At 69.0% G+C, this 46,418-nt stretch carries 41 protein-coding genes (1 of these 41 only partly in view); 19 read left to right on the top strand and 22 right to left on the bottom strand.

The features are described 5' to 3' along the window. The 3 genes from AB0E07_RS14280 to dnaA form a co-directional block, all read right to left on the bottom strand. On the bottom strand, positions 1-323 hold a 323-nt coding region (locus AB0E07_RS14280), incomplete at its 3' end, for an NAD(P)-binding domain-containing protein (protein ID WP_362250247.1). A gap of 158 nt (positions 324-481) precedes the next feature. Then, complete coding sequence (dnaN, locus tag AB0E07_RS14275) at positions 482-1,612, bottom strand: DNA polymerase III subunit beta (protein ID WP_362250243.1); 1,131 nt, start codon at positions 1,610-1,612, stop codon at positions 482-484. 860 nt (positions 1,613-2,472) lie between these two features. Then, complete coding sequence (dnaA, locus tag AB0E07_RS14270) at positions 2,473-4,470, bottom strand: chromosomal replication initiator protein DnaA (protein ID WP_362250240.1); 1,998 nt, start codon at positions 4,468-4,470, stop codon at positions 2,473-2,475. Between the two features lie 386 nt (positions 4,471-4,856). On the opposite strand from dnaA, the gene rpmH reads away from it, so the two are divergent. The 9 genes from rpmH (at position 4,857) to AB0E07_RS14225 (ending at position 11,781) form a co-directional block, all read left to right on the top strand. After that, on the top strand, positions 4,857-4,994 hold the full coding sequence (rpmH, locus tag AB0E07_RS14265; protein WP_007265229.1) for a 50S ribosomal protein L34: 138 nt from the start codon (positions 4,857-4,859) through the stop codon (positions 4,992-4,994). Positions 4,995-5,015: 21 nt separating this feature from the next. Further along, complete coding sequence (rnpA, locus tag AB0E07_RS14260) at positions 5,016-5,387, top strand: ribonuclease P protein component (RefSeq protein ID WP_362250238.1); 372 nt, start codon at positions 5,016-5,018, stop codon at positions 5,385-5,387. Then, positions 5,384-5,737 (top strand): membrane protein insertion efficiency factor YidD, encoded by a 354-nt coding sequence (gene yidD / locus AB0E07_RS14255; protein ID WP_351922608.1) that lies wholly within the window; start codon positions 5,384-5,386, stop codon positions 5,735-5,737. Before rnpA ends, yidD begins: the two co-directional genes overlap by 4 nt. A gap of 3 nt (positions 5,738-5,740) precedes the next feature. Further along, positions 5,741-6,997: a membrane protein insertase YidC gene (yidC, locus tag AB0E07_RS14250; protein ID WP_362250234.1), complete on the top strand. Its 1,257-nt coding sequence runs from the start codon at positions 5,741-5,743 to the stop codon at positions 6,995-6,997. Between the two features lie 15 nt (positions 6,998-7,012). Then, complete coding sequence (locus AB0E07_RS14245; RefSeq protein WP_362250231.1) at positions 7,013-7,528, top strand: R3H domain-containing nucleic acid-binding protein; 516 nt, start codon at positions 7,013-7,015, stop codon at positions 7,526-7,528. A gap of 127 nt (positions 7,529-7,655) precedes the next feature. Next, positions 7,656-8,372, top strand: a complete 717-nt coding sequence (gene rsmG, locus AB0E07_RS14240) for a 16S rRNA (guanine(527)-N(7))-methyltransferase RsmG (protein WP_362250228.1) — start codon at positions 7,656-7,658, stop codon at positions 8,370-8,372. Between the two features lie 309 nt (positions 8,373-8,681). Then, positions 8,682-9,755 carry a ParA family protein gene (locus AB0E07_RS14235; RefSeq protein ID WP_362250224.1) on the top strand — a complete coding sequence of 358 codons (1,074 nt, stop codon included), beginning with the start codon at positions 8,682-8,684 and terminating at the stop codon, positions 9,753-9,755. Next, the gene (locus AB0E07_RS14230; RefSeq protein ID WP_362250222.1) at positions 9,752-10,843 is read left to right on the top strand and encodes a ParB/RepB/Spo0J family partition protein; all 1,092 of its coding nucleotides are present in this window, start codon (positions 9,752-9,754) and stop codon (positions 10,841-10,843) included. Before AB0E07_RS14235 ends, AB0E07_RS14230 begins: the two co-directional genes overlap by 4 nt. Before the next feature lie 320 nt (positions 10,844-11,163). Then, positions 11,164-11,781: a GNAT family N-acetyltransferase gene (locus AB0E07_RS14225; RefSeq protein ID WP_362250219.1), complete on the top strand. Its 618-nt coding sequence runs from the start codon at positions 11,164-11,166 to the stop codon at positions 11,779-11,781. A gap of 67 nt (positions 11,782-11,848) precedes the next feature. Here the strand turns inward: AB0E07_RS14225 and trxA are convergent, their stop codons facing one another. From trxA to AB0E07_RS14190, 7 genes are all read right to left on the bottom strand, one after another. Beyond that, a complete protein-coding gene (gene trxA / locus AB0E07_RS14220) occupies positions 11,849-12,181 on the bottom strand; it encodes a thioredoxin (protein WP_351922602.1) in 333 nt (110 codons plus the stop codon). Between the two features lie 42 nt (positions 12,182-12,223). Continuing rightward, positions 12,224-13,192, bottom strand: coding sequence for a thioredoxin-disulfide reductase (gene trxB / locus AB0E07_RS14215; RefSeq protein ID WP_362250216.1), 969 nt, complete (start codon positions 13,190-13,192; stop codon positions 12,224-12,226). 183 nt (positions 13,193-13,375) lie between these two features. Further along, positions 13,376-14,293 carry a zf-HC2 domain-containing protein gene (locus AB0E07_RS14210; RefSeq protein ID WP_362250213.1) on the bottom strand — a complete coding sequence of 306 codons (918 nt, stop codon included), beginning with the start codon at positions 14,291-14,293 and terminating at the stop codon, positions 13,376-13,378. Continuing rightward, a complete protein-coding gene (gene sigM / locus AB0E07_RS14205) occupies positions 14,290-15,027 on the bottom strand; it encodes an RNA polymerase sigma factor SigM (protein ID WP_362250210.1) in 738 nt (245 codons plus the stop codon). Before sigM ends, AB0E07_RS14210 begins: the two co-directional genes overlap by 4 nt. Positions 15,028-15,198: 171 nt before the next feature. Further along, positions 15,199-16,899 carry a protein kinase family protein gene (locus AB0E07_RS14200; protein WP_362250207.1) on the bottom strand — a complete coding sequence of 567 codons (1,701 nt, stop codon included), beginning with the start codon at positions 16,897-16,899 and terminating at the stop codon, positions 15,199-15,201. Positions 16,900-17,016: 117 nt separating this feature from the next. Continuing rightward, positions 17,017-19,287, bottom strand: coding sequence for a murein biosynthesis integral membrane protein MurJ (murJ, locus tag AB0E07_RS14195; RefSeq protein ID WP_362250203.1), 2,271 nt, complete (start codon positions 19,285-19,287; stop codon positions 17,017-17,019). A 44-nt stretch (positions 19,288-19,331) separates the two neighbouring features. Then, entirely contained in the window at positions 19,332-21,701 is a 2,370-nt protein-coding gene (locus AB0E07_RS14190) for a DUF6049 family protein (protein ID WP_362250200.1), read from the bottom strand. A gap of 212 nt (positions 21,702-21,913) precedes the next feature. On the opposite strand from AB0E07_RS14190, the gene AB0E07_RS14185 reads away from it, so the two are divergent. Beyond that, positions 21,914-23,359: a CCA tRNA nucleotidyltransferase gene (locus tag AB0E07_RS14185; RefSeq protein ID WP_362250197.1), complete on the top strand. Its 1,446-nt coding sequence runs from the start codon at positions 21,914-21,916 to the stop codon at positions 23,357-23,359. 97 nt (positions 23,360-23,456) lie between these two features. Here AB0E07_RS14185 and AB0E07_RS14180 read toward each other — a convergent pair whose 3' ends face one another. The 4 genes from AB0E07_RS14180 to AB0E07_RS14165 form a co-directional block, all read right to left on the bottom strand. After that, the gene (locus tag AB0E07_RS14180) at positions 23,457-23,936 is read right to left on the bottom strand and encodes a hypothetical protein (protein WP_362250195.1); all 480 of its coding nucleotides are present in this window, start codon (positions 23,934-23,936) and stop codon (positions 23,457-23,459) included. Positions 23,937-24,059: 123 nt separating this feature from the next. Further along, entirely contained in the window at positions 24,060-25,322 is a 1,263-nt protein-coding gene (locus tag AB0E07_RS14175) for an MFS transporter (RefSeq protein ID WP_362250192.1), read from the bottom strand. 86 nt (positions 25,323-25,408) lie between these two features. Continuing rightward, positions 25,409-26,491 carry an inositol-3-phosphate synthase gene (locus AB0E07_RS14170; protein ID WP_362250191.1) on the bottom strand — a complete coding sequence of 361 codons (1,083 nt, stop codon included), beginning with the start codon at positions 26,489-26,491 and terminating at the stop codon, positions 25,409-25,411. 44 nt (positions 26,492-26,535) lie between these two features. Beyond that, positions 26,536-27,219, bottom strand: a complete 684-nt coding sequence (locus AB0E07_RS14165; protein ID WP_362250188.1) for a PadR family transcriptional regulator — start codon at positions 27,217-27,219, stop codon at positions 26,536-26,538. A gap of 355 nt (positions 27,220-27,574) precedes the next feature. On the opposite strand from AB0E07_RS14165, the gene AB0E07_RS14160 reads away from it, so the two are divergent. Then, positions 27,575-30,265 (top strand): transglycosylase domain-containing protein, encoded by a 2,691-nt coding sequence (locus tag AB0E07_RS14160; RefSeq protein ID WP_362250185.1) that lies wholly within the window; start codon positions 27,575-27,577, stop codon positions 30,263-30,265. 134 nt (positions 30,266-30,399) lie between these two features. Next, positions 30,400-31,908 (top strand): glycosyltransferase 87 family protein, encoded by a 1,509-nt coding sequence (locus AB0E07_RS14155; RefSeq protein ID WP_362250182.1) that lies wholly within the window; start codon positions 30,400-30,402, stop codon positions 31,906-31,908. Between the two features lie 102 nt (positions 31,909-32,010). Here AB0E07_RS14155 and AB0E07_RS14150 read toward each other — a convergent pair whose 3' ends face one another. From AB0E07_RS14150 to AB0E07_RS14140, 3 genes are all read right to left on the bottom strand, one after another. Next, entirely contained in the window at positions 32,011-33,042 is a 1,032-nt protein-coding gene (locus AB0E07_RS14150; protein WP_362250179.1) for an alanine racemase, read from the bottom strand. A gap of 74 nt (positions 33,043-33,116) precedes the next feature. After that, the gene (femX, locus tag AB0E07_RS14145) at positions 33,117-34,238 is read right to left on the bottom strand and encodes a peptidoglycan bridge formation glycyltransferase FemX (RefSeq protein WP_362250176.1); all 1,122 of its coding nucleotides are present in this window, start codon (positions 34,236-34,238) and stop codon (positions 33,117-33,119) included. Between the two features lie 175 nt (positions 34,239-34,413). Next, positions 34,414-34,728 carry a hypothetical protein gene (locus tag AB0E07_RS14140; RefSeq protein ID WP_362250174.1) on the bottom strand — a complete coding sequence of 105 codons (315 nt, stop codon included), beginning with the start codon at positions 34,726-34,728 and terminating at the stop codon, positions 34,414-34,416. 266 nt (positions 34,729-34,994) lie between these two features. Here AB0E07_RS14140 and rpsF point away from each other — a divergent pair, with 266 nt between their 5' ends. The 4 genes from rpsF to rplI all read left to right on the top strand — a co-directional run bounded on the left by rpsF (position 34,995) and on the right by rplI (position 36,746). Next, a complete protein-coding gene (rpsF, locus tag AB0E07_RS14135; RefSeq protein ID WP_010353482.1) occupies positions 34,995-35,285 on the top strand; it encodes a 30S ribosomal protein S6 in 291 nt (96 codons plus the stop codon). A gap of 81 nt (positions 35,286-35,366) precedes the next feature. Further along, positions 35,367-35,963 carry a single-stranded DNA-binding protein gene (locus AB0E07_RS14130; RefSeq protein ID WP_362250171.1) on the top strand — a complete coding sequence of 199 codons (597 nt, stop codon included), beginning with the start codon at positions 35,367-35,369 and terminating at the stop codon, positions 35,961-35,963. Positions 35,964-36,044: 81 nt separating this feature from the next. Continuing rightward, entirely contained in the window at positions 36,045-36,281 is a 237-nt protein-coding gene (rpsR, locus tag AB0E07_RS14125; protein WP_003949403.1) for a 30S ribosomal protein S18, read from the top strand. Between the two features lie 18 nt (positions 36,282-36,299). Then, positions 36,300-36,746: a 50S ribosomal protein L9 gene (gene rplI, locus AB0E07_RS14120; RefSeq protein WP_362250168.1), complete on the top strand. Its 447-nt coding sequence runs from the start codon at positions 36,300-36,302 to the stop codon at positions 36,744-36,746. A 142-nt stretch (positions 36,747-36,888) separates the two neighbouring features. On the opposite strand, the gene AB0E07_RS14115 is transcribed toward rplI, so the two are convergent. Beyond that, the gene (locus AB0E07_RS14115; RefSeq protein ID WP_362250165.1) at positions 36,889-38,226 is read right to left on the bottom strand and encodes an MATE family efflux transporter; all 1,338 of its coding nucleotides are present in this window, start codon (positions 38,224-38,226) and stop codon (positions 36,889-36,891) included. 460 nt (positions 38,227-38,686) lie between these two features. On the opposite strand from AB0E07_RS14115, the gene dnaB reads away from it, so the two are divergent. Together dnaB and AB0E07_RS14105 are read left to right on the top strand one after the other, a co-directional pair. Continuing rightward, a complete protein-coding gene (gene dnaB, locus AB0E07_RS14110; RefSeq protein WP_362250162.1) occupies positions 38,687-40,165 on the top strand; it encodes a replicative DNA helicase in 1,479 nt (492 codons plus the stop codon). 61 nt (positions 40,166-40,226) lie between these two features. Continuing rightward, positions 40,227-41,612 (top strand): serine hydrolase domain-containing protein, encoded by a 1,386-nt coding sequence (locus tag AB0E07_RS14105; protein ID WP_362250159.1) that lies wholly within the window; start codon positions 40,227-40,229, stop codon positions 41,610-41,612. A gap of 54 nt (positions 41,613-41,666) precedes the next feature. On the opposite strand, the gene AB0E07_RS14100 is transcribed toward AB0E07_RS14105, so the two are convergent. Next, positions 41,667-42,119, bottom strand: coding sequence for a GNAT family N-acetyltransferase (locus tag AB0E07_RS14100; RefSeq protein WP_362250157.1), 453 nt, complete (start codon positions 42,117-42,119; stop codon positions 41,667-41,669). Positions 42,120-42,194: 75 nt separating this feature from the next. Further along, positions 42,195-43,061: a GNAT family N-acetyltransferase gene (locus AB0E07_RS14095; protein ID WP_362250154.1), complete on the bottom strand. Its 867-nt coding sequence runs from the start codon at positions 43,059-43,061 to the stop codon at positions 42,195-42,197. A 709-nt stretch (positions 43,062-43,770) separates the two neighbouring features. Between AB0E07_RS14095 and AB0E07_RS14090 the strand changes: the two genes are divergently transcribed. Then, positions 43,771-45,099 carry a globin domain-containing protein gene (locus tag AB0E07_RS14090; protein ID WP_362250150.1) on the top strand — a complete coding sequence of 443 codons (1,329 nt, stop codon included), beginning with the start codon at positions 43,771-43,773 and terminating at the stop codon, positions 45,097-45,099. A 2-nt stretch (positions 45,100-45,101) separates the two neighbouring features. Here AB0E07_RS14090 and AB0E07_RS14085 read toward each other — a convergent pair whose 3' ends face one another. Together AB0E07_RS14085 and AB0E07_RS14080 are read right to left on the bottom strand one after the other, a co-directional pair. After that, positions 45,102-45,584 (bottom strand): NUDIX hydrolase, encoded by a 483-nt coding sequence (locus AB0E07_RS14085; protein ID WP_362250146.1) that lies wholly within the window; start codon positions 45,582-45,584, stop codon positions 45,102-45,104. Positions 45,585-45,667: 83 nt separating this feature from the next. Next, positions 45,668-46,418, bottom strand: partial view of a LysR family transcriptional regulator gene (locus AB0E07_RS14080; RefSeq protein WP_362250143.1) — the 3' portion only. Its footprint extends 155 nt past the window's final position; the window shows 751 of its 906 coding nt (coding positions 156-906); the start codon falls outside the window, past its right edge — the gene reads right to left on this strand; it ends in the stop codon at positions 45,668-45,670.

Below are 46,418 nucleotides of genomic sequence, written 5' to 3'. Positions count from 1 at the left end.
TCCACGAAGCCGATGCCCTTGGCCGCCAGCTCCTCGGCGTGCTTCTCGTCGTCCGTCCAGCGGGAGTTGCCGCCGTCCACGACGACATCACCGGGCTCCAGGAGCTCGGCGAGCTCGTCCACGGTCGACTGCGTGGCCGCCCCGGCCGGGACCATGACCCACACGACCCGCGGACCCTGCAGCTTGCCCACAAGTTCTTCCAGGCTGTGGACATCCGCGAGGTCCGGGTTGCGGTCGTATCCGACGACGGTGTGGCCGGCGCGGCGGATCCGCTCGCGCATGTTGCCGCCCATCTTGCCGAGGCCGACGAGACCGAGCTCCATCAGTTGTTCCTTAGGTTGCTGTGGCGTGAGTGGCACCTTCGTACCCACGTCCGAGCCTAAACCCGGACGCTCACGCACAACTGTGGGCACAGCCGCTCATATGACCCAGGCCCCGCCGGTGCGGGCGACCTACCCGCCCGCACCTTCATCCCCGCAGGTCAGCCGCTCAGGCGCACCGGCATGATCAGGTACTTGTAAGCGTCATCCGCCTCGGCGTCCAGCGCGGGCTTGCCGCTGAGCAGCGCCGGCTTCGTGGACGTCGTGAACGACAGCTGCGCCACCGGCGAGTCGATCGCGCTCAGCCCGTCCAGCAGGAACGTCGGGTTGAAGGCGATCGAGATGTCGTCGCCCTCCAGCTGCGCGTCCACCCGCTCCACAGCCTGTGCGTCGTCGCTCGACCCCGCCTCCAGGATCAGCACGCCCTGCTCGAAGCTCAGCCGCACCGGGGTGTTCCGCTCGGCCACCAGCGCCACACGCTTCACGGCCTCCACGAAGGGCGCCGTCTCGATCACCGCGACGGAGTTGAACTCGGTCGGGAACAGCGTGCGGTACTTCGGGAGGTCGCCCTCCAGCAGCCGGGTCGTCGTACGGCGACCCGCGCCCTCGAAACCGATCAGGCCCTCGCCCGCACCGGACCCGGAGAGCGCCAGCGTCACGCTGTCGCCGCTGGTGAGCGCCTTCGCGGTGTCCAGGAGCGTCTTGGCGGGCACCAGGGCCACCGCGGACGCCTCGGGGTTCTCCGGCTTCCACAGGAACTCACGGACCGCGAACCGGTAGCGGTCGGTGGAGGCCAGCGTGACCCGGTCGCCCTCGATCTCGATGCGCACACCGGTCAGCACCGGCAGCGTGTCGTCGCGCCCGGCGGCGATGGCGACCTGGGAGGCGGCGGAGGCGAAGACCTCACCCGGAACGGTGCCGGTCGCCGACGGCATCTGCGGCAGCGCCGGGTACTCCTCCACAGGCAGGGTGTGGAGTGTGAATCGCGAGGAGCCGCAGACCACGGTCGCCCGTACACCGTCTGTGGAAATCTCCACCGGACGGTTCGGCAGCGCGCGGCAGATGTCGGCGAGCAGCCGGCCGGAGACGAGGACCGTGCCCTCCTCCTCGACCTCGGCGTCCACCGACACCCGCGCGGAGACCTCGTAGTCGAAGCCCGACAGGCTCAGCTGGCCGTCCTCGGACTTCAGCAGCAGGCCGGCGAGGACAGGCGCCGGCGGGCGGGCCGGGAGGCTGCGCGCCGCCCAGGCCACGGCCTCCGCGAGTACGTCGCGTTCCACCCGGATCTTCACTGTTGCCGCCTCCTGCTGTTGCCGGCGCTGCTCGGCCTGCCTGGCTTTCGTCGTCTGTCTCGGTGTCGTCGGCCCCGATGCGGGGAAGGACGCCGGGGAACAGTCTGACGCACCGCACTGACAGTAGGTGCCTCTCGGGGTCAAGTCGTGACGAGGGGCAGCCGGGCGCCGGACAGCGAGTTGTGCACAGGACCCCCTTCGAAACGAAATCCCAGCTCTCTCTAGTTGGGAGTAGTAGTAGGGCCTGTGGAAACGGTGGAAAACCTCGTTTGCCCAGCTCAGACCCCAAATTTTGTGCACAGAGCCTGTGGGCGGAACCGGTGGACAACTCGGCGTATCTGTGGAGAACAGAAAGTTCTGCACACTCCGTGCACAGGGTGGGGGGAGTTCTCCCCAACACCGTCCCCAGCTTTGCCAGTGTTACCCACAGGCCACTGTGGCAGCTTGGTGTGACGCCTTTCACTCGGCCCAGTGAGAGGGCGCGCCAGGTTGCCGAACAGTGGACAGTGATGTGGAGAAGTCAGACATCGCTGGGGACAACTCGCCTCAGCCTGTGGGTTGCCGGTGGACAACTCCGTGCACAGCCTGTGGATCATTTTGTTGTCCACAGCCTGTGGAGATCTTTTGTCCACCGATCCACAACCTGCTGAGCTGGTCTGATGTTCCTTCAGGGGCGCGGCCTGTGGACAGTATCTGGACAACTCGGCAGTCCCCAGGATGTGGACGGAAGAAAGTCGGCGAATCTGTGGAGAGCGGCCGTAACCCGGCAGGTAATCGAACATCGGACGGCGCGGACATGACGAAGGGCGCCGCCCGGAACTGCTCCGGAGGGCGCCCTCGGTGTCGTCGCGACGCGGCTGTCAGCCGGCCTTGATGCGGTTGGTCAGCTCGGTGACCTGGTTGTAGATGGAGCGCCGCTCGGCCATCAGATTGCGGATCTTGCGGTCCGCGTGCATCACCGTGGTGTGGTCGCGGCCGCCGAAGAGCGCGCCGATCTTCGGCAGGGACAGGTCCGTCAGTTCGCGGCACAGGTACATGGCGATCTGGCGGGCGGTCACCAGGGCGCGGCCGCGGGAGGTGCCGCACAGGTCCTCGACGGTGAGACCGAAATAGTCCGCGGTGGCGCCCATGATGGCCGTGGAGGTGATCTCCGGTGCCGAGTCGTCGCCGCCCGGCATCAGGTCCTTCAGGACGATCTCGGTCAGGCCCAGGTCCACGGGCTGGCGGTTGAGCGAGGCGAAGGCGGTGACCCGGATGAGGGCGCCCTCCAGCTCGCGGATGTTGCGCGAGATCCGGGAGGCGATGAACTCCAGTACTTCCGGCGGGGCGTTGAGCTGCTCCTGCACCGCCTTCTTGCGCAGGATCGCGATCCGGGTCTCCAGCTCGGGCGGCTGGACGTCGGTGATCAGACCCCACTCGAAGCGGTTGCGCAGCCGGTCCTCCAGGGTGACCAGCTGCTTGGGCGGCCGGTCGCTGGAGAGCACGATCTGCTTGTTGGCGTTGTGGAGCGTGTTGAAGGTGTGGAAGAACTCCTCCTGCGTCGACTCCTTGTCCGCGAGGAACTGGATGTCGTCGACGAGCAGGATGTCCATCTCGCGGTACCGCTTGCGGAAGCTGTCGCCCTTGCCGTCGCGGATGGAGTTGATGAACTCGTTGGTGAACTCCTCGGAGCTCACGTAGCGCACGCGGGTGCCCGGGTAGAGGCTCCGCGCGTAGTGTCCGATCGCGTGCAGCAGGTGGGTCTTGCCGAGCCCTGACTCCCCGTAGATGAAGAGGGGGTTGTACGCCTTGGCGGGTGCCTCGGCGACGGCGACGGCGGCGGCGTGGGCGAAACGGTTCGACGCGCCGATGACGAAGGTGTCGAAGAGGTACTTGGGGTTCAGGCGGGCGGTCGGTTCGCCGGGGCCGCCGGCCGGTGCGGGCTTCGCGCCGAGCGGGCCGGGGGCGCCGCCGGAGGAGGGCAGGGCGGGGCCGCCGCGGTGGGCGGGGCCGGGGCCGCTCTGGGACTCGGGCAGGTCGCGGCGGACGTCCCGCTGGTCGTAGTCGGGGCGGCCTTGGTCGTAGTCGCCGCGCGGTGTGTCGTAGTCGGGGCGCGGCTGGTCGTAGTCGCCGCGGGGTGCCTCGTACTCCGGGCGCTTGCCGTTGTAGTCAGGGTGCTTGCCGTTGTAGTCAGGGTGCTTGCCGTCGTAGTCCTGGCGCTGGCTCTCGTAGGAGGAGCGGTCCATCGGCTGCGGGCGGTAGTCCTGGGCCGGCGGGCCGTACGCGTCCTGGCCGTAGGTGTCCTGGGACGGTGTCGCGTAGGGGTCGCGCTCGGGGAAGCCCAGGCGCTGCTGCTGCCAGCTGTACTCGTCCTGCTGCGGGCGGGGCCAGGCGCCGGGCTCGGGGCGCTGGTACTCGGAGGGGTACGCGGGGCGTGCCGTGGGGAGCTGGTCGCCGGGGCCCTGGTCGGGGCGGGGTCCGTAGGCGTCGCCGTCGGCACCGCGGTGGCGGCCGTAGCCCTCGTACTGGCCGGAGGGGAGCTCGGGCTCCTCGTAGCGCTGCTGGGGGCGGGCGGGGGGTGCCGGCGGGGCCGGGGGTTCGCCGACGGAGTCGTCGACGGTGATCGCGATGCGGATCGGGCGACCGCATTCGCGGCTCAGGGTCTCGCTGACGATCGGGGCGAGGCGGCCTTCGAGGACGCCCTTGGCGAATTCGTTGGGTACGGCGAGCAGAGCGGTGTCCGCGACGAGTGCCAGGGGCTGGCAGCGGCGGATCCAGTGTTCGTCCTTCGCCTCCACACCCTGTCCGCGGCCCTCGCCGAGGAGCTGCTCGAGTACGCGTGGCCACACTGCGGCAAGATCGGCAGGTACGTCAGCCACAGGGCACGCTCTCTCACGGGTCCCACGAACGTGTGATGGTGGGACGGGTCGGGATTCAAATCGGGTGGGACGGGCGAATCGGGGTTCAGCCACGGTAGTCAGGGCAACGGGTGCGGTTCAAGTTGTTGTCCCCAGGCTGTGGATAGTGTCTCCCGGTGGCCCCTGGTTTGACCGGATGGCGTAGCCCCGCGTACCGTAACCAGGTCGAGTTGTCGATGGCTGCTGCCGCCTGCCTCCGATGGGCACAAGATCACGTCTCCGCTGTCGCGGAGGTGAACCGGTGATCGGGAAGCGGTGCACTCGGGCGTAACGCGAGCTACTCGTGGGCGCACGGTGACAGCCAGGACGGCACCCGCCAACACCGATTTGATTTCTGGAGCCCCCGAGTGAGCAAGCGCACCTTCCAGCCGAACAACCGTCGTCGCGCGAAGACCCACGGCTTCCGCCTGCGGATGCGCACCCGTGCCGGCCGCGCGATTCTGGCGAACCGCCGCAGCAAGGGTCGCTCCGCGCTGTCCGCCTGATTCTGATCAGGTCGTGTCGTCGTGCTGCCTACCGAGCATCGGCTGAGGCGGCGCGAGGACTTCGCGACCGCGGTACGACGGGGTCGTCGGGCCGGACGCCCGACTCTCGTCGTCCACCTTCGTAGCGGCACCACGGACCCGCACGCGCCTGGGGAGAGCGCTCCCCCGACGCGTGCGGGTTTCGTTGTCAGCAAGGCTGTCGGCGGTGCGGTCGTGCGCAACAAGGTGAAGCGCAGGCTTCGCCATCTGGTGCGCGATCGGGTCGACGTCTTTCCCCCCGGTAGCCTGGTAGTCGTACGAGCGCTGCCCGGTGCGGGTGACGCCGACCATGCACAGCTGGCCCGAGACCTGGACGCCGCTCTGCAGCGGCTGCTGGGAGGGGGCGCGCGATGAAGTACCCGCTGCTGGCTCTGATCAAGATCTACCAGTGGACCATCAGTCCGTTGCTCGGGCCGGTGTGCAAGTACTACCCGTCGTGTTCCCACTACGGCTACACGGCCATTGACCGGCACGGTGCGATCAAGGGCACGGCGCTCACGGCCTGGCGCATCCTGCGCTGCAATCCGTGGTCGCTGGGCGGTGTGGACCATGTTCCGCCGCGCAAGCGTCCGCGATGGCACGAGATGCTGCGGGGCGCATGGCGCGCACGCAAGGGCGGGCCCTCCGCCGCCGAAACGGCCACCGAAGGCCCTGTTCCTTCGAGCCCGGCCGCAGAGACCCCGTCCCATGCCCAAGGAGCATGATTAGTGGACACGATTGCCAGCCTCTTCAGCTTCATCACGACACCCGTTTCCTGGGTCATCGTCCAGTTCCACAAGGTGTACGGCGCCATCTTCGGCGATGACACCGGGTGGGCCTGGGGCCTGTCCATCGTGTCCCTGGTGATCCTGATTCGTATCTGCCTGATCCCGCTCTTCGTGAAGCAGATCAAGGCGACCCGGGCCATGCAGACGCTGCAGCCCGAGATGAAGAAGATCCAGGAGCGCTACAAGAACGACAAGCAGCGCCAGTCCGAAGAGATGATGAAGCTGTACAAGGAGACGGGTACCAACCCGCTCTCCTCGTGCCTTCCCATCCTGGCGCAGTCGCCGTTCTTCTTCGCGCTGTACCACGTGCTCAACAGCATCGCGAACAACGAGACGATCGGCGCGATCAACCAGAACCTGCTCGACAGCGCGCAGAAGGCTCACATCTTCGGTGCACCGCTGGCGGCCAAGTTCACCGACAGCGCGGCGGACGTCCAGGCGCTGGACGCGTCGCTGACCACGGTCCGCATCGTCACCGCGGTCATGATCGTCCTGATGTCGGCGTCGCAGTTCTACACACAGCGCCAGCTGATGACGAAGAACGTCGACACCACGGTGAAGACGCCGTTCATGCAGCAGCAGAAGATGCTGATGTACATCTTCCCGGTCATGTTCGCCGTCTTCGGCATCAACTTCCCGGTCGGTGTCCTCGTCTACTGGCTGACCACCAACGTGTGGACCATGGGTCAGCAGATGTACGTCATCCGCAACAACCCGACGCCGGGTTCCAAGGCTCAGTCCGCCTACCTGGAGCGCCTGACCAAGCACGTCACGCACCACGGCAAGGTTCGCCGGCGCGGTGAGCGCAACGTCGTCAAGGCGATCGTCGCCAAGGGCCGCGACCGCAACGAGTACGAGCGCAAGTTCATCAACGGCCTGAGCAAGGCGGGTCTTGCCGCGCAGACCGACGGCACCGTGGTGAAGAGCGAAACGCCCCTGGCCGTCGCGACCGAGGACGGGACGCCCGTGGCGACGCCCAAGCGGCAGCAGCCCAAGCGGCAGAGCAAGTCGCAGCGTCAGACCGCCACTCCGAAGGCGGCGGGCGAGTCCGAGCCCAAGACGTCGCTGACGAAGTCCGACGCTCCGGAGGACGCCAAGCCCACCGCTGCCAAGAAGCCCGCTTCCGGTACCCGCAGCAAGGCCCAGTCCGGACAGCGCAAGGGTCCGCAGCGGCCCAAGTCCCCGTCCAAGAAGTAAGAAGGAGTCCATCCCGTGACGGAAGGCACCACCACCTCCGCCGCTGCCGAGGGTGCAGACACCCTGACCCGCCTGGAGCAGGAGGGCGAGATCGCGGCGGACTACCTGGAGGGTCTGCTCGACATCGCCGATCTCGACGGCGACATCGACATGGACGTCGAGGCCGACCGCGCCGCTGTGTCGATCATCAGCGACTCCGGCGGCCGCGACCTGCAGAAGCTGGTCGGCCGTGACGGTGAGGTGCTGGAGGCGCTCCAGGAGCTCACGCGCCTGGCCGTGCACCGGGAGACCGGCGACCGCAGCCGGCTGATGCTGGACATCGCCGGTTACCGCGCGCAGAAGCGTGCCGAGCTCTCGGAGCTGGGTGCCAAGGCCGCGGCCGATGTCCGGAACACCGGTGAGCCGGTGAAGCTCAAGCCGATGACGCCCTTCGAGCGCAAGGTCGTGCACGACGCGGTCAAGGCCGCGGGTCTGCGCAGTGAGTCCGAGGGCGAGGAGCCGCAGCGCTTCGTCGTCGTGCTGCCTGCCTGACGGTACGTACGTTCCTCCGGCCCCGTCTGCCCGGCAGGCGGGGCCGAACTTTGTCAGCCTGATAGTTCTGGTGGTTCTGACGTCGGCGCCCGGGTGGCGTTGACGCGGTACGGAAGGACGGTCCCCCGTGACGGAGGCAGCGGAGCTTCCCCCCGCTCCCGAACAGGCGCGTGAGGTGTTCGGTGATCGCTTCCCGGATGCGGTCCGGTACGCGGAGCTGCTCGCGGAGGCGGGTGTGCAGCGCGGTCTGATCGGGCCGCGTGAGGTGCCGCGGCTGTGGGAGCGGCATCTGCTGAACTGCGCCGTGCTCGCAGAGGTCGTGCCGGAGGGGGTGACGGTGTGCGACGTGGGTTCCGGCGCGGGGCTGCCGGGCATCCCGCTGGCTCTGGTCCGCGAGGACCTGAAGATCACGTTGCTGGAGCCGCTGCTGCGGCGGACGAACTTCCTCACCGAGGTCGTCGAGCTGCTGGGTCTGGATCATGTGACCGTCGTGCGGGGGCGTGCCGAGGAGGTCATGGGCACACTCCAGCCGGTGCATGTGGTGACGGCCCGCGCGGTGGCGCCCCTGGACCGTCTGGCGACCTGGGGTATCCCGCTGCTGCGTCCCTACGGGGAGATGCTCGCGCTCAAGGGGGACACCGCCGAGGAGGAGCTGAAGAGCGCCGCCACCGCTCTGAGCAAGCTCGGCGCGGTGGGGACCTCTGTCCTCCATGTCGGTGACGGCGTGGTGGATCCGCTGTCGACGGTGGTGCGGGTCGAGGTGGGGGAGAGCCCGGGCGGTGTGCGCTTCGCGGCGAAGCGCGCGAAGGCGGCCCGGACGGGGCGGACGCGCCGGCGGCGCTGAGCTGCCTCGGGTCGGGCGTACTCCACACAAGCTGCCAAACCCGGCCATGACGGAGTGTCGGCGGTGGTTCGGCCTCGGCTGCTGTGCATCGTGTTTCACGTGAAACGTCGCTCACTGCTGCACGGCATCATCAGCCGGGGCCGGGCCGCGGCCGAACCGCGCGACCGCAAGCCGTTGGGATCCTTGGGATCCTCTGAAGCAAGGCCTTCTCGTGATAACTCTGCGTCCCTCGTGGAGGGCACGGAGTTGTCCACAGAGGTGGATTTCTCCACAGAACACCAGGGCTCACTGGTTCACGACCCCGAAGGCATGGGAGGCTCTGTTCATTGCGAGCCTGAAGTCGAGGAGAGTGAATCCTTGCGGTCCGACGCCAACATCGCGGGACCGATGACCGATCCGGTCCCCGGTCCCCGTACCGAGTCGATGGGGGAGGATGTTTCACGTGAAACACCGCCCCCGATGGACGACACTCCCATCGGTCGCGCTGCCCAACTGGCGGTGGAGGCTCTCGGCCGTGCCGGTGAGGGTCTTCCACGGCCCGAGCAGACCCGGTTCATCGTGGTCGCCAACCAGAAGGGTGGCGTGGGCAAGACGACGACGACCGTCAACCTTGCCGCGTCACTGGCTCTGCACGGTGCCCGTGTCCTGGTGATCGACCTCGACCCGCAGGGCAACGCGTCCACCGCGCTGGGGATCGACCATCACGCGGAAGTTCCCTCGATCTACGACGTGCTGGTCGAGAGCCGGCCGCTCGCTGAAGTCGTCCAGCCGGTCCCCGATGTGGAGGGCCTCTTCTGTGCCCCCGCCACGATCGACCTCGCCGGTGCGGAGATCGAGCTGGTCTCCCTGGTGGCGCGGGAGAGCCGGTTGCAGCGGGCCATCCAGGCCTACGAGCAGCCCCTGGACTACATCCTCATCGACTGCCCGCCCTCGCTCGGCCTGCTGACGGTCAACGCGCTGGTGGCCGGTCAGGAGGTCCTGATCCCCATCCAGTGCGAGTACTACGCACTGGAGGGTCTGGGGCAGCTGCTGCGCAACGTCGACCTGGTCCGGGGCCACCTCAACCCCAACCTCCATGTCTCGACGATCCTGCTCACCATGTACGACGGCCGTACCCGCCTAGCGTCCCAGGTCGCGGACGAGGTGCGCAGCCACTTCGGCGAGGAGGTGCTGCGCACGAGCATTCCCCGCTCGGTCCGTATCTCCGAGGCGCCGAGCTATGGACAGACAGTGCTGACGTACGATCCCGGATCCAGTGGTGCGCTGTCCTATCTTGAGGCGGCACGAGAAATCGCGCTGAGGGGTGTCGGCGTCCGCTACGACGCGACGCACGCCCACGTCGGCGCCCAGAACGACCCGAGCATGGTGGAGGGTGTCCAGTGAGCGACCGACGGAGGATTGGCCTGGGCCGTGGCCTGGGCGCGCTGATCCCTGGGCCGGCGGAGAGTACGGCGGCTCCGGCGACGGGTGCTCCCGCCTCGCCCGCCGCCGTCCCGGTGCTCACGACCGACCGAGGCGTGGCCGCGGCGAAGGTGGCCGCGCTGCCGCCGATCGCGCAGGAGGCGGAGGAGCCGTCGGTGAACGGCGCGGCGGACATGCCCGCGCCTCCCCTGGGCGCCCACTTCGCCGAGCTGCCCCTCGACTCGATCACCCCGAACCCGCGCCAGCCGCGTGAGGTCTTCGACGAGGACGCGCTGCAGGAACTCATCACCTCCATCCAGGAGGTGGGTCTGCTTCAGCCGGTCGTCGTGCGACAGCTCGGGCCGGGCCGCTACGAGCTCATCATGGGTGAGCGGCGCTGGCGGGCGTGCCGTGAGGCGGGCCTGGAGGCGATTCCCGCGATCGTGCGGGCCACGGACGACGAGAAGCTCCTTCTGGACGCGTTGCTGGAGAACCTGCACCGCGCCCAGCTGAACCCGCTGGAAGAGGCAGCCGCCTACGACCAGCTGCTGAAGGACTTCAACTGCACCCACGACCAGCTGGCGGACCGCATCGGCCGGTCCCGTCCGCAGGTCTCCAACACGCTGCGCCTGCTGAAGCTGTCGCCGAAGGTGCAGAACAGGGTGGCGGCCGGAGTGCTCTCCGCCGGGCACGCGCGAGCGCTGCTCTCGGTGGAGGACCCGGAGGAGCAGGAGCGGCTCGCGTACCGAGTCGTCGCCGAGGGGCTGTCCGTCCGGTCCGTCGAAGAGATCGTGACCTTGATGGGCTCGCGCGCCCAGAAGGCTCCGAGGAGCAAGGGCCCGCGTGCGGGTGCCCGTGTCTCCCCGGCGCTGACCGACCTCGCGACGCGGCTCTCGGACCGCTTCGAGACCCGGGTGAAGGTCGAGCTCGGCCAGAAGAAGGGCAAGATCACCGTCGAGTTCGCCTCGCCGGACGACCTTGAGCGCATCCTCAACACGCTGGCACCGGGCGAGCGGCTCGCCCTGCAGAAGAGCCTCATGGACGACGATGCGGAGGAGTCCGAGGACTGACCTCGGCACCCGAGCCGAACTGAGCCGGCCGTCGCAGGGCGGGCCGTGTCCGGGAGTACCGGAACACGGCCCGCCCTTTGCTTTCCGGCGGTATCGAGGTGTGGGCATCGTGGATACGATGCCCACGGGTATGGCGCATCCACCTGGCGGCACCTCTTAGGGGAGGCGGGGGCCATGCGAACGGTGAGCCGGACCGGACTGGTGAGCGCGGGCCTCGGCCTGGGCGCGGTCGGCGGATTCGTCGGCAGCCTGCTCAGGGAACGGAGCGCCCTGACAGCCGCCCGTGACGCTGCGGGCGTGGGAAGCGAGGATCAGCCTTCATGGGGCGTCGGCTCGTACCGCTCACGCTGGACAACCTTCAGGACCTTCCCCGGCGTTGCCGCACGTGTGTCTTCTGGGAACTGGATCCCGTCAGCGGCGAAGCCGCGGTAGCCGCCGGCACTCCGGCCATGGAGAAGGAGGGCTGGATCTCCGCCGTCCTGCTGGACTGGGGTTCCTGCGGCCGGGTCGTCTACGTGGACGACATCCCGGTGGGCTTCGTCCTCTACGCGCCTCCCGCCTATGTGCCGCGTTCTGCCGCGTTCCCCACGAGTCCTGTGGCGCCGGACGCCGTGCAGTTGATGACCTCGTTCATCATGCCCGGCTATCAGGGACAGGGGCTGGGGCGGGTGATGGTCCAGACGGTGGCCAAGGATCTGCTCCGGCGGGGCTTCAAGGCCATCGAGGCCTTCGGGGACGCACGCTGGAAGGAGCCCGCCTGTCTGCTCCCCGCCGACCACCTGCTGGCCGTGGGCTTCAAGACGGTACGCCCCCATCCCGCGCACCCGAGACTGCGGCTGGAGCTGCGTACCACGCTCTCCTGGAAGGAAGACGTGGAGATGGCCCTGGACCGGCTGCTGGGGGCCGTACAGAAGGAGCCGGTGCTCCGCCCGCTGTGAGGCCGTGCGGGCAAACGAATGGGCCGCCCCTCGGGGCGGCCCATTCGTGTTTCACGTGAAACAACGCCTACTCGGCGATGAAGTCCTCAAGGTCGCGAAGGATCGCGGCCTTCGGCTTGGCGCCGACGATGGTCTTGGCGACCTCGCCGTTCTGGTAGACGTTCAGCGTCGGGATGGACATGACGCCGTACTTGGCGGCCGTACCCGGGTTCTCGTCGATGTTCAGCTTGACGATCTCGATCTTGTCGCCGTACTCGGCGGCAATGGCTTCGAGGGACGGCGCGATCTGGCGGCAGGGACCGCACCAGGCGGCCCAGAAGTCCACCAGAACGGGCTTGTCGTTCTTGATGACGTCCTGCTCGAAGGAGTCGTCGGTCACGTTCTTCAGAGTGCCGGCCACGGCGGGCTCCTTAACTGGTTGGTGCGTGGGGCGGGTGAGGGGTCAGACGGTCGACGCCGCGGGCTCGGCGTTCTCCTCGTCCGCGAGGGCGGCGAGGAAGCGCTCGGCGTCGAGGGCGGCCGAGCAGCCGGTACCGGCCGCGGTGATCGCCTGGCGGTAGGTGTGGTCGACCACGTCGCCGGCGGCGAAGACACCGGTGACGTTCGTACGGGTGGAGGGCGCGTCGACCTTGAGGTAGCCCTCCGCGTCCAGGTCCAGCTGGCCCTTGAAGAGCTCGGTACGGGGGTCGTGGCCGATCGCGATGAACAGACCCGTCACCGGCAGGTCGGAGAGCTCGCCCGTCTTGACGTTGCGCAGCTTCAGCGCCGCGAGCTTCTGGTCGCCCTGGACCTCGGCGACCTCGCTGTCCCAGACGAACTTGATCTTCGGGTCGGCGAAGGCGCGGTCCTGCATGGCCTTGGAGGCGCGCAGGGAGTCCCGGCGGTGGACGATCGTCACGGACTTGGCGAAGCGCGAGAGGAAGGTCGCCTCCTCCATCGCGGTGTCGCCGCCGCCGATCACTGCGATGTCCTGGTCCTTGAAGAAGAACCCGTCGCAGGTGGCGCACCAGGAGACACCCCGGCCGGAGAGGGCGTCCTCGTTGGGCAGGCCGAGCTTGCGGTGCTGGGAGCCGGTGGTGACGATGACGGCCTTGGCCCGGTGCACCGTGCCGGCGGTGTCGGTGACGGTCTTGATCTCACCCGAGAGGTCGACGGAGACGATGTCGTCCGGGATCAGCTCGGCGCCGAAACGCTCGGCCTGGGCGCGCATGTTGTCCATGAGCTCGGGGCCCATGATGCCGTCCTGGAAGCCGGGGAAGTTCTCGACCTCGGTGGTGTTCATCAGCGCGCCACCGGCGGTGACGGCGCCCTCGAACACCAGCGGCTTCAGCGACGCGCGCGCGGTGTAGAGCGCCGCCGTGTAGCCGGCGGGCCCGGAGCCGATGATGATCACGTTACGGACGTCGCTCACGGCTTGATTCCTCGTCTCTGGACTGCGTCATAGGTCCGGCGGGAGCCCCTTTCAGAACTCTCACCCCACCCAACGGATCCTAAGGGGCGTGCATTCCCGCTGTGCCCGGGCACACGGAGGGGGCGTCACCGTAGCGCATACCACGGGGGACGGAGACGAAGCGTCCGCGGGGCGAGCGGCCGGTCAGGAGGTGCGCGTATAGGTGTGCGTCAGCAGGACTTCGCCCTTGCCCACGGAGGGGTCGCTCACGCAGGCGGTGGAGACGACATAGGCGGTGACCCTGGTGCTGTCGTCCGCGGCGGGCAGGACGACCAGGAGGGCTTCGGTGCCCTGATAGATGCCTGCCTCGGTGGCGAGGACGGTGTCGTTGCGGCCGATGCCGTCCTTGACACAGCCGGGCACCGTGGGCGTCTTGAGAACCTGGGGCTCCTTGGAGGTGCTGGGCAGGGAGTCCGCGCCGACGCTGCTGCGTGGGGTGCGTCCCCCGCTCGCCGTCTTGGCGAGAAGATCGGAGACCTGGTTCTCCAGGGTGCTCGCGGCGAAGGTGTCCGCTGCCGTCGACTGGCCGCCGTCGCTCTCGGAGCCACCGTTGGAGTCGTTGAGCGAAGTGAGCAGCACCGAGCCGAGCCCCAGCGCCGCCACCGTGAAGACGGTGCCGAGGACGGCGATCCGCCGGCGCCCGCCGCGTCGGTGTCCCTTGCGCCCGGGGCCGGTGGTCGCGGTGCGGGCGTGGCCTGCGGGCCGGTCGGCCGGTACCGATGTTTCACGTGAAACACCGGTGTCGTCGAGGGTGCTTGGGCGCTTGTCGATCCCGACGGTCGGGATGGAAGATTCGTCGGCTGCCGCGCCGTCCCGTACTGCCTCCGCGGCAAGGGCGGCGTCGATGCGCTCCGCGACGTCGTCCGGCATCGCCATCGGCTCCGGAAGGGAACCCAGCAACCCCTGGATCTCTTCCAGCGAGGCGTGCACGTCCGCACAGGGCTCGCACGTGTCGAGGTGCCGCCGTACGTCCGCGCTCCGGGACGCGGGCAGGAGCCCCTCGGTGAGGTCGGAGAGCTCGGTGACGTCCGGGTGCCCGGTCGTGTCTGTCGTCGACGTCACGCTCGCCCACCTCCGCCCTTCACAGCCGTTGAATCATTCGGCCCGGTGTCACCCGGGCCGCCGCCGGGGCCGGTGCCCTGTGGTCCCGCTGCCGGTGGGACGGATGTCCCCGCCCGACGGTTCCGTCCCCCGCCCGGCCCGCCGGTACCCGCGGCGGTTTCCGGCCGCAGATGGGTGAGGAGCGGCAGCAGTCTGGCGCGACCCCGGGCGCACCGGCTCTTCACCGTCCCGGTGGGGACATCGAGGATGCGGGCGGCCTCGGCGACGGGATAGCCCTGCATGTCGACGAGGACCAGGGCGGCCCGCTGGTCGGGCGGAAGCGTGCCCAGCGCCTCCAGTAGCTGCCGGTGCAGATCATTGCGTTCCGCGGGCGCCGCGGCCGACTCGTGCGGCTCCAGGAGTTGCTCCAGCCGCTCGGTGTCGTCGACGGGGGAGGTCTTGCGGGAGGCGGCCTTGCGGGCCCGGTCGAGACAGGCGTTCACGGTGATCCGATGCAGCCAGGTCGTGACGGCGGACTGGCCGCGGAAGGTGTGCGCGGCCCGGTAGGCGGAGACGAGCGCGTCCTGAACGGCGTCAGCGGCTTCCTCACGGTCCCCCAGCGTGCGCAGCGCAACGGCCCAGAGACGGTCACGATGACGGCGCACGAGCTCGGCGAAGGCGTCCTTGTCGCCCTCGACATGGCGCGCCAGGAGATCGGCGTCCGAGAGATCGGCTCGGCTCGATCCGCTATCCACTCTGATCCCCCGACTCCCTAGGGGAGGCAACTCGCGATGCTGTCAACCCAACTCGTAAGGCTGAGCGACAGAATGCCACATGGCCGGTCCGACCGAGGCGGCTGCGGGGACTCCGACGAAAAGGCCGGCCCGATGTCCTGAGGGACCGCAGGCCGGCACTGTCCTGCGAGGTCAGCTGGTCACCTTGACGTCCGTGACCCTGCCGCGCCACTTCCCGTCGTCGGCCTGTATGGGCAACTCGGTGAGCCACACCAGCACGTAGCGGGTGGTGAGGGTCTTACCCGGCTTGAGCGTCACGGTCGTCCCCGATCCCTCGGCGACCTTGGAGTAGCCGTCCAGGGACGTCGGCATCGCACCGGCGTCGCCGGACGCGGCCCGCAGTTCGACCGACGTGCTCCCCTGGAAGGTGACGGTGACCTTGCCGACCTGCTGAGCCTTGCCGAGGTCGAGGATGACGCCCACGCCCGACTTCAGGTTGCCGAACCTGGCGCCTTCGTAGTAACTGGTCTGCCAGTACGAACTCGCGTCGCTGTCGTAGACCTTGCCCACGTCGTTCGGGTACTCGGAGCCGTCGCTGCCGAACGGGTCGAAGTCGTGCGCGTCCTGGATCGCGATCGGCTTGCCCGCGGTCGGCTTCTTCGGGCTCTTGTCGTCGCCGTCCGTCGTCTGGGTCTGGTTGGTGTCCTCGGACTTGCCGCTGCGGTCCATGAGAGCGTCGGCCAACTGCCAGCTGCCCAGACCCAGGGCGGCGATCAGGAGGGCCGACACGGCCCACTTCAAGGCCTTGCCGGTGCGGCTCTGGAGCGGGAGCGGCGGGGCAGGCACCGGCTGGGTGGCACCCGGATGCGGTGCCTGGCGGCCGTAGGTGCCCTGCTGGTACGTCGTGCGCTGGTAGTCGGGCGGGGTGGTGAAGGCGGGCTCCGGCGGGCGGATGCGGGGCATCTCGCTGATCGCCTTGACCAGTTCCTCCGGCGTCGTGCACGCCGACTCGTGGCGGGAGGCGGTCGCACCGTCGTTGGCGAGCGCGCGCATGGACAGCTCGGACAGACCGCGGTGGACGCCGGCGCGGACCTGGTCGGGGGCGACCAGACCGACGTCCTTGGGCAGTCCGGTCAGACCGTAGGCGTCGTTCTCGTACGGCCAGCGCTGGGTCAGCGTCGCGTACAGGAGGGCGCCGATGGCCTCGGTGTCGGTGCGCTGGGGGGTTTCGGAACTGACGCCGCGCAGGGCTGCGTTGACCGCGAGACCGCGGATGCGCCACTGGCCGGTGGAGGTGCGCAGCACCGCGTTGGGGTTGAGCCGCAGATGCGCGAGGCCCTCCCGGTGCGCGGCGGCCATCGCGGCGGCCACCTGGGAGACCATCTGGTAGCAGTCGTAGGGCTCCAGCGGGCCGGCCGACAGCAGCGTGGTCAGCTCGGTGGCGTCAGGGAGCCACTCGTGGACGACGTAGACGAGGTCGTTCTCCTCGACCGCGTCCAGCACCTGGACGAACCGGGGGTCGCCGAGCAGCGCGGAGGACCGGGCCGCGGCCAGTACGGAGCGGGCGCGGGTGTGGTCGGCGGGCAGGAGGTGGACGCCCACGGCGCGCCGGAGCTTCTCGTCCACCGCACGCCAGCTGCTGAATCCGTCCAGACGGGTGACGCACTCCTCCAGGCGGTAGCGTCTGGCCAGCTTGTGCCCGCTGTGCAGTTCGGGTGGTGAGGCCTTCTCGGGACGCTCGGTCCCGCCACTCCCCTGTGCCTCGTCGGTGTCCGTGTCCCGCTCCCGATTCTGGGCCACCCCGTCGGCCGTGGACTGGTCCGCCTGAGCGGTCAGCGACTCGTCGCCGCTGTTGCCCTCCACGTCAACGGCAGCCGTGCTCCGTTCTGCCACCGTCGCTCCTGCCTCCCCTTACGTTGCGCGCTTGAGACGCCGAAACCAATTGTGCCCACAGTCCGCCGCTATGCACGACACACGGTGGCGGACGATGGTTGTGCGCGTACCCCGGGCTCAGCGTCCCAGACGCCCACGGACCATGCCGACCAGCGAGTTCAACTCCTCGATGCGCATCTTGCGCGCGGCGACGAAGAAGACCCCGAGCAGGACGGCTCCACCGACGATCAGCGCGGCGAACGAGCCGACGACACCCTGGCCGAGGGCCTGCGCGACCCCGTAGCAGGCGGCGCCGCTGAGCAGTGCCGCCGGGACCGAGGCGATGCAGAGCCTGGCGTACGTGCGCATCACCCGGGCGCCGTCCAGGTCGCCGCCCAGCTTCCGGCGCAGCCGGCTCCAGGCGACGCCGACGCCGATCGCGTAGGCCAGTCCGTACGCGGCGGCCATGCCGACCACGGCCCAGCGGGCGGGGATGACGAAGAAGCAGATCGCCGAGGCGACGGCGTTGACGGTCGCCACGATGACCGTGTTGTAGAAGGGCGTCCGGGTGTCCTCGTAGGCGTAGAAGGCGCGCAGCACCACGTACTGCACGGAGTACGGGATGAGGCCGAGGCCGAACGCCATCAGCATGTAGCCCATGTTGGTGGCCTCGCTGGTGCCCGAGGAGCCGAACATCAGCGTGCACATCGGGATGCCGAGCGCCAGGAACCCGAAGGCGATGGGGACGATGGCGACCGCCGTCGTCCGCAGGCCCTGGGAGATGTCGTCGCGGACGGCGCCGCCGTCGCCCTCGGCCGCCGAGCGCGACAGACGGGGCAGGAGGGCGGCCATCAGCGAGACGGTGATGATGGCCTGCGGCAGGCCCCAGATCAGCTGGGCGTTGGCATAGGCGGCGAAGCCGGTGCCGTCGACGTCGGAGTCGACGCCGGCCGCGGTGGACAGCTGGGTGACGACGAGCGCGCCGGCCTGGTTGGCGAGGACGAAGAGGATCGTCCACTTGGCGAGCATCGCCGCCTTGCCCAGTCCGTGGCCCTTCCAGTCGAAGCGCAGCCGCAGCCGGAAGCCCGTCTCGCGCAGGTACGGGATCATCGCCAGGGCCTGGACCACCAGGCCGAGCAAAACACCGATGCCGAGGAGGCGCTGGCCCTCCGGCGGGATGTTCGTGACGGCCATTCCGGAGCGCTCCGCGGTGCCGTACACCCACAGGAACATGCCGAGCGTCACGATGATGACGATGTTGTTCAGGACGGGGGTCCACATCATCGCGCCGAACCTGCCGCGCGCGTTGAGGATCTGACCCATCACCACGTGGACGCCCATGAAGAAGATCGAGGGCAGGAAGTAGCGGGTGAAGGTGACGGCCACGTCGTTGGCCGCCGGGTCGTTGGCGACAGGCGCGGACAGTGCCTTCACCAGGAGGGGCGCGGCGACCATAGCGAGCGCGGTGAGGGCGGCCAGAGCCACCATCACCAGCGTCAGCAGACGGTTCGCGTAGCCCTCGCCGCCGTCCTCGTCGTCCTTCATCGCGCGCACCAGCTGCGGGACGAAGACGGAGTTGAGGCCGCCGCCGACGGTCAGGATGTAGATCATCGTCGGCAGCTGGTAGGCGACCTGGAAGGAGTCGCCGAGCAGGCCGAGGCCCAGCGCGGAGACGATCATCATGGACCGGACGAAGCCGGTCAGCCGGGACACCATCGTGCCCGCCGCCATGACCGCGCTGGACTTCAGCAGGCCCGAGGCCTTCCCGCCCTTCTTGACGGGCGCGGCCGCGGTGGCCGGCGCCGCGGGAGGGGGTACGGGCGCGGTCCCGAGGTTCATGGTCTCGTCGGCTCCACCCCGGGCGGGCGCCTGCGGCGGCTGGTACCGCGCGGGCTCTCCGGCCGGTCCGGGCACCGACGGGGACTCGTGGGGCGGGCGTCCGCCGCTCTGCTGCTGGTCCTTGAACAGGTGCGCGAACGCGTCCGGCTCGTGCCGCTCGTCGGCCGAGTGCGTGACCAGGTCGTCCACGCCCACGTACTGCGTGGTGCGCGGATCGTCGCCGTACGGCAGGTACTGGGTGGCCCCGTCCGGCTCGGGCGCCGGGGTCTGGGCCCACACGTGGGGGTCGGGTGCGTACGGCGACTGCTGGGGCTGGGCGTACAGGGGCTGCTGAGGAGGGTAGGTGCCGGGGGGCGGCGGGGGGTGGGCGGAGCGGTCGTAGAGCGCCTCGGCGACCGGGTCCTGGGCCGAGAGGTCCTGCGCGCGGTAGGGATCCTCGTTGTAGGCGTCCTGGAGGTACATGTCCGCGGGGGGCTGCGGCGGCACCTGGCCGTGCTCGGGCGGCGGGCCCTCGGGGTGGCCCGAGCTGCCCGCGCCCTGAGCGCGGTCACCGTCGTACGGCGCGTTCATGGTTACCCCACCTCATCGTCCCGGGCCCACCGGCCACGACATCCTCAACGGTCCACTCTCTCACCCGTGCCGGAAGGGTCCGCGCTTTCGACTGGGGTGTCCGGCGTCAGGTCACTCGGCTGCTCGGGGTCGCCTTCCACGGCGCCGGGGGCGGACTCCCGCTCGGGGCGGTCGTCGGGGCCCTGAGGCTCCTCGGGGGTGTCGGCGGCCTCGCCGGACGCGTCGGGCCCCTTCTCCGCACTCTGCCGGGCGGCCCGCTTGCGCTGGGTGTACATCCGGAATCCGGCGAGGACGAGGAGGAGGAAACCGCCGCCGATGACCAGCATGACGGTCGCCGTGAACTCGGTGACCTTCACGTCGAAGCGGACCTCGGCACCGTACTTCTGGCCGTCCCGCGTGTACAGCTGGGCGATCACTTCCGCCTGGCCGTTCGCCTCGGCGGAGGTGGTGAACTTCACCGTCTGGCTGTGTCCGCCGGAGACCGCGACGGGCTGCTCCTCGTAGGCGGCTCCGCCGATCTTCAGGCGCCTGGGGCTGGTCGAGGTGAGGCGCAGCACCAGGTCGTCGACGCCCTGGACCAGGTTGTTCTGCACGGTCACCGGGATCGTGGCGCTGCGGCCGGAGAGCTTGACCTCGGACTTGTCGATGAGGGAGACCTGGTCGGTGAGGGACTCCAGGTAGCTCTCCACGTCGTCGCGGTACCCGGCGGCCTCGGTGGCCCGGCCGCGCCATGACGTGGACATCTCGCGGTTCATCGCGCGGCCGAAGGGGGTGACGACCCGGGATTCGTTGCTGAGGACGACCTTGAACCGGTCGAGCTTGTCCTGGGTCGCCGCGATCTGCTCGAACGCCGTGCGCTGAAGTTCCTTCTTGCGCAGCGAGGAGGGGTAGGCCGACTTGGCGGGGATCCTGGCGGTGGCGCCCGGGTCGGGCTTGGCCGCCGCAGCGGTGGTGAGGTCCTGGAACTCGGTCCAGCCGCTGTTCTGGAGGGCTGTCACCGCCTCGGCGAGCGCCTGGGCCTGGGCGGCCGTCGGCATGCGCTGCGGGGCGACGACGATGCTGCGCTGCTTGTCCGTCTGGAGGTTCAGGGCCAGGCTCTGCGCCAGGAACCGCTGCCGGGCGAGGGTGGCCGTGGAGGCCCTCGTCATATCGCCCTGGAAGGCCGTGGAGAGCCGGGCGTCCGCGACCACGGCCGTCGTGCCGCCGCCGACGGGGCGGGCCGCGGAGGGGGTGTAGGTCAGGCCCGCCGTCTCTTGCAGGCTGTCACTGCGGGCGATCACCTTGTCGGCACCCGCCGACGTGGCGACCTTCATGATCGACGGGTCCACGGCGCCGTCGACCGGCCAGGCGAAGTCGGTGGTGGGCTCCACGTGCAGGATCGACTCGACGGTGTCGGAGGCGACGTCGGTCGCCTCCTTGAGGTGGCCCAGGGAGCCCGTGACGGCCGTGCCGTTGTGGGCGAGGGAGGCCAGGTCGGGGTCGGCGAAGGGCAGCGCCACGACCTCGTTGTCCAGCACGGCGTCCTGGAGCGAGGCGAGCCAGCGCTTGGCGACCTCCTGGTCGGCCCGGCTGCCGGCGGTGGTGGTGCCGTTCTCGCCCTGGACGCGGAAGCTGCGGGTCATGGCGTCGACGGAGGCCAGGAGGTCCGGGTCGACGACCCAGGTCACGTCGAGGTCCTTGCCGAGGGCGAGCATCCGCTCCAGGCGGCCGCCGGGTGCGAGTTCCGTGGCGAGGTCGTTGTCACGGAAGACCGGCGTCTGTGACTCGTTGGACCCCGTCTGCGCCGTCATGTGGACGGTGGAGATCAGCGGCCACAGCACGGTGGTCTTCGTCCGGGTGTCGGCTTCGTCGGGCTGGTACGGCAGGAAGGTCCGCTGCACGCCCAGCACCTGGGTCCAGGGCTGTGCGGCGGTCTCGCCGGACAGGGAGACGGCCAGCTGGTAGACCCCGTTCCCGCCCAGATCCAGCTCGTCCACCGGTACCTCGATGGAGAAGGGCTGTGAGACGCCCTGGGTGAGCTTGGCGAACTTCTTCACGTACTTCCCGCCGAGCGGCAGCCCGTCGGTGCCCGGCTGGGATCCGGTGGCCCTGGCGGCGGTGTCGATGCCGGAGCGGGTGGTCAGCTCCTGGCCGAGGCGCAGGTCGACCTGGGCCTCGGTGACGGCCTGCTTGCCGGTGTTGGTGACCGTGCCGGACACGGTCACCGTGTCGCCGTCGGTGGCGACGCTCGGTGTGAGGGAGTCGACAGCGATGGAGACGGTCCGGTCGCCGGTGGCGGCCCGGGCGGGAGACGCCGTGGGCAACTGGAGGAGACCCGCCAGCAGGGGGGCACCGGCGAGCAGTGCCCCGGTGCGCCGCAGCCACCGGCGGGCAGGTGAGGGACTGGTCCCCTGGAAGTCTGCCGCCTCGGCCACGCGCTCGCCCGTCCCTCGTCGTCGTCAGTGGTCGTCGGAATGTGCGTCCACGCATGGTAACGATGCGCGCTGAGGGGAAGTGCCGCGGACTGCTCCACAAGATCGGCCCGGGGCGCCGTGCTGTCCCGTATGTGCCCGTATGAAGCGGGCCGGGTCTGTGCACGTTTAATGGAGGCGCTGCGGGCCGTTACGGCCACGTACTCTCTTTTGTTGTGCCGAATGCCAACGAAGACAACCTCAGTGTCCTGAGCCAGGTGCAGCACCGCGCGGTGAGTGAACTGCTGCGGGTCGCGCCTGTCGCCGACGACCTCGCCCGTCGCTTCGAGGAGGCCGGGTTCTCACTCGCCCTGGTCGGCGGGTCGGTCCGGGACGCGCTGCTGGGCCGGCTCGGCAACGATCTCGACTTCACCACCGATGCCCGCCCCGAGGACGTCCTGAAGATCGTGCGTCCGTGGGCGGACGCCGTCTGGGAGGTGGGGATCGCCTTCGGCACGGTGGGAGCCCAGAAGGACGGCTACCAGATCGAGGTCACGACCTACCGGTCGGAGGCGTACGACCGGACCTCGCGCAAGCCCGAGGTGTCGTACGGCGACTCCATCGAGGAGGATCTGGTCCGTCGTGACTTCACGGTGAACGCGATGGCCGTCGCGCTGCCGGCGAAGGAGTTCGTCGACCCGCACGGAGGCCTCGACGACCTCGCGGCGCGCGTCCTGCGCACCCCGGGCACCCCGGAGGAGTCCTTCTCGGACGACCCGCTGCGCATGATGCGAGCCGCGCGGTTCGCGGCGCAGCTCGACTTCGAGGTGGCTCCCGAGGTCGTCACCGCGATGACGGACATGGCGGACCGGATCGAGATCGTCTCGGCCGAGCGGGTGCGGGACGAGCTGAACAAGCTGATCCTCTCCGCTCACCCCCGTAAGGGCCTGACCCTGCTCGTGGAGACGGGCCTCGCCGAGCGAGTGCTGCCCGAGCTGCCGGCCCTGCGGCTGGAGAGCGACGAGCATCACCGGCACAAGGACGTCTACGAGCACTCGCTGATCGTGCTGGAGCAGGCGATCGCGCTGGAGGAGAACGGGCCGGACCTGACGCTGCGGCTGGCCGCGCTGCTGCATGACATCGGCAAGCCGCGCACGCGTCGCTTCGAGAAGGACGGCCGGGTCTCCTTCCACCACCACGAGATGGTGGGCGCCAAGATGACCAAGAAGCGCATGACGGCCCTGAAGTACTCCAACGAGCTGGTGAAGGACGTCTCGCGGCTGGTCGAGCTCCACCTGCGCTTCCACGGCTACGGCACCGGCGAGTGGACCGACTCCGCCGTCCGCCGCTACGTCCGTGACGGCGGCCCGCTCCTCGACCGGCTGCACAAGCTGACCCGCTCCGACTGCACGACCCGGAACAAGCGCAAGGCCGCCGCGCTCTCCCGCGCCTACGACGGCCTGGAGGAGCGCATCGCGCAGCTTCAGGAGCAGGAGGAGCTGGACTCGATCCGTCCGGACCTCGATGGCAACGACATCATGCAGATCCTCGGGGTCGGTCCGGGACCGGTGATCGGCAGCGCCTACAAACACATGCTGGAGCTGCGCCTGGAGAACGGCCCGATGGAGCGCGATGCCGCGGAGACGGCACTCAAGCAGTGGTGGGCCGAGCAGCAGGGCTGAGAGCGTGAAGCGGGGTCATGTTTCACGTGAAACATGACCCCGTCATGCGACAGGGGCGGTGTTTCACGTGAAACACCGCCCCTTCGTTTCTCTGGACCTACTTCGTGTAGTCCTTCAGGCAGAGCAGGAAGTCGCTGCCGTCACCGGACTCGGTGTAGACGTACTGGAAGTCCTTCGTCTTGGACTCGCACTGCGTCTCGGCGGTCAGGCCGCTGAAGGAGCCCTCGATCTTCGCCAGCACCTCGTACTCCGCCTCCGAGGAGCTGCAGTCCACAACCTCGAGGTCCGGGTTGTTGTCGTCAGTGCTGCCCCGGTGCATGCAGTCGCCCACGGACGCGGTGTTGGCGTCGTCGCGGCTGGATATGTAGCCACCGACGACCACACCGATGACGACGACCGCGATGACGATGTTCTTGATCGTCTTGAAGCTGAGCTTGCGGCGCGGCTGCTCGGGCGGGACCGGAGCGTACGGGGCCGCACCCGGCTGCGGCTGCGGGGCCTGGCCGTCGGGCTGCTGGGCGTACGGGTTCTGGCCCTGAGCAAACGGGTTCTGGCCCTGGGGCGGCGGAGTGGTCACTTGGGGGTCCCCCTCGAACATGGGTGAGTGACGCGAACGGAGCGCGCATAAGACTCACGTAAGTTATCTGGCCCCACTGACACTCCAGTGGTCAGGAGGGCCTCTGTGGCATTGATGTGACACTTATCGACGTTCAAACCGGGCCATAGTCACAGCAACCGCACCGTAGATAACGGCGACTGTTACCACCAACGCCACCGATCGGCCGTCAGGCGGCAGTATCAGGGCGGCCACTGCCGCCGCACCGACGAAGGCGACGTTGAACAGGACGTCGTAGAGGGAGAAGACACGGCCGCGGAAGCCGTCGTCGACCGAGGACTGGACGACCGTGTCCGTGGCGATCTTCGCGCCCTGCGTGGTCAGCCCGAGGACGAAGGCCGCCACCAGCATGGGCACGGTGGCGAACTGCAGCCCCAGGGCGGGTTCCAGGACCGCCGCGGACCCCGCGCACACGACGATCCAGCGCCCCGGTCCGAGCCGTCCCGCCGCCCACGGTGTCAGGACGGCCGCCGTGAAGAAGCCGGCTCCGGAGACGGCCAATGCCAGCCCCAGCAGGGCCAGTCCGTCGTCCGTGTCCGTGGAGAAGGTGTACCGGCACAGCATCAGCAGCATGACCAGCAGAGCGCCGTAGCAGAAACGCATCAGGGTCATCGCGCCGAGCGCCCAGGTCGCTTCCCTGCGCGACGGGGTGGCCAGATGACGCACCCCCGCCACCAGATCGCGCGCGGTGCCGGCGAGCGCGGTACGCAGACCCGGCCGCACCAACTCCCGGTCGGGGCCCAGTAGCTCCCGTGCCATGCGCAGGGACGCGAACGCCGCGCACAGATACAGCGAGGCGCCGAGCAGGACGACCGCCGCGTCGGAGTCCGACACCAGGAGGCGTACGGCGAAGGCCAGACCGCCGCCCGCGGTCGCTGCGAGCGTGCCGGCCGTCGGGGAAAGGGAGTTGGCCATCACCAGCCGTTCGCCGTCGACGACGCGGGGCAGCGCGGCTGAGAGGCCGGAGAGGATGAAGCGGTTGACGGCGGTGACGCACAGCGCGGAGGCGTAGAAGAGCCAGTCCGGGACCTGGCTGACCATCAGCACGGCCGTCCCCGCCGCGAGCAGGGCGCGCAGCAGACTGCCGTAGAGGAAGACCTGGCGGCGTTCCCAGCGGTCCAGCAGGACTCCGGCGAACGGGCCGACGAGGGAGTACGGCAGCAGCAGGACCGCCATGGCCGAGGCGATCGCGGCGGCCGAGGTCTGCTTCTCCGGCGAGAAGACGACGTACGTGGCGAGCGCGACCTGGTAGACGCCGTCGGCGCCCTGGGAGAGCAGCCTGAGTGCGAGCAGGCGCCTGAAGTTGCTGAAGCGCAGCAGAACGCGCAGGTCGCGTGCGACGGACATGGGGCTCAGCCTCACATACGGGAAGGTCCCCGGGTCGTACGACCCGGGGACCTTCCCGGCTCTGGCAGGAGCGGACTCTCGGAGCCTTAGCGCTCGACCTCGCCCTTGATGAACTTCTCGACGTTGTCGAGGGCCTCGTCGTCGAAGTACTGCACCGGCGGGGACTTCATGAAGTACGAGGACGCCGACAGGATCGGGCCGCCGATGCCGCGGTCCTTGGCGATCTTCGCGGCGCGCAGGGCGTCGATGATGACACCCGCGGAGTTCGGGGAGTCCCAGACCTCGAGCTTGTACTCCAGGTTCAGCGGGACGTCACCGAACGCGCGGCCCTCAAGGCGCACGTACGCCCACTTGCGGTCGTCGAGCCACGCGACGTAGTCGGACGGGCCGATGTGGACGTTCTTCTCGCCGAGGTCCCGGTCGGGGATCTGCGAGGTGACGGCCTGCGTCTTGGAGATCTTCTTGGACTCGAGGCGGTCGCGCTCGAGCATGTTCTTGAAGTCCATGTTGCCGCCGACGTTCAGCTGCATCGTGCGCTCCAGGCGCACACCACGGTCCTCGAACAGCTTCGCCATGACGCGGTGCGTGATGGTGGCGCCGACCTGCGACTTGATGTCGTCACCGACGATCGGGACGCCCGCCTCGGTGAACTTGTCCGCCCACTCCTTGGTGCCGGCGATGAAGACCGGGAGGGCGTTGACGAAGGCGACCTTGGCGTCGATGGCGCACTGGGCGTAGAACTTCGCCGCGTCCTCGGAGCCGACGGGCAGGTAGCAGACGAGAACGTCGACCTGGCGGTCCTTGAGGATCTGGACGACGTCCACCGGCTCCTCGGCGGACTCCTCGATGGTCTGGCGGTAGTACTTGCCGAGACCGTCGAGGGTGTGGCCGCGCTGCACGGTCACGCCGGAGTTCGGCACGTCGCAGATCTTGATGGTGTTGTTCTCGGAGGCGCCGATGGCGTCGGCGAGGTCGAGACCGACCTTCTTGGCGTCGACGTCGAAGGCCGCGACGAACTCCACGTCACCGACGTGGTAGTCGCCGAACTGGACGTGCATCAGGCCCGGGACCTTGGACGCCGGGTCGGCGTCCTTGTAGTACTCGACGCCCTGCACGAGCGACGCGGCGCAGTTGCCCACGCCAACGATGGCTACGCGAACCGAACCCATTCCGGTTGCTCCCTGTGTGTACGAGTGAGGCCCTGAGTGGGCGCTCACGTGGCGGTGTCGTCGGGCGAATCCGTGCCGGGGTCGCCCCCGGTACGGGGCAGGCCGCCCGTCGCTCCAGTGGTGGTGTCCTGCTGTGCGGGCCCCCCGGGGGTGGACCCCTTGAGGTCCCTCCCGGCCCGCTCGCTCTCGATGAGCTCGTTCAGCCAGCGCACTTCGCGCTCCACGGACTCCATTCCGTGGCGCTGGAGCTCAAGCGTGTAGTCGTCCAGCCGCTCCCGGGTGCGCGCCAGGGAGGCGCGCATCTTCTCCAGACGCTCCTCCAGGCGGCTCCTGCGGCCCTCCAGCACGCGCATGCGGACATCGCGCGAGGTCTGCCCGAAGAAGGCGAACCGGGCGGCGAAGTGCTCGTCCTCGTACACGTCGGGGCCGGTCTGGGAGAGCAGCTCCTCGAAGTGCTCCTTACCTTCCGCCGTCAACCTGTAGACGATCTTGGCGCGGCGGCCGGCGAGGGACGCTGCGAGGGCGTCCTCGGGGGCGTTCCCCGGCTCCTCGATCAACCAGCCGTTGGCGACCAGCGTCTTGAGGCAGGGGTAGAGCGTCCCGTAGCTGAACGCCCGGAACACTCCCAGTGACGTATTGAGTCGTTTGCGCAGCTCATAGCCGTGCATCGGAGACTCGCGGAGCAGGCCGAGGACGGCGAACTCAAGGATCCCGGCCCGTCGGCTCATCCTTCGCCTCCTCGTCCTTATCTCGCGCTGATGTATCGACTCGATACATCAAGACGATAGAACGGCCTTCCGTGTGCGACAAGAGGGAGGATCGTGAACGGGATCACATCACTGATTCATGGGATGCGAGTTGCCTGATTTGGGGTGAACTTCGGGGCTCGGCAGGTTTTGACGGTGCGTAGTCTGTGCGCCATGCACACCACCGGGAACCAAGTGACGCCTGGGGGCGTCGTCGTCCTCGGTGCAGTACGGGTGAATGCGGAAGCGACCACATCCGTACTTCGGGGGGACCGGAAACCTGCCGCCGTTTCCAGGCGCGTCACACGGGTGCGCCTGCCCGAGGAGTAGTCGTTCGATGAGCGAGCACCGTCGCAAACCGCCGCAGCCGCAGGGAGGCGGACGTGCCGCGGCCCGACGCGGCCAGTCCGGCCCGTCCTCCGGCCGCCGCGCGGCACCGCGAGGCGCCACCGGATCTCCCGCCGATTCCCGGGGGACCAGTTCCCACGGGTCGGATTCCTACGATGCGGCCGAGGCGCTGCCCTACGGCGGCCGCGCCGCGGCCCGCCGTGCCGCGGGCGGAGCGGGCGGCCGCCGCAGAGGCGCCGAGGTCGGCCCGGGTGGCCGTCGAGGAGCCCCTGGGGAATCCACCGGTCCCGGTCGGGGCCGTGGACGTGCCGCCGGTCCCGGCAAGAAGCGGATCATCGACTATCCGCGCTTCGGCAAGGACGGCTGGCGTCGCTGGATGCCGTCCTGGAAGCTCGTGTCGGGCCTCTGCCTGGGCTTCATGGGCAGCCTGGTGGCCATCGCGGGCATCGGCTACGCCATGGTGGGCGTGCCCAGCGTGGCGGACACCGCGGAGGCGCAGAACAACGTCTTCTACTGGTCCGACGGCACAGCGATGGTCGCCACCGGTGGTGAGACCAACCGCCAGATCGTCAAGCTGGACCAGATCCCCGAGGACATGCGCAACGCGGTGATCTCGCAGGAGAACAAGACCTTCTACGACGACAGCGGCATCGACCCCAAGGGCATCGCGCGCGCGGTGTTCAACATGGCGCGGGGCGGCGAGACGCAGGGTGGCTCGACCATCACCCAGCAGTTCGTCAAGAACGCGATGCTGGACGACCAGTCCCAGACGATCTCCCGGAAGTTCCAGGAGATCTTCGTGTCGGTCAAGGTGGGCGCCAAGTTCTCCAAGGACGAGATCATGGCGGGTTACCTGAACTCCGCCTACTACGGCCGCGGTGCCTACGGTATCCAGGCCGCCTCGCGGGCGTACTTCAACAAGGACTCGGTCGACCTCACCACCGGGCAGTGCGCCTTCCTCGCGGCCGTCCTCAAGGGCGCGACGTACTACGACCCGGCGGGTGCGACCTCCATCGACCCGGTGGGGGCGACCCAGGAGGCCAATACCAAGCGGGCGACGATCCAGATGCAGGACACCCTGGACAAGATGGTCGAGTACGGCCACCTCAGCGCCGCGGACCGGGCCAAGTACAAGGAACTGCCCAAGACGCAGAACCCTCGCTCCAACACCGCGCTGGGCGGCCAGGTCGGCTACCTCGTCGACCTCGCCAAGGCCTACGTCGTCAACAACACCGACATCAGCGCGAACGACCTCCAGCAGGGCGGCTACTCGATCTACACGACCTTCGACAAGAAGAAGGTCAAGGCACTCGAGGCCGCGGTGAAGAAGGTCGAGAAGGCGAACATCGATCCCAAGAAACGCCCGAAGACGGACACCCACGTCCAGTTCGGCGGCGCTTCGGTGGACCCGGAGACGGGTGCCATCAAGGCGATCTACGGCGGCAGTGATGCCACCAAGCACTTCACCAACAACGCCGATGTCACCGGTGCCCAGGTCGGATCGACGTTCAAGCCCTTCGTCCTCGCGGCGGCCATGAAGTGGGGCGTGCGCGACCCCGACCTCGGCGAGACGCAGGCGCAGGACGAGCGGACCAAGGTGTCCCCGAAGAGCCTGTACAGCGGCGAGAACGATCTGAAGATCAAGGAGTACGACGGGGACGTCTGGCAGGACGACAAGGGCAAGGAGTGGCTCCAGGCCAACGACGGCGACGAGTCGCTCGGCGAGGCCCCGGACTACATGGTCGACCTGCGCACCGCGATGCAGTTCTCGGCGAACTCCGCCTTCGTGCAGCTCGGCATGGATGTCGGTCTGGACAAGGTGGAGGAGGCCGCCATCGACGCGGGCCTGAAGGAGGACAGCCTGACGGGCACGAGCTTCCCGTCCTTCTCCATCGGTATCTCCGAGCCCAGCACGATCCGTATGGCGGGCTCCTACGCCACCTTCGCGGCCAGCGGGGAGCAGCGTGAGCCGTACTCCGTCACCGAGGTCAAGAGCGCCGATGGCACGGTCTTCAAGCACGAGGACAAGACCAAGCAGGCCTTCACCGCCCAGGTGGCCGACAACGTCACCGACGTCCTGAAGACCGTGGTCGACAAGGGCACGGGTACCGCCGCCCAGCTCACCGGCCGTGACGTGGCCGGCAAGACCGGTACGACCGACGGCAACAAGTCGGCCTGGTTCGTCGGGTACACCCCGCAGCTGTCGACCGCGATCAGCATGTTCCGGTACCCGGACGACGAGTCGATCAAGAACCGTAAGTTCCTGGAGATGTACGGCACGGGCGACCAGGCGTCGATCCACGGTGCCTCGTTCCCGGCCGAGATCTGGCACGACTACATGGAGCAGGCGCTGAAGGGCGAGCCGGCGAAGGACTTCCCCGTCCCGGAGCCCATCGGTGAGGTCATCAACGCCTCCCCGAGCCCGACGCCCACCCCCACGCCGACCGAGACCGAGGAAGCCACCCCGACCCCGACTCCGACGCCGACCCCGACGCAGACGACTCCGTCGCCGTCCGCGAGCGAGACCTGCAGCGGGTTCTGGTGCGAGGACGACGGCGGGACGGACAACGGCGGCACGGACGGCGGGGTGACCACCTCACCCACGCCCACGGAGTCCGAGGACACCAGTAATGGCAACGGCAATGGAAATGGGGGCCTCTTCCAAGGCTCCACAGGCTAGCGCCGCCCGCTGATGCGGGGCGGGTGCCCGATTGGGTGCCGTATCGCCCGGCGCGGGTGTTTCACGTGAAACATGGGCCGCCGCACCGACCAGGTGCGGCGGCCCTCGGCGTATTCCTAGACGCGTACGGCAGGATGTGCCCCATGCCCAGTGCAGAGACGACGCCGACGAGCGTGCACGAGCCCGAGCCGGTGCGGCCCACCAGGGACGACCCGGTCGCCCGCAACGGCAGTGAGCTGATCGGCGGTCCCATCGGACGGCGTGCCCTGCTGGGGACGTCGTGGTGGACCCCCGTGCGGATCATCGCGCTCGTCGCGATCGGAGTGTTCGCCCTCGGTCTGGTCCAGAAGGCGCCCTGCTACAACGGGGCCTGGTTCTTCGGGGCCAGCTCGCAGTACACCCACGCCTGTTACTCGGACATCCCGCACCTCTACCAGGGGCGCGGCTTCGCCGATGGTCTGGTGCCGTACTTCGACAGGCTCTCCGGTGACATGGAGTACCTCGAGTACCCGGTGCTCACCGGTGTGTTCATGGAGGTCGCCTCCTGGCTCACGCCGGGCACCGGCACCATCCAGGACCAGGAGCAGTGGTACTGGATGGTCAACGCGGGGATGCTGATGGCCTGCGCGGCCGTCATCGCCGTCTGTGTGACCCGGACCCACGTCCGTCGGCCCTGGGACGGTCTGCTGGTCGCGCTGGCGCCCGCCTTCGCCCTGACCGCGACCATCAACTGGGATCTGCTGGCCGTCGCTCTGACGGCCGGGGCGATGCTGATGTGGTCGCGGGGACGTTCGCTGTCCTTCGGTGTCCTCCTGGGGCTCGCCACGGCCGCGAAGCTGTATCCCGTGCTGCTGCTGGGCGCTCTGTTCGTGCTGTGCTGGCGTGCGGGCAAGTGGCGGGACTTCGGCAAGGCCCTGGGCGGCACGGCCGTCGCCTGGGCGGTCGTGAACGGCCCCGTCATGCTGCTCGCGTTCGACGGCTGGTCGAAGTTCTACACGTTCAGCCAGGAGCGGGGCGTCGACTTCGGGTCCTTCTGGCTGATCATGGCCCAGAACTCCAGCGACCCGCTCGACACGGAGACCGTCAACACCCTCGCCACGCTGCTGATGCTGCTGTGCTGCGCCGGGGTGGCCGCGCTCACGCTGACCGCTCCGCGCCGGCCGCGCTTCGCCCAGCTCGCGTTCCTGATCGTGGCGGCGTTCATCCTCACCAACAAGGTCTACTCGCCGCAGTACGTGCTGTGGTTGATCCCGCTGGCCGCGCTGGCCCGGCCGAAGTGGCGGGACTTCCTGATCTGGCAGGCCTGCGAGGTGGCGTACTTCCTGGGCATCTGGATGTACCTCGCCTACACGACCAGCGGTGACGCCCACAAGGGACTGCCGACCGACGGGTACCACTGGGCCATCGGCGTGCACCTGGCGGGCACGCTCTATCTGTGTGCCGTGATCGTCCGCGACATCCTGATGCCCGAGCGCGACGTGGTCCGCCGGGCGGGCGACGACGACCCGTCGGGCGGTGTGCTCGACGGGGCGGAGGACGCCTTCACGCTGGGCCCCGCGGCGCGTTCGCCGCAGCAGGCGGCCGCTTTCGACGGACCGCAGGTGGAGTGGGGCGGACCGGCGCCCGGCGACCGTTCGCTCTGAGCGAACAGTGCAGGGAGGCCGCGATGGAGCGGCCGTGGAACGACGAAGGCCGTGCACGGGGCGAACCCGTGCACGGCCTTCCCGCTGTCCCGGTGAGGATGCTCAGCGGTCGACGATCCGGTCGAACTGCGTGGTGGTGTGCCGGAGATGGGCGACCAGCTCGTCACCGACCTTCGGCTCCGGCGCGTCCGCCGGCACGAACAGGATGGAGACCTGCATGTGCGGCGGCTCGGCGAACCAGCGCTGCTTGCCGCCCCAGACGAACGGAGCAAGGTTCCGGTTGACCGTGGCGAGGCCTGCTCGCGCCACGCCCTTGGCGCGCGGCATGACGCCGTGCAGGGCCTTGGGAGCCTCCAGCCCCACCCCGTGCGAGGTGCCGCCCGCCACGACCACCAGGAAGCCGTCCGAGGCCGCCTTCTGCTGCCGGTAGCCGAACCGGTCGCCCTTGGCGACACGGGTGACGTCCAGGACCGCGCCGCGGTACTCCGTCGCCTCGTGGTCCCCCAGCCAGAGCCGGGTGCCGATGCGGGCACGGAAGCGGGTCTGCGGGAACTGCTGCTGGAGACGGGCGAGTTCGTCGGCCTTGAGGTGGCTGACGAACATCGTGTGCAGCGGCAGCCGGGCGGCGCGCAGCCGGTCCATCCAGCCGATGACCTCCTCGACCGCGTCCGAGCCGTCGGTGCGGTCCAGCGGCAGGTGGATGGCGAAGCCCTCCAGCCGGACGTTCTCTATGGCGGAGTGCAGCTGCGGCAGGTCCTGCTCGCTCACCCCGTGCCGCTTCATCGAGGACATCACCTCGATGACCACCCGGGCCCCCACCAGGCCGTAGACGCCGTCGATCGACGACACCGAGCGGATGACCCGGTCGGGCAGCGGCACCGGCTCCTCGCCGCGCCGGTACGGCGTCAGCACCAGCAGGTCACCGCCGAACCAGTCCTTGATGCGCGCGGCCTCGTACGTGGTGCCCACGGCGAGGACGTCCGAGCCCAGGCGTGTCGCCTCCTCCGCTAGGCGCTCGTGCCCGAAGCCGTAGCCGTTGCCCTTGCAGACCGGGACGAGTCCCGGGAACTGCTCCTGCACGTGCTTGTGGTGCGCCCGCCAGCGCGCGGTGTCGACGTAGAGCGTGAGCGCCATGGCCGGACCTGGAACCTTTCTGGTGGCTGCGGTGTATCAGAGGTATGGAAGCTATCGAAGCAAATGCCCGTGACTCAGCGCCGCGACATGTAGATGTCGAGCGCCTTGTGGAGCAGCTTGTTCAGCGGGAAGTCCCACTCGCCCAGGTACTCGGCGGCCTGACCGCCGGTGCCCACCTTGAACTGGATCAGACCGAAGAGGTGGTCGGACTCGTCCAGCGAGTCGGAGATGCCGCGCAGGTCGTACACGGTCGCGCCGAGCGCGTAGGCGTCGCGCAGCATGCGCCACTGCATCGCGTTCGAGGGCCGGACCTCACGGCCGATGTTGTCGGAGGCGCCGTAGGAGTACCAGACGTGTCCGCCGACGATGAGCATCGTCGCCGCCGAGAGGTTCACACCGTTGTGGCGGGCGAAGTACAGCCGCATGCGGTTGGGGTCCTCGGAGTTGAGGGCCGTCCACATGCGCTGGAAGTAGCCCAGCGGGCGGGGGCGGAAGTGGTCACGGACCGCCGTGATCTCGTACAGCCGCTGCCATTCCTCAAGGTCGTGGTAGCCGCCCTGGACGACCTCGACGCCGGCCTTCTCGGCCTTCTTGATGTTGCGGCGCCACAACTGGTTGAAGTTCTTGTGGACCTCTTCCAGGGACCGGTTGGCCAGCGGCACCTGGTAGACGTAGCGCGGCTGGACGTCGCCGAAGCCCGCGCCGCCGTCCTCGCCCTGCTGCCAGCCCATCCGGCGCAGCTTGTCGGCGACCTCGAAGGCGCGCGGCTCGATGAAGTCGGCCTCGATGTCACGCAGCCGCTTCACGTCCGGGTTCTGGATGCCCGCCTTGATCGAGCCCGCCTCCCAGCGCCGGATGATCACCGGCGGGCCCATCTTCACGGAGAAGGCGCCCTGCTGCTTCAGGTGCGCGAGCATCGGTTCCAGCCAGTCGGTCAGATTCGGCGCGAACCAGTTGATGACCGGACCCTCGGGCAGGTAGGCCAGGTAGCGCTTGATCTTGGGCAGCTGCCGGTAGAGGACCAGACCCGCGCCGACCATGTCACCGGTACGTTCGTCGAACCAGCCGAGGTTCTCGGAGCGCCACTCCGCCTTGACGTCCGCCCAGGCCGGGACCTGCATGTGGCTAGCCGCCGGCAGGCTCTGGATGTACGCCAGATGCTGCTCGCGACTGATCGTCCTCAGGGTCAGGCTCATTCGGGGCGCTCCTCGGGCGGCTGGTCTGTCCCCATGGGTTCAGGGGCTCCGGCTCTAGCGCCGAAGCCTACTGCGCCCCGCGTCCGCTTCGACCGGGCGTACGGATGCTTCGCCCCGGCCTGTGGGCCGCCGGGGCGAAGCGAGGTGGTGTCACACGGCTCCGAAGGGCGCGGCGTCAGCCGACGACCCCGCCGAAGAGGCCCCCGTGAGCCAGACCCAGGTAGAAGCCGATGGCAGAGGCGCCCAGCCCCAGGATCAGGCCGAAGCGTTCCCGGGTGGTCTCCGAGATCCACTGGCCGTAGGCCCCGGTGGCGATTCCCACCAGGCCGGTCCAGGAGCTGAGCAGGTGCAGATCGTGGAACATCGCCGTGATGAACGAGACGGCGCCCAGCACCAGGGTCGCCACGAGCAGCGTGTCCTGGAGGGGATGGGGTTTTCCGTCCGTGGCGAAGAGGCCTCCGACGGTGTTGGGTCGCATTGCCTGTGCCATGAGGGCACCTCCTGCGGAAGGCGGCGCATCGTAGCGCCATACACACCCGATGTGTACAGATTGTCTGCGCTCCCGCCGTGATTTCAACCGGAAGCGGGTGTGCGGGTACGCTGTACCGTCTGCACCGGTGTCTGCCCATGCCCTGGACGGGTGGTTTCCGAGAGGAAGCCCGATTGTCAGTGGCGGCCGATACCGTTGCGTACGCATCACAACCCTCCTGCCACGGAACGACCGTGGCCGCTGAGTCCAAAGGAGGTGGGTTCCACATGCGTCACTACGAGGTGATGGTCATCCTCGACCCCGATCTGGAGGAGCGCGCTGTCGCCCCTCTGATCGAGAACTTCCTCTCCGTCGTCCGTGAGGGCAACGGAAAGGTCGAGAAGGTCGACACCTGGGGCCGTCGTCGTCTCTCGTACGAGATCAAGAAGAAGCCCGAGGGCATCTACTCGGTCATCGATCTGCAGGCTGAGCCCGCGATCGTCAAGGAGCTCGACCGCCAGATGAACCTGAACGAGTCGGTCCTCCGGACCAAGGTCCTCCGCCCCGAGACCCACTGAGCTCTCCCGCTCAGCTGATCTCGGGATTCGAGTAGCAGCAACCAAGCAGCCAAGCAGCAAACCCGCCGAGAGGTTCCCCCAATGGCAGGCGAGACCGTCATCACGGTCGTCGGCAATCTTGTCGACGACCCCGAGCTGCGCTTCACCCCTTCCGGTGCGGCGGTCGCGAAGTTCCGTGTCGCGTCCACGCCCCGCACCTTCGACCGTCAGACGAACGAGTGGAAGGACGGCGAGAGCCTGTTCCTGACCTGCTCGGTCTGGCGTCAGGCGGCGGAGAACGTCGCGGAGTCGCTCCAGCGAGGCATGCGCGTCATCGTGCAGGGCCGGCTGAAGCAGCGGTCCTACGAGGACCGTGAGGGCGTCAAGCGCACGGTCTACGAACTGGACGTCGAGGAAGTCGGCGCCAGCCTGCGCAACGCCACGGCCAAGGTCACCAAGACCGCCGGCCGCGGTGGCCAGGGCGGTGGCTTCGGCGGCGGTGGCGGCGGCGGCCAGGGTGGCGGCGGCTGGGGCGGCGGCCCCGGCGGTGGCCAGCAGGGCGGCGGCGCTCCGGCCGACGACCCGTGGGCCAGCGGCGCTCCCGCCGGTGGCCAGCAGGGTGGCGGCGGCGGTGGCTGGGGTGGAAACTCCGGCGGCGGCGGCGGTGGCGGCGGCTACTCGGACGAGCCCCCCTTCTAGACCTTCGGGTCCGGGTTTCCGGACCCGATCCGGTCGAGGGCGGGTCGTACCCAAACTTCTTGATCACACAGGAGAAACACCATGGCGAAGCCGCCTGTGCGCAAGCCTAAGAAGAAGGTCTGCGCGTTCTGCAAGGACAAGGTCACGTACGTGGACTACAAGGACACGAACATGCTGCGGAAGTTCATTTCCGACCGCGGCAAGATCCGTGCCCGCCGCGTGACCGGCAACTGCACGCAGCACCAGCGTGACGTCGCCACGGCCGTGAAGAACAGCCGTGAGATGGCGCTGCTGCCCTACACGTCCACCGCGCGCTAAGGGAAGGGTGACAGAAACATGAAGATCATCCTCACCCACGAGGTCTCCGGCCTCGGCGCTGCCGGCGACGTCGTCGACGTCAAGGACGGCTACGCTCGCAACTACCTGATCCCGCGGAACTTCGCGATCCGTTGGACCAAGGGTGGCGAGAAGGACGTCGAGCAGATCCGTCGTGCTCGCAAGATCCACGAGATCCAGACCATCGAGCAGGCCAACCAGGTCAAGGCCCAGCTCGAGGGCGTCAAGGTCCGTCTGGCCGTTCGCTCCGGCGACGCCGGTCGTCTCTTCGGCTCCGTCACCCCGGCCGACGTCGCTTCGGCGATCAAGGCTTCCGGTGGCCCCGAGGTCGACAAGCGCCGTATCGAGCTGACCGCTCCGATCAAGACCCTCGGCGCCCACGAGACGTCCGTGCGTCTGCACCCCGAGGTTGCCGCCAAGGTCAACATCGAGGTCATCTCGGCCTGATCGCCGAGTTCGGCTCGATGAGCTGAGAGAAGGGGCCGCACCCATCGGGTGCGGCCCCCTCTTCGTGCCGTGGCAGTGGCTGGTCGGCCGGCCGTTGGTGGGTCCCGTGTTTCACGTGAAACAGCGGTTCCACGTGAAACAGTCAGCGGGTCGCGCCCGTGACGATCCACCGTCCGGAGCGGGCGCGGAGCCACAGTGTCAGCATGCGCACGGTCATCATCAGAGTCATCGCCCCCCAGAGCGCGGTGAGCCCACCGCCCAGCAGCGGGACGAGCAGGGCGACCGGAACGAAGGCGACGAGGGTGACCACCATGGCGCCCGCCAGATACCGGCCGTCCCCGGCGCCCATCAGGACGCCGTCCAGGACGAAGACCACGCCGCACATGGGCTGGGCGAGCGCCACCATCAGCAGGGCCGGCAGAGCGGTGTCCTTGACCGCCTGGTCGCTGGTGAACAACGGCAGGAAGACCGGCCGGGCGATCACCACCAGCAGGGCCAGCACCACACCGGAGGCGATGCCCCACTCCACCATGCGGCGACAGGCGGCGCGTGCGCCGTCCGCGTCGTCCGCGCCCAGATAGCGCCCGATGATCGCCTGCCCGGCGATCGCGATGGCGTCCAGCGCGAAGGCCAGCAAACTCCACAGGGACAGGATGATCTGGTGGGCCGCGATGTCGGCGTCCCCGAGCCGGGCGGCGACCGCGGTGGCGATCATCAGGATCGCCCGCAGGGACAGGGTGCGCACCAGGAGTGGCACACCTGCCTGGGCGGCGGCTCTGATGCCGGAGGGGTCCGGGCGGAGTGAGGCCTGATGCTCGCGTGCTCCTCGGACGACGACCACGAGGTAGGCCGCGGCCATGCCCCACTGGGCGAGGACGGTGCCCCAGGCCGATCCGGCGATGCCCAGGTCGGCGCCGTAGACGAGGCCGACGTTGAGGAGCGCGTTGGCGACGAAGCCCGCGACGGCGACGTAGAGGGGGGTTCTGGTGTCCTGGAGGCCGCGCAGGACTCCGGTGGCGGCCAGGACGACGAGCATGGCCGGTATGCCGAGCGCGGAGATCCTCAGGTAGGTCGTCGCATAGGGGGCGGCGGTGTCGGAGGCGCCGAAGAGTTCGATGAGGGACGGTGCCGTGGGCAGGACGATCGCGATGACGGCGGCACCGAGGGCGAGGGCGAGCCAGATTCCGTCCATGCCCTGGCGGATGGCGGACCGCAGGTCGCCGGCGCCGACGCGTCGGGCGACGGCCGCGGTGGTGGCATAGGCGAGGAAGACGAAGATGCTCACGGCCGTCATCAGGAGCGCGGAGGCGACACCGAGTCCGGCGAGTTGGGCGGTACCCAGGTGGCCGATGATCGCGCTGTCGGCGATGACGAAGAGGGGCTCGGCGACGAGGGCACCGAAGGCCGGCACGGCCAGGGCGATGATCTCTCGATCGTGCCGACGGCGTGCGGCCTGGGGAGTCGCGGGAGCCTGTGTCATGAGCATCAATCTAATCGTCCACAGGTAAGAGATGCAAGGCATCTATGACCCTTACCCTGGCGGGTGGGGTGTGTGGTATCGCGCACTGTTCGAAGTGATCTTGGGCCGACTGGGCAACTTTTTCTTCTGCACAGCCGGTGGACGGGAAACGTGCAGGTCAAAGGAGCCTTCTCCGTGCAGGTGCGGGCTTGTTCACAGGGCTGTCCACCGGGTCGTGCACAGGTTTTGCAGAGTTGTCCACAGCATCCGGGCCGTCGTCCACATGGCCTGTGGATAACCAGATTGGCTGACGGTGCCCAGGGGCCTAACGTGGTCCGTCGCCCCCCGCCGTTCGTCGGCCGAGAAATCAACACAAAACCGACGCGCCAGAACCGGAGTTGGGCCTCTTAGTTGTCAGTGCCGTGCCGTAGAAATGAGGGGCACGGCGAGGTCCGCTCGGCGGACGGGAGGAGGTTGCTCGGTGAGCATTTCCGAGCCCTTGGACGACCCGTGGGCCGACAGCGGGCCCAGCGACCGTCTGCCTGCCTCGCGCCGCCGGGGTGACGCGGGCCGGGGCCGCGACGAACAGCACGACCGCGGCCGGGAGAACGGCGAGTGGGACCGGGGCGGCTCGGCCTTCGAACGGGTGCCGCCCCAGGACCTGGACGCCGAACAGTCTGTCCTCGGCGGCATGCTCCTGTCGAAGGACGCCATCGCGGACGTGGTCGAGGTCCTCAAGGGCCACGACTTCTACAAGCCGGCGCACGAGACGATCTTCCAGGCGATCCTCGACATCTACGCCAAGGGTGAACCGGCCGACCCGATCACCATCGCCGCGGAGCTGACCAAGCGCGGTGAGATCAACAAGGTCGGCGGCGCATCGTATCTGCACACCCTGGTGCAGACGGTGCCGACGGCGGCCAACGCCGAGTACTACGCCGAGATCGTCCATGAGCGCGCCGTACTGCGCCGCCTGGTCGAGGCGGGCACGCGGATCACACAGATGGGATACGCGGCCGACGACGACGTCGACGAGATCGTCAACCGGGCCCAGGCCGAGATCTACGCGGTCACCGAGCAGCGGACCAGCGAGGACTACCTGCCGCTCGGCGACATCATGGAGGGCGCCCTCGACGAGATCGAGGCGATCGGCTCCCGCAGCGGCGAGATGACCGGTGTGCCGACGGGCTTCACCGACCTCGACTCGCTCACCAACGGTCTGCACCCGGGACAGATGATCGTCATCGCGGCCCGTCCCGCCATGGGTAAGTCCACCCTGGCGCTGGACTTCGCCCGCGCGGCGTCGATCAAGCACAACCTGGCCAGCGTCATCTTCTCCCTCGAAATGGGCCGCAACGAGATCGCGATGCGTCTGCTGTCCGCCGAGGCGCGGGTGGCTCTGCACCACATGCGTTCGGGCACGATGACGGACGAGGACTGGACGCGCCTGGCGCGCCGGATGCCCGAGGTCTCCGCCGCCCCGCTCTACATCGACGACTCGCCGAACCTGTCGATGATGGAGATCCGCGCGAAGTGCCGTCGGCTCAAGCAGCGCAATGACATCAAGCTCGTCATCATCGACTATCTCCAGCTGATGCAGTCCGGCGGTTCGAAGCGCTCCGAAAGCCGTCAGCAGGAGGTCTCGGACATGTCCCGAAACCTCAAGCTCCTGGCCAAGGAGCTGGAGGTCCCGGTGATCGCGCTCTCGCAGCTGAACCGTGGCCCCGAGCAGCGCACCGACAAGAAGCCGATGGTGTCCGACCTGCGTGAGTCCGGCTCGATCGAGCAGGACGCCGACATGGTGATCCTGCTGCACCGCGAGGACGCCTACGAGAAGGAGTCGCCGCGCGCGGGCGAGGCGGACATCATCGTGGGCAAGCACCGTAACGGCCCTACGGCGACGATCACCGTCGCCTTCCAGGGTCACTACTCCCGCTTCGTGGACATGGCGCAGACCTGATCCGGCGCCGCCGGGCGGAATGCGCTCGACTCCGCTCGGTCGCTCGGGGTGCACTGGGGGGATGACGACATCCCAGGAAGAGTTGTTGCCGGGCACCCGACGGGCGTTGCTGCACCGGATCGCCGTGGCCCAGGCGGAAGGGCGGGCGCCTTCTCTGGTCGCGGCCGTCGTACGTGGTGGGCGGACGGTCTGGCACGGTTCCCGGACCTCCGTGGACGGACATGGCCCGGACGAGCATGTGCAGTACAGGATCGGTTCGATCACCAAGACCTTCACGGCCGTGCTGGTGCTGAGGCTGCGCGACGAGGGACTGCTCGACCTCGGTGACCCGTTGGAGAAGCATCTGCCCGGCACCGGCGCGGGGGAGGCCACCATCGCCGAACTCCTCGCGCACACCGGGGGCCTGGCGGCCGAGTCACCCGCGCCCTGGTGGGAGCGGACACCGGGATCGACCCGGCCCGAGCTGTCCGACGTGCTGGGTGAACAGCCCTTCCTGCATCCCGTGGGCCGCCGGCACCACTACTCGAACCCCGGGTACACCCTGCTGGGCGCCCTGGTGGAGCGTCTTCGGGGGCGGCCGTGGGAGGAGGTGCTGCGCGGTGAGGTGCTCGAACCGCTGGGGCTGAGCCGTACCGGTGCGCGGCCCGAGGCTCCGCACGCCGGTGGCTGGGCGGTGCATCCCTGGGCCGACGCGATGCTGCCGGAGCCCGCCGAGGATCTCGGACTCATGGCCGCGGCGGGACAACTCTGGTCCACGACAGCCGACTTGGCGCGCTTCGCCGTGTTCCTCGCCCGGGGCGACGGCCGGGTGCTGAGCGCCGAGAGTGTGCGGGAGATGCGGACGCCCGCGGCGCCGGGCGAGGCCGCGGACGTGGCCGACGGGTCGGCGTACGGGCTGGGGGTTCAGCTGCAGCAGCGGCAGGGGCGCCTGCTGGCAGGGCACTCGGGGTCGCTGCCCGGCTTCCTGGCGAGTCTGTTCTTCAGCGAGAGCGACGACGTTGCCGCGGTGGTCCTCGCCAACTGCACTTCGGGTCCGCTGCTCTCGCTGGTTGTGGCCGATCTCATCGCCATCGTGGCGGAGTCGGAACCGCGGATCCCCGAACCCTGGCGCCCGATGGCCGAAGTCGACCCGGCCGTAATGGAGTTGGTGGGGCAGTGGTACTGGGGGACCTACGGGTACGGGTTGCGGGCAGGGGCCGACGGGCTGGTCTCCCTGGAGCCGCTGTCCGGCAAGGGCCGCCGCTCCCGGTTCCGGGCGAACGGGGACGGGACCTGGAGCGGACTGGAGGGCTACTACGCGGGGGAGCTCCTGACGGCCGTACGGCGCCCGGACGGCAGCGTGAGCCACCTGGACCTCGGTTCGTTCGTGTTCACGCGTCAGCCGTACGAGGAGGGGGCTCCAGTGCCGGGTGGTGTGGATCCCGAGGGGTGGCGGGGCATCAAGTAGCGCCCGACTGAGGGGGAAGCGCCCTGTTTCACGTGAAACAGGGCGTTCCGGGTCTCACAGGGAGAGCTTGAAGCCGACGTGGGAGGCCGTGAAGCCGAGCCGCTCGTAGAAGCGGTGGGCATCGGTGCGGGAGGTGTCCGAGGTCAGCTGGACCAGTGCGCAGCCCTGGCGGCGGGACTCCTCGACCGCCCACTCGATGAACAGGGTGCCCAGACCACTGCCCCGCTCGTCGGCGTGGACGCGGACGGCCTCGATGATCGAGCGGGTCGCCCCCTTGCGGGAGAGGCCGGGGACGATGGTGAGCTGAAGGGTTCCGACGACCCGGCCGTCCCGTTCGGCCACGACCTGGTGCTGGTTGGGGTCCTGGCTCAGACGTTCCAGGGCCGCCACGTAGGGCGTGAGGTCCTCGGGCGACTCGCGCAGGGCGCCGAGGGGGTCGTCGGCGAGCATGGCGACGATCGCAGGAATGTCGTCCGCGGTGGCGGGCCGTATCTCAAGATCTCCCATGACGCTCACCCTAAGCGGACGGGGGAGAGCGTCACGGGGCCGCCGGAGGAACCGGCCTGTGCGTGTGGGCGGGGTTCAGCCCGCGGCGACCGTGAGTGGCGCGAACCGGCGCTTCCAGTCGCCGGGCAACTCGTCGATGCCGTAGGTCATGACGGCGTTGAAGGCCACGGAGGTCAGCCCTCGTTCCTTCGCCCAGGTGAGGAGTTCCTCGTGCCGTACGTCGATGTCGGTGCGCAGCGGGCGGTCCGTGTGGGAGGCGAGCGAGGTGATGAGGGCCTGTGCGGTCGGGGTGTCCGCGGCGATCAGCGGGCCGACGACATGGGTGTCCATGTTGGGCCAGGCGGACGCGTAGCCGGTGATGCGGCCCTTCGCCTCGGCGACCCGCAGCTGATCCGCGAAGGCGGGCAGCCGGGCGATCAGCGGGGTGCGGTCCGAGCCGAACACCTCCTCGTCCAGCCTGAGGATGGCGGGGAGGTCCTCGGCGGTGGCGGCGCGGGTGGCGATCCGCGGTTCCGTTCCGTCGGGGACGAAGTGGCCGCGCAGCATCTCCGCCCGGCCGGTGGCCTTGAAGCCGAGTTCCTCGTAGAGCGGTCGGCCGCTGGGGGTGGCGTGGAGGGTCAGCGGGGTGGTGCCCTGCTCCGAGATGACGTGACGCATCAGGTGCCGTCCGATGCCCTGCCGTGCGTGGCGCTCGGCCACCAGCACCATCCCGATCGCCGCCAGGGCGGGCCGTCCGTGCGGGCCGTACTGGGTGACCGCGCATGCGCTGACGAGTCCGCCGTCGGGGTCGTCGATGCCGTACCCCTGGCCCGCTGTGAGGAGCAGGCCCCACTTGTGTTCCTCCCGGGGCCAGCCCCGGTTCTCGGACAGGTCGGCGCAGGCGGCGAGATCGCGTGGCGTCAGACGTCGAATGGGCAGAGCGGCGAGGGAAGGAGTGGGCACGCAGGTCAGGCTGTCTGACGGGTGGCCGTGTCGTCCAGCCGTTTCCGGTGAGACATACGACCTTTTGGCCATGTCGGGGCCGGCGGGCCCGGAGGTCTCGCCGCAGGGCCGTTTCACGTGAAACACGGACGAACGGCATGCGGCCGCGTGAACGGACCTGTTCGCTGCTGTACCGATCTCCGTGGTCCATGCTGACCACGGTCGGCCCGGTCCGGTGACCCTCTCGTGCATCGGGAGGGATCTATGGGATGCCTATGAATTGGTGTGCCGGGACCGGTAATTGAACGAAATTGTGGCTTCATCCCTGGTCGCCCGGCGGCTTGCGATGAGGGGACTTGTCTGCGCGGCGCGGGCCGGTAGGGTCGACTCCGGTTCGCATCCGGGACGGGTGCCGCGGGGCGGGTGTACGTCATGGGTGCGGGCCGTGGGCAAGGCGACGCAGCTTAACGGGACGGAGAGGTCGAGGACCCGTATTTGCGCATATGCGACCGAGGCCTGCGCGCGCGGTGGGATGCTGCGTTTGGGTGGACTGCGGTCAATGTCACACTCTCTCCGTACTTGTCCGTACGCCGTGTGAACAGGGTTTGAATGTGGCCGCGTTGGCCAGGGCACCGAAAGGGAAGAGCACAGCCGTCCACGGGGAAAGCAGGCATCTTCCGAGCGAGGAAGTGCGCAGACCGACCGAAATGTTCGAGGCGAGGCACACACCATGGACGCTCCGGCCACCACGTCGGCCGACAACGGCACTTCCGGCGGTGGGGACGGCTGGTTCACGTCCCGAGCCGCCCAGCCCGCCGTGCCCCAGGATGTGGGGCAGGTACCGGCCGCCGCAGGGCCGGGGCAGCCCGTGCCGGCGTCGTTCGGCTCCGGTGCCCCCGTCCAGGGCGCCGTGCCGGTCCAGCGTTCCGTGCCCGCCCAGCAGGCATCCCCGGACGCCGTTCTCGTCCGCCGGACCATGGCCGAGGTCGGCCCGGTCGCCGACAAGGTGACGTCGTACTTCTACGCGCTGCTCTTCGTCCGCCACCCCGACCTGCGCTCCCTGTTCCCGGCGGCCATGGACACCCAGCGGGACCGGCTGCTCAAGGCGCTGCTCACCGCCGCCGAACACATCGACAACACCGAGGTCCTGGTCGCGTATCTGCAGAACCTCGGCCGGGGCCACCGCAAGTACGGCACCCGTGCCGAGCACTATCCGGCCGTCGGCGAGTGCCTCATCGGAGCGCTCAGCAGGTACGCCTCCGCGATCTGGGACCCCGAGACGGAGGCGGCCTGGGTACGGACGTACACGACGATCTCGCAGGTGATGATCGACGCGGCGGCCGCGGACGAGCTGCGCGCGCCGGCCTGGTGGTACGCGGAGGTCGTCGCGCACGACCTCAGGACCCGGGACGTCGCGGTCGTCACCGTCCGTCCCGACCAGCCGTACCCCTTCCTCGCGGGGCAGTACACCAGCGTGGAGACGCCCTGGTGGCCCCGCATCTGGCGGCACTACTCCTTCGCCTCGGCGCCCCGCTCGGACGGCCTGCTGTCCTTCCATGTGAAGGCCGTCCCCGCGGGGTGGGTGTCGAACGCGCTCGTGCACCGGGCCCGCCCGGGGGACATCATCCGGCTCGGTCCGCCGGGCGGTTCGATGACGGTGGACCACACCACCGACAGCGGACTGCTCTGCCTCGGCGGTGGCACCGGTATCGCCCCGATCAAGGCGCTGGTCGAGGACGTTGCCGAGCACGGTGAGCGGCGGCCGGTGGAGGTGTTCTACGGAGCCCGCAGCGATCAGGACCTGTACGACATCGACACGATGCTCAGGCTCCAGCAGTCCCACCCCTGGCTGGCCGTCCGCCCCGTGGTGGACCGGCACGGCCTGGTGCAGCTGCCCGACGCGATCCGTCAGTTCGGGCCCTGGTACGAGTACGACGCCTATGTCTCGGGCCCGCCCGGCATGATCCGCAGCGGTGTGGACGTACTCAGGGACCTGGGGGTCCCCTCGGAGCGCATACGCCATGACGCCCTGGAGGACCTGGTCACCGCGGAGGGCTGACCTCAGCCCAGGTCCGGGGCGTGCATCGCTCGTACGCCCTCGATGTTGCCGTCCAGATAGTGCCGCAGCGACAGCGGGACGAGATGCACCGAGGCGATGCCGACACGGGTGAACGGCACCCGGACGATCTCGTACTCGCCGACCGGCTCGTCGACTTCCGGACCGTGCCGCAGCGACGGGTCCATCGACTCCAGACGGCAGACGAAGAAGTGCTGCACCTTCACACCGGTGGTGGCGGCGTCCTCACCGATGTGTTCGACGGTGTCGACGAAGCACGGCACCACGGCGACGACCTTGGCGCCGAGTTCCTCGTACACCTCGCGGTGGAGGGCCTCCACGACGGTGGTGTCGGTCGGCTCGACTCCGCCGCCGGGGGTCAGCCAGTAGGGATCCACGCCGGGCTTGGTGCGCTTGATCAGAATCAGGTCGTCACCGTCCAGCAGAACGGCGCGTGCGGTGCGCTTGACCACGGGTCGGACGGTCATGGGAGAAATGTGGCCCGGCTGGTTCCACGTGAAACATCGCCGGACCTCCCGCATGTCCGGAGTCCGGTTGGTGCGCGGTCCGCTCAGCACCAGTCCGAGGCCGTCTGGAGCAACCACTCGTGGGCCCGCGCGATGTGCGGCATCGCCAGGGTGCCGGTGCGGACGACCAGGAAGTACGTCCGCAGCGGCGGCACCGCGGGTTCGTGGAGGGCGACGACGTCGCCGCGGCTCAGCTCGGGCCCGCAGAGATAGCGGGGCAGCACCGCCAGGCCGGCGCCGGCGACGGTGCAGGCCAGTACGGCCCGCAGGTCGGGCACGATGACGGTGCCCGGGACGGCCGGGCGGGTGTCGAAGACGGAGGCCCAGTAGCGGGAGACAAAGGGCAGCGACTCGTGCACCTCGATCACCGGAACGTCCTCCAGCGCGGGCGCCCCCTTGCGGCCCGGTGTCCCGGAGGCGATCTTCTCGGCCCAGCGCGGGGCGGCCAGCAGGACGTGCTCCTCGTCGCAGAGCGCAGTCGCGGTGAGCAGAGCGCCACGCGGGCGGGCCGTGGTGATGGCCAGATCATGGTGTCCGGCGGCCAGCCCCTCCAGGGTCTCCTCGTCGTTGCCGAAGGACGCCCGCAGCGCGAAGCCCTGGCCGTCCTCACCGGTCAGCTCGGTGAGCGCGGGAAGTGCCCGTTCGGCGGTGAACTCGGGCGGCCCGGCCAGGTGCAGCGTCCGCAGGGACGACTCGTCGTCGAGGCCCGTCTCGGTGATCTCCACCAGGGCGTCCAGGTGCGGCGCGGCCTTGTGCGCGAGTTCGTCGCCGATCGTCGTCGGCGTGACGCCTCGG

This window comes from Streptomyces sp. NPDC048002 (assembly GCF_040653275.1).
In the GTDB taxonomy this organism is placed as follows: Bacteria; Actinomycetota; Actinomycetes; order Streptomycetales; family Streptomycetaceae; genus Streptomyces.
Note: the sequence above shows the minus strand (reverse complement) of the source record. Positions and strands in the feature narration are given on the sequence as shown.

Excerpts from the sequence above, each read along its gene's own strand:
- rpsR (WP_003949403.1), top strand. The coding sequence starts at position 36,045 with ATGGCGAAGCCGCCTGTGCGCAAGCCTAAGAAGAAGGTCTGCGCGTTC.
- AB0E07_RS14140 (WP_362250174.1), bottom strand. The coding sequence starts at position 34,728 with ATGGCACAGGCAATGCGACCCAACACCGTCGGAGGCCTCTTCGCCACG.
- AB0E07_RS14090 (WP_362250150.1), top strand. The coding sequence starts at position 43,771 with ATGGACGCTCCGGCCACCACGTCGGCCGACAACGGCACTTCCGGCGGT.
- AB0E07_RS14235 (WP_362250224.1), top strand. The coding sequence starts at position 8,682 with ATGGGAGGCTCTGTTCATTGCGAGCCTGAAGTCGAGGAGAGTGAATCC.
- rplI (WP_362250168.1), top strand. The coding sequence starts at position 36,300 with ATGAAGATCATCCTCACCCACGAGGTCTCCGGCCTCGGCGCTGCCGGC.
- AB0E07_RS14175 (WP_362250192.1), bottom strand. The coding sequence starts at position 25,322 with ATGTCCGTCGCACGCGACCTGCGCGTTCTGCTGCGCTTCAGCAACTTC.
- yidD (WP_351922608.1), top strand. The coding sequence starts at position 5,384 with ATGAAGTACCCGCTGCTGGCTCTGATCAAGATCTACCAGTGGACCATC.
- AB0E07_RS14085 (WP_362250146.1), bottom strand. The coding sequence starts at position 45,584 with ATGACCGTCCGACCCGTGGTCAAGCGCACCGCACGCGCCGTTCTGCTG.
- AB0E07_RS14170 (WP_362250191.1), bottom strand. The coding sequence starts at position 26,491 with ATGGGTTCGGTTCGCGTAGCCATCGTTGGCGTGGGCAACTGCGCCGCG.
- femX (WP_362250176.1), bottom strand. The coding sequence starts at position 34,238 with ATGAGCCTGACCCTGAGGACGATCAGTCGCGAGCAGCATCTGGCGTAC.
- rpsF (WP_010353482.1), top strand. The coding sequence starts at position 34,995 with ATGCGTCACTACGAGGTGATGGTCATCCTCGACCCCGATCTGGAGGAG.
- AB0E07_RS14130 (WP_362250171.1), top strand. The coding sequence starts at position 35,367 with ATGGCAGGCGAGACCGTCATCACGGTCGTCGGCAATCTTGTCGACGAC.
- AB0E07_RS14150 (WP_362250179.1), bottom strand. The coding sequence starts at position 33,042 with ATGGCGCTCACGCTCTACGTCGACACCGCGCGCTGGCGGGCGCACCAC.
- AB0E07_RS14100 (WP_362250157.1), bottom strand. The coding sequence starts at position 42,119 with ATGGGAGATCTTGAGATACGGCCCGCCACCGCGGACGACATTCCTGCG.
- AB0E07_RS14155 (WP_362250182.1), top strand. The coding sequence starts at position 30,400 with ATGTGCCCCATGCCCAGTGCAGAGACGACGCCGACGAGCGTGCACGAG.
- murJ (WP_362250203.1), bottom strand. The coding sequence starts at position 19,287 with ATGAACGCGCCGTACGACGGTGACCGCGCTCAGGGCGCGGGCAGCTCG.
- AB0E07_RS14225 (WP_362250219.1), top strand. The coding sequence starts at position 11,164 with ATGGGGCGTCGGCTCGTACCGCTCACGCTGGACAACCTTCAGGACCTT.
- AB0E07_RS14115 (WP_362250165.1), bottom strand. The coding sequence starts at position 38,226 with ATGACACAGGCTCCCGCGACTCCCCAGGCCGCACGCCGTCGGCACGAT.
- AB0E07_RS14165 (WP_362250188.1), bottom strand. The coding sequence starts at position 27,219 with ATGAGCCGACGGGCCGGGATCCTTGAGTTCGCCGTCCTCGGCCTGCTC.
- AB0E07_RS14105 (WP_362250159.1), top strand. The coding sequence starts at position 40,227 with ATGACGACATCCCAGGAAGAGTTGTTGCCGGGCACCCGACGGGCGTTG.
- AB0E07_RS14160 (WP_362250185.1), top strand. The coding sequence starts at position 27,575 with ATGAGCGAGCACCGTCGCAAACCGCCGCAGCCGCAGGGAGGCGGACGT.